This window comes from Veillonella parvula (genome assembly GCF_036456085.1).
GTDB lineage: Bacteria > Bacillota > Negativicutes > Veillonellales > Veillonellaceae > Veillonella > Veillonella parvula_E.
The window spans coordinates 749,731-807,401 of record NZ_CP138632.1 but is presented as its reverse complement, the minus strand read 5'-3'; the positions used below and the strand labels follow the sequence as shown (position 1 = coordinate 807,401).

At 38.0% G+C, this 57,671-nt stretch carries 52 protein-coding genes (2 of these 52 only partly in view); 47 read left to right on the top strand and 5 right to left on the bottom strand.

Annotation, left to right across the window (positions count from 1 at the left end):
- The 21 genes from PK1910_RS03895 to PK1910_RS03795 form a co-directional block, all read left to right on the top strand.
- Positions 1-484, top strand: partial view of a polysaccharide biosynthesis/export family protein gene (locus PK1910_RS03895; protein WP_004693377.1) — the 3' portion only. 260 nt of this gene lie to the left of the window's left edge; 484 of the gene's 744 nt are visible here — the last part of the coding sequence; its start codon lies off the left edge, out of view; its stop codon occupies positions 482-484.
- A gap of 37 nt (positions 485-521) precedes the next feature.
- Positions 522-2,348, top strand: a complete 1,827-nt coding sequence (locus PK1910_RS03890; protein WP_058948427.1) for a polysaccharide biosynthesis protein — start codon at positions 522-524, stop codon at positions 2,346-2,348.
- A gap of 152 nt (positions 2,349-2,500) precedes the next feature.
- The gene (locus tag PK1910_RS03885; RefSeq protein WP_058948428.1) at positions 2,501-3,946 is read left to right on the top strand and encodes a GumC family protein; all 1,446 of its coding nucleotides are present in this window, start codon (positions 2,501-2,503) and stop codon (positions 3,944-3,946) included.
- A 1-nt stretch (position 3,947) separates the two neighbouring features.
- Positions 3,948-4,559 (top strand): CpsD/CapB family tyrosine-protein kinase, encoded by a 612-nt coding sequence (locus PK1910_RS03880; protein ID WP_058948429.1) that lies wholly within the window; start codon positions 3,948-3,950, stop codon positions 4,557-4,559.
- A 77-nt stretch (positions 4,560-4,636) separates the two neighbouring features.
- Positions 4,637-5,836 carry a DegT/DnrJ/EryC1/StrS family aminotransferase gene (locus tag PK1910_RS03875; protein ID WP_058948430.1) on the top strand — a complete coding sequence of 400 codons (1,200 nt, stop codon included), beginning with the start codon at positions 4,637-4,639 and terminating at the stop codon, positions 5,834-5,836.
- The gene (locus PK1910_RS03870; protein ID WP_058948431.1) at positions 5,830-6,516 is read left to right on the top strand and encodes a sugar transferase; all 687 of its coding nucleotides are present in this window, start codon (positions 5,830-5,832) and stop codon (positions 6,514-6,516) included. Before PK1910_RS03875 ends, PK1910_RS03870 begins: the two co-directional genes overlap by 7 nt.
- An 11-nt stretch (positions 6,517-6,527) precedes the next feature.
- On the top strand, positions 6,528-7,394 hold the full coding sequence (locus tag PK1910_RS03865; protein ID WP_058948432.1) for a LicD family protein: 867 nt from the start codon (positions 6,528-6,530) through the stop codon (positions 7,392-7,394).
- A gap of 9 nt (positions 7,395-7,403) precedes the next feature.
- Positions 7,404-8,126 (top strand): IspD/TarI family cytidylyltransferase, encoded by a 723-nt coding sequence (locus tag PK1910_RS03860; RefSeq protein ID WP_058948433.1) that lies wholly within the window; start codon positions 7,404-7,406, stop codon positions 8,124-8,126.
- Positions 8,119-9,168: an NAD-dependent epimerase/dehydratase family protein gene (locus PK1910_RS03855; protein WP_058948434.1), complete on the top strand. Its 1,050-nt coding sequence runs from the start codon at positions 8,119-8,121 to the stop codon at positions 9,166-9,168. Before PK1910_RS03860 ends, PK1910_RS03855 begins: the two co-directional genes overlap by 8 nt.
- Positions 9,165-10,232 carry a glycosyltransferase gene (locus PK1910_RS03850; RefSeq protein WP_058948435.1) on the top strand — a complete coding sequence of 356 codons (1,068 nt, stop codon included), beginning with the start codon at positions 9,165-9,167 and terminating at the stop codon, positions 10,230-10,232. Before PK1910_RS03855 ends, PK1910_RS03850 begins: the two co-directional genes overlap by 4 nt.
- A 19-nt stretch (positions 10,233-10,251) precedes the next feature.
- Positions 10,252-11,493, top strand: a complete 1,242-nt coding sequence (locus PK1910_RS03845) for an O-antigen ligase family protein (protein WP_058948436.1) — start codon at positions 10,252-10,254, stop codon at positions 11,491-11,493.
- Positions 11,471-12,403 (top strand): ATP-grasp fold amidoligase family protein, encoded by a 933-nt coding sequence (locus tag PK1910_RS03840; RefSeq protein WP_058948437.1) that lies wholly within the window; start codon positions 11,471-11,473, stop codon positions 12,401-12,403. Before PK1910_RS03845 ends, PK1910_RS03840 begins: the two co-directional genes overlap by 23 nt.
- Complete coding sequence (locus PK1910_RS03835) at positions 12,387-13,520, top strand: CapA family protein (protein WP_287511622.1); 1,134 nt, start codon at positions 12,387-12,389, stop codon at positions 13,518-13,520. Before PK1910_RS03840 ends, PK1910_RS03835 begins: the two co-directional genes overlap by 17 nt.
- The gene (locus PK1910_RS03830) at positions 13,520-14,974 is read left to right on the top strand and encodes a lipopolysaccharide biosynthesis protein (protein WP_058948439.1); all 1,455 of its coding nucleotides are present in this window, start codon (positions 13,520-13,522) and stop codon (positions 14,972-14,974) included. The genes PK1910_RS03835 and PK1910_RS03830 overlap by 1 nt, the downstream gene beginning before the upstream one ends.
- A 22-nt stretch (positions 14,975-14,996) precedes the next feature.
- Complete coding sequence (locus PK1910_RS03825; RefSeq protein ID WP_058948440.1) at positions 14,997-16,094, top strand: NAD-dependent epimerase/dehydratase family protein; 1,098 nt, start codon at positions 14,997-14,999, stop codon at positions 16,092-16,094.
- Positions 16,095-17,261 carry a nucleotide sugar dehydrogenase gene (locus PK1910_RS03820; protein WP_058948441.1) on the top strand — a complete coding sequence of 389 codons (1,167 nt, stop codon included), beginning with the start codon at positions 16,095-16,097 and terminating at the stop codon, positions 17,259-17,261.
- Between the two features lie 36 nt (positions 17,262-17,297).
- Entirely contained in the window at positions 17,298-17,732 is a 435-nt protein-coding gene (locus PK1910_RS03815; protein WP_004693407.1) for a VanZ family protein, read from the top strand.
- A gap of 288 nt (positions 17,733-18,020) precedes the next feature.
- A complete protein-coding gene (locus tag PK1910_RS03810) occupies positions 18,021-18,824 on the top strand; it encodes a tyrosine-protein phosphatase (protein WP_004697179.1) in 804 nt (267 codons plus the stop codon).
- Between the two features lie 244 nt (positions 18,825-19,068).
- Positions 19,069-21,219, top strand: coding sequence for an anaerobic ribonucleoside-triphosphate reductase (gene nrdD, locus PK1910_RS03805; RefSeq protein ID WP_004693410.1), 2,151 nt, complete (start codon positions 19,069-19,071; stop codon positions 21,217-21,219).
- Positions 21,220-21,476: 257 nt separating this feature from the next.
- Positions 21,477-21,974 (top strand): anaerobic ribonucleoside-triphosphate reductase activating protein, encoded by a 498-nt coding sequence (nrdG, locus tag PK1910_RS03800; RefSeq protein ID WP_004697282.1) that lies wholly within the window; start codon positions 21,477-21,479, stop codon positions 21,972-21,974.
- Between the two features lie 2 nt (positions 21,975-21,976).
- Positions 21,977-23,215 carry a chloride channel protein gene (locus PK1910_RS03795; RefSeq protein WP_058948442.1) on the top strand — a complete coding sequence of 413 codons (1,239 nt, stop codon included), beginning with the start codon at positions 21,977-21,979 and terminating at the stop codon, positions 23,213-23,215.
- A gap of 92 nt (positions 23,216-23,307) precedes the next feature.
- Here PK1910_RS03795 and PK1910_RS03790 read toward each other — a convergent pair whose 3' ends face one another.
- A complete protein-coding gene (locus PK1910_RS03790; RefSeq protein ID WP_004693416.1) occupies positions 23,308-23,856 on the bottom strand; it encodes a gamma carbonic anhydrase family protein in 549 nt (182 codons plus the stop codon).
- Between the two features lie 21 nt (positions 23,857-23,877).
- Complete coding sequence (locus tag PK1910_RS03785) at positions 23,878-24,831, bottom strand: nitronate monooxygenase (protein ID WP_004697213.1); 954 nt, start codon at positions 24,829-24,831, stop codon at positions 23,878-23,880.
- Positions 24,832-25,379: 548 nt separating this feature from the next.
- On the opposite strand from PK1910_RS03785, the gene PK1910_RS03780 reads away from it, so the two are divergent.
- The 20 genes from PK1910_RS03780 (at position 25,380) to uvrC (ending at position 48,603) form a co-directional block, all read left to right on the top strand.
- The gene (locus PK1910_RS03780) at positions 25,380-25,514 is read left to right on the top strand and encodes a rubredoxin (RefSeq protein WP_004693422.1); all 135 of its coding nucleotides are present in this window, start codon (positions 25,380-25,382) and stop codon (positions 25,512-25,514) included.
- A 100-nt stretch (positions 25,515-25,614) separates the two neighbouring features.
- Entirely contained in the window at positions 25,615-26,127 is a 513-nt protein-coding gene (locus tag PK1910_RS03775) for a YceD family protein (protein ID WP_004693424.1), read from the top strand.
- Positions 26,128-26,152: 25 nt separating this feature from the next.
- Entirely contained in the window at positions 26,153-26,329 is a 177-nt protein-coding gene (gene rpmF, locus PK1910_RS03770; protein WP_004693428.1) for a 50S ribosomal protein L32, read from the top strand.
- 305 nt (positions 26,330-26,634) lie between these two features.
- On the top strand, positions 26,635-27,195 hold the full coding sequence (gene fapR / locus PK1910_RS03765) for a transcription factor FapR (RefSeq protein ID WP_004693429.1): 561 nt from the start codon (positions 26,635-26,637) through the stop codon (positions 27,193-27,195).
- A 3-nt stretch (positions 27,196-27,198) separates the two neighbouring features.
- On the top strand, positions 27,199-28,227 hold the full coding sequence (gene plsX / locus PK1910_RS03760; protein WP_004693432.1) for a phosphate acyltransferase PlsX: 1,029 nt from the start codon (positions 27,199-27,201) through the stop codon (positions 28,225-28,227).
- Positions 28,211-29,206, top strand: coding sequence for a beta-ketoacyl-ACP synthase III (locus PK1910_RS03755; RefSeq protein ID WP_012864189.1), 996 nt, complete (start codon positions 28,211-28,213; stop codon positions 29,204-29,206). Before plsX ends, PK1910_RS03755 begins: the two co-directional genes overlap by 17 nt.
- Before the next feature lie 15 nt (positions 29,207-29,221).
- On the top strand, positions 29,222-30,166 hold the full coding sequence (fabK, locus tag PK1910_RS03750) for an enoyl-[acyl-carrier-protein] reductase FabK (RefSeq protein ID WP_004693435.1): 945 nt from the start codon (positions 29,222-29,224) through the stop codon (positions 30,164-30,166).
- Between the two features lie 11 nt (positions 30,167-30,177).
- A complete protein-coding gene (gene fabD / locus PK1910_RS03745; protein ID WP_004693437.1) occupies positions 30,178-31,119 on the top strand; it encodes an ACP S-malonyltransferase in 942 nt (313 codons plus the stop codon).
- Position 31,120: 1 nt separating this feature from the next.
- Complete coding sequence (gene fabG / locus PK1910_RS03740) at positions 31,121-31,864, top strand: 3-oxoacyl-[acyl-carrier-protein] reductase (RefSeq protein ID WP_004693439.1); 744 nt, start codon at positions 31,121-31,123, stop codon at positions 31,862-31,864.
- Between the two features lie 51 nt (positions 31,865-31,915).
- Positions 31,916-32,146: an acyl carrier protein gene (locus PK1910_RS03735; RefSeq protein ID WP_004693441.1), complete on the top strand. Its 231-nt coding sequence runs from the start codon at positions 31,916-31,918 to the stop codon at positions 32,144-32,146.
- 77 nt (positions 32,147-32,223) lie between these two features.
- A complete protein-coding gene (locus PK1910_RS03730) occupies positions 32,224-33,180 on the top strand; it encodes an NAD(P)H-dependent flavin oxidoreductase (protein WP_004693443.1) in 957 nt (318 codons plus the stop codon).
- 35 nt (positions 33,181-33,215) lie between these two features.
- A complete protein-coding gene (fabF, locus tag PK1910_RS03725) occupies positions 33,216-34,460 on the top strand; it encodes a beta-ketoacyl-ACP synthase II (RefSeq protein ID WP_058948443.1) in 1,245 nt (414 codons plus the stop codon).
- Complete coding sequence (rnc, locus tag PK1910_RS03720) at positions 34,460-35,200, top strand: ribonuclease III (RefSeq protein ID WP_004693448.1); 741 nt, start codon at positions 34,460-34,462, stop codon at positions 35,198-35,200. The genes fabF and rnc overlap by 1 nt, the downstream gene beginning before the upstream one ends.
- 170 nt (positions 35,201-35,370) lie before the next feature.
- A complete protein-coding gene (locus tag PK1910_RS03715) occupies positions 35,371-36,570 on the top strand; it encodes an elongator complex protein 3 (protein WP_024061460.1) in 1,200 nt (399 codons plus the stop codon).
- Positions 36,571-36,615: 45 nt separating this feature from the next.
- Positions 36,616-40,170 carry a chromosome segregation protein SMC gene (gene smc / locus PK1910_RS03710; protein ID WP_058948444.1) on the top strand — a complete coding sequence of 1,185 codons (3,555 nt, stop codon included), beginning with the start codon at positions 36,616-36,618 and terminating at the stop codon, positions 40,168-40,170.
- Positions 40,170-41,105 (top strand): signal recognition particle-docking protein FtsY, encoded by a 936-nt coding sequence (ftsY, locus tag PK1910_RS03705; protein ID WP_004693455.1) that lies wholly within the window; start codon positions 40,170-40,172, stop codon positions 41,103-41,105. The genes smc and ftsY overlap by 1 nt, the downstream gene beginning before the upstream one ends.
- A gap of 76 nt (positions 41,106-41,181) precedes the next feature.
- On the top strand, positions 41,182-41,478 hold the full coding sequence (locus tag PK1910_RS03700; protein WP_227036835.1) for a hypothetical protein: 297 nt from the start codon (positions 41,182-41,184) through the stop codon (positions 41,476-41,478).
- Positions 41,478-43,655, top strand: a complete 2,178-nt coding sequence (gene uvrB / locus PK1910_RS03695; RefSeq protein WP_004697449.1) for an excinuclease ABC subunit UvrB — start codon at positions 41,478-41,480, stop codon at positions 43,653-43,655. Before PK1910_RS03700 ends, uvrB begins: the two co-directional genes overlap by 1 nt.
- A 134-nt stretch (positions 43,656-43,789) precedes the next feature.
- Positions 43,790-46,642 carry an excinuclease ABC subunit UvrA gene (gene uvrA / locus PK1910_RS03690; protein ID WP_058948445.1) on the top strand — a complete coding sequence of 951 codons (2,853 nt, stop codon included), beginning with the start codon at positions 43,790-43,792 and terminating at the stop codon, positions 46,640-46,642.
- Between the two features lie 134 nt (positions 46,643-46,776).
- Positions 46,777-48,603, top strand: coding sequence for an excinuclease ABC subunit UvrC (gene uvrC / locus PK1910_RS03685; protein ID WP_058948446.1), 1,827 nt, complete (start codon positions 46,777-46,779; stop codon positions 48,601-48,603).
- A 47-nt stretch (positions 48,604-48,650) separates the two neighbouring features.
- Here the strand turns inward: uvrC and PK1910_RS03680 are convergent, their stop codons facing one another.
- A complete protein-coding gene (locus PK1910_RS03680; protein ID WP_058948447.1) occupies positions 48,651-49,994 on the bottom strand; it encodes an MATE family efflux transporter in 1,344 nt (447 codons plus the stop codon).
- Between the two features lie 327 nt (positions 49,995-50,321).
- On the opposite strand from PK1910_RS03680, the gene PK1910_RS03675 reads away from it, so the two are divergent.
- The 4 genes from PK1910_RS03675 to PK1910_RS03660 all read left to right on the top strand — a co-directional run bounded on the left by PK1910_RS03675 (position 50,322) and on the right by PK1910_RS03660 (position 53,794).
- Entirely contained in the window at positions 50,322-50,981 is a 660-nt protein-coding gene (locus PK1910_RS03675) for a TerC family protein (RefSeq protein ID WP_058948448.1), read from the top strand.
- 200 nt (positions 50,982-51,181) lie between these two features.
- Positions 51,182-51,850 carry a TerC family protein gene (locus PK1910_RS03670; protein WP_058948449.1) on the top strand — a complete coding sequence of 223 codons (669 nt, stop codon included), beginning with the start codon at positions 51,182-51,184 and terminating at the stop codon, positions 51,848-51,850.
- Positions 51,850-53,340 carry a 23S rRNA (uracil(1939)-C(5))-methyltransferase RlmD gene (gene rlmD / locus PK1910_RS03665; RefSeq protein WP_058948450.1) on the top strand — a complete coding sequence of 497 codons (1,491 nt, stop codon included), beginning with the start codon at positions 51,850-51,852 and terminating at the stop codon, positions 53,338-53,340. The genes PK1910_RS03670 and rlmD overlap by 1 nt, the downstream gene beginning before the upstream one ends.
- Positions 53,341-53,533: 193 nt before the next feature.
- A complete protein-coding gene (locus PK1910_RS03660) occupies positions 53,534-53,794 on the top strand; it encodes a hypothetical protein (protein WP_024062202.1) in 261 nt (86 codons plus the stop codon).
- Here PK1910_RS03660 and PK1910_RS03655 read toward each other — a convergent pair whose 3' ends face one another.
- Both PK1910_RS03655 and PK1910_RS03650 read right to left on the bottom strand, forming a co-directional pair.
- Complete coding sequence (locus PK1910_RS03655) at positions 53,795-54,598, bottom strand: IS3 family transposase (RefSeq protein WP_058948451.1); 804 nt, start codon at positions 54,596-54,598, stop codon at positions 53,795-53,797.
- 31 nt (positions 54,599-54,629) lie between these two features.
- Entirely contained in the window at positions 54,630-55,172 is a 543-nt protein-coding gene (locus tag PK1910_RS03650; RefSeq protein WP_058948452.1) for a helix-turn-helix domain-containing protein, read from the bottom strand.
- A 159-nt stretch (positions 55,173-55,331) separates the two neighbouring features.
- On the opposite strand from PK1910_RS03650, the gene PK1910_RS03645 reads away from it, so the two are divergent.
- Positions 55,332-56,399, top strand: coding sequence for an ATP-binding protein (locus PK1910_RS03645; protein WP_058948453.1), 1,068 nt, complete (start codon positions 55,332-55,334; stop codon positions 56,397-56,399).
- Positions 56,392-57,671 carry the 5' portion of a S8 family peptidase gene (locus PK1910_RS03640; protein ID WP_058948454.1) on the top strand. It continues 955 nt past the right edge of the window, so 1,280 of the gene's 2,235 nt are visible here — the first part of the coding sequence; the start codon lies at positions 56,392-56,394; its stop codon lies beyond the right edge, outside the window. The genes PK1910_RS03645 and PK1910_RS03640 overlap by 8 nt, the downstream gene beginning before the upstream one ends.

Sequence of the window (57,671 nt, the reverse complement as noted above, 5' to 3'; positions counted from 1 at the left end):
TGTCAGACCAGATGGATATGTATCGTTTCCTATGGTTGGTGCTGTAAAAGCAGATGGCTTAACTGTAGATGAATTTACAGCTGAATTACAGCAAGGTTTGTCTCGTTATATCATTAATCCTGATATCACAGTAAATGTATCGAAATTGGGCGGTGTTCGCGTATATGTATTTGGTGAAATTAATAAGCCTGGCGCCTATACGTTGACTAAATCTAGTACAGTTATTGATGCGATTGGGGCTGCAGGTAGTTTTAACTGGGATACAGCAAAGAAGAAAATTTACTTGATTCATCAAGATAATCCAGAGAAACCGATTCCTATCAATTTAAATCGTATTTTACAAACTGGAGATATGTCTGAAAACTACATCATGCGTGAAGGTGATATTCTTTACTTAACTAAGAATAGTCGTATCAACTTTGCTCGTGATATTGCTCCAATCTTAACAGGGGCTTATATGGTATCACGAATAGGTAAGGATTAAAGATAAGGCGATATCTATCATATAAGGGGGCGTTTTTTTGCGTTCATATTTATTACCATCCATATTGTTTATTACCGATATTGTGACGATTGTAATCGTTGCTTTTATCAGTCTTTTTATTCGATTTGATGGACACATAGAACCTCAATATATTAATCAAATGGTGGATGCACTTCCGTTATTACTTATTTCGTATATGTTGATGTTCTTGATAATGCATTTATATACACGTATTTGGCGCTATGCAGGGATGCGAGAGGTATTAGCAGTATTTGTAGCGACTACAATTGGTACGGCTTTATTCTATTCCTCTATGTTTGTATTTGGTAAGTCATTACCACGTTCCGTCTATTTTATTACATGGTTCCTCACTACAGGTGCTGTTGGTATGGGACGTATGTTGCTTCATTATGTGGCACTTCACTATAGCAGTGGGGACGATGGTGAAAGTGGCCAAGTGAATACATTGATCATAGGAGCCGGTGATGCAGGTGCAACTATAGCTCGTGAAATTGAACGATATCATAAGCGTTCTCGTCGAGTGATTGGTTATGTTGATGATGACATGTTTAAACATAATCGTCTTATGAATGGTTTTAGAATTCTCGGTAATCGTGAAGATATTCCAGCATTAGTCGCTAAATATAAGGTAGAAGAAATTATTATTGCCATGCCTTCCGTGAAGCGAGATATTATTCAAGAAATCATGGAAATCTGTTCTCCTTTAAAATGTAAAATCAATATTTTACCGGGGATGTATCAATTACTTGATGATGAAGTTCTTGTATCTCATTTACATCCTGTTTCAATCGAGGACTTGTTGGAGCGTGATGAGATTCAGCTCGACACGTCCAAGGTTGAAACATATCTTAAGGATAAAGTGGTTTTAGTTACTGGTGCAGGGGGATCTATTGGTTCTGAAATTTGTCGTCAAGTTTTACGTGTAAAGCCTAAAAAGCTATTGCTTCTAGGTCATGGTGAAAATAGTATTTATCTTATTCATCAAGAATTGCGCAATATTGCGCCCCAAGATACCTTGGTTCCAATCATTGCAGATATTCGCGATAAGAATCAATTAGAACAAATTTTCAAAAACTATAATCCTGATGTAGTATTTCATGCGGCAGCTCACAAACATGTGCCTCTTATGGAAATCCAGCCAATTGCTGCGGTATTAAATAATATTTATGGTACTCGTAATGTTGCGGATGTAGCCGGAGCTCATGGGGTAGATCGATTTGTTATGATTTCCACGGATAAAGCGGTGAATCCAACTAGCGTTATGGGCGCTACAAAACGGGTTGCTGAAAAAGTTGTACTTGGTATGAATCACATATATGATACTAAGTTTATAACAGTTCGTTTTGGTAATGTACTTGGTAGCCGTGGTTCGGTTATTCCTTTATTCCGTAAACAAATTGAAGCAGGTGGTCCTGTAACCGTTACAGATCCAGAAATGACACGTTATTTCATGACTATTCCTGAAGCCAGTCAATTAGTACTTCAAGCTGGTGCCATGGGGAATGGAGGAGAAGTGTTCCTTTTGGACATGGGTGAACCGGTTAAAATTGTCGATTTGGCTAAGAATATGATTCGCCTTTCTGGCTTTGAGCCTAATAAAGATATTCGTATTGAATTTACTGGCTTACGTCCAGGTGAAAAGTTATATGAAGAACTATTAACTGCCGGAGAAGGTACGAATACTACTACGCATAAGAAAATTTTTGAAGCAGCTCTAGAAGATGTTGATCAAGAATGGCTGAGTCGTGAAATAGAGCGCTTTGATACATGTAAAACCGATATAGATGTGATTAATGTATTGCAGGATATCATTCCTACATACGATCCAAATCATAATGTATAGGTCGTGGATGATACATTTATTACCCAATATATGTATAAGACTATTTTAATTTTGATACATTGTGCCTTTATTGAGAGGGTTTGGTACAGTTAATATTCTATAAGTAGGAGAGACCCTGTTGTTTGTATACTTTTACAGAAAGGGGTATATGGGTGGAACAAATTATTGATTTAAAAGAGGTGGGCAGAGTCCTCATTAAAAAGCGCCGTAAAATTATTAATATTACGGTAGCATGTATGGTTTTAGGTGGTGCGTATGCCTTTCTTGCACCATCTACATATCAATCTACATCGATGTTGCGCATTAAACAAGCTCAAGGTTTGAGCAATTCTGTATTATCTAGTGCTAATGCCTATTCTGATTCTATGTCTCGTCAATTGATGAACACAGATGCAGAAATTTTAAAAAGTCGTAATGTAGTAGAGCCAGTAATTACTGCTATAGAAGATCCTGAAGGTACTGGTAATGCGCCAACATATGAAGATTTTGTTAAAACTCGCATTGAAACTAAACCGTATAAAGAAACCGAGTTATTACAAGTAAGCGTAACTGGTAAGAGTCCTGAGCAAGCACAAGAAGCTAATCAATTACTTATTGATACCTTCTTAAAACGTCTTGCCGAAATTTCTCATGTTGAACAACGAACTACTCGTGAATTCTTACAAAAACGCGTTGTTACTGCGAAATCTGAATTAGAGCAAGCAGAAAATAAATTGCAACAATTCCAAGTAGATAATAAGGTGTACTCTACAGCTGATCAGATGAAAGGCTTAACTGATAAGATTACTCTAATTGATCGTGAGAAGGCTCAAAATCAACTCGATTTAGAAACGGCACAAGCTGCACTTGGCAGTATCAATGAGCAATTAGGTTCTGCAGGTAAAAGCATCGCTGATAGTGCTACGGTTCAAGCCTACAAGGGTCAGTTAGCAGATTTAGAATCTCGTAAAGCTTCTTATATTGGTAAATATACTGATGAACATCCTGCGATGAAAGAAATTAATCAACAAATTGAAGAAGCTAAAAGTGGTCTAAATGCTGAAATCAACGCTATTGCCTCTCAACAAGCACCTTCAAGCAACTCTGCACAACAAGGATTGCTAGCGGATAAGTTCAAAAATGAAGCCGCTTTAGCTGTAGCTCAAGGTAAACAATCTACATTAGCTGAGTTAGATAAAGCAAACGAAGAAGCTATAAAGGGATTACCTGAAAAAGAACGCGGTTATATCCAAGCAAAACGTGATGTAGATGTGGCACAAGATATCTATCAAATGCTATCCACTCGCTTAGAAGAAGCGAAGGTAGCAGAGGTTATGGTACCAAATGAAGTTCAAATCGTAGATGCTCCAACATTACCAGAAAAAGCAATTGCGCCGCGTAAAGTACTTATTTTATTAGGCGCTGCCATTTTAGGGGTCCTCTTTGGTTGTCTCTATACATTGGTCCAATTCTTCGGTAATCGAAAAGTCCAATCTGTACAAGAGATTAATGACATCCTTGGCATTCAAAACTTGGGCGTGATTCCAAATCATAAAGAAGTAGAATACGAAGAGCCTAGTAATCGTTTCGTAGCATTGTTGCGCAAAGTGAGAGGTTAATATGATTAGACTAATTTCTAATGAACGTGGTGATACACCACTTGTGGAAGCATACCGTACATTGCGTAGCAATCTTCAATATGTATGTAACCAATATAAGTGTAAGCTTATTTGCATTACTGCAGCCACTAGTGGTGAAGGCACTTCTGAGGTGGCTGCTAATACTGCATTAGCCTTATCTAAAAATAATAATAAAGTTCTTCTAGTAGATGGTAATCTACGTAATCCAACACAACATATAGCCTTTAATGTACAAAATAAGGGCCTTACAAATGCGGTGATGATGGATGAAGATTTGACGATTCATCGTAATGTAGTGCCTCATTTGGATGTTCTTACGGCGGGTGAAGTTGTTGAATATCCATCTGATATTGTAGATTCTAGCAAATTACCTGCGATTTTTGAGTATGTACGTGATGAATATGATGTGGTTATCATCGATACACCACCCGTATTGTCTGTTACAGATGCAGTTGTATTGGCAGAGAAATCAGATGGTGTTGTGTTAGTTGTTAAAAATGAAGTAGCTAGTCCAAAAGATTTGATTGAAGCTAAGAAACGGCTTTCACAAGTAGGTATTTCTCTTTTAGGATCTATGGTAATTGACGCTTAATATAACTGCTTTAATCAATATTCTATGTGATAAATCAAGTGTATCAATATGGTACAGAAAGTATTGAGGTGATTTATATGAGAATTAATTTTTCTCCTCCAGATATTACAGAGTTAGAAATCAATGAAGTCGTTGAAGCCTTAAAAAGTGGGTGGATTACGACAGGTCCTCGTACTAAAGAATTAGAAAAAAAGATAGCTCACCAATTAGGTACACCTAAATCCGTTTGTTTAAACTCTGCTACTGCAGCGCTTGAAATGTCTCTTCGCGTATTGGGTATTGGACCTGGAGACGAAGTCATAACTAGTGCTTATTCTTATACAGCTAGTGCGAGTCCTGTAGTTCATGTAGGTGCTACCTTAGTACTCGTTGATACACAGAAAGATGCTTATGAAATGGATTACGATGCAGTCGCTCGCGCTATTACACCAAAAACAAAAGCAATTATCCCTGTTGATGTTGCAGGTGTACCTTGCGATTATGATCGACTACGCTCCATTGTGGATGAAAAAAAATCTCTCTTTATACCTGCTAATGATATTCAAAAAGCATTAGGTCATATCCCTATTGTGGCTGATTGTGCTCATTCCTTTGGTGCATCTTATAAAGGAGTATCAACAGGTAATGTTGCAGACTTTAGTAGTTTTTCCTTCCATGCAGTAAAAAATTTTACTACTGCTGAAGGCGGCTGTGCTACATGGCGTCATATAGATGGTATTGATGATGAAACTATTTACAAGCAATTCCAATTGCTATCTTTGCATGGTCAAGATAAGGATGCTCTTGCAAAAACAAAAGCAGGTGCTTGGGAATATGATATTAAAGGTACCTATTATAAATGTAATATGACGGATATCATGGCGGCTATTGGGCTAGCTCAATTTGAAAGATACCCAAAACTTTTGGCACGTCGTAAAGAACTTATCGAAGCTTATGATACAGCATTTAAGGATTTACCTGTTACATTGTTGAACCATTATACAGATGAGCATGAGAGTAGTGGTCACTTGTATTTAGTCCGTTTAGATGGCCGTGATGCGGAATATCGCAATAAGGTTATAGAAGCTATGGCTGAGGCTGGCATTGCAACGAATGTTCACTATAAGCCAATTCCAATGCATACGGCTTACAAAAACTTAGGCTTTACAATCGATGACTATCCAAATGCTTATGACCAATTTAAGAATGAAATTACATTGCCACTTCATACGCTCCTTACAGATGAAGAAGTGCAATATATCATTGAACAGTTTAAAAGGATTATTACCGAATGCTAGTAAAGAACTTTCATGACCTACCACAAGAGCTACAGTGTGAAGCGGTTCGTCCCTATTTTGAAATATTAAATCAAAGACGTACAAGCCTTCTTTGTAAAAGCATTTTTGACCGCGTAATGGCAGCGGGACTGCTTATTACATTAAGTCCTGTATTTTTGATACTAGCCATCATGATTAAACGAGATAGTGCGGGAGAGGTTTTTTTCCGTCAAACTCGAGTGACACAGTACGGTCGTACCTTTGGCATCTACAAGTTCCGTACTATGGTAAAAAATGCAGAATCTTTAGGAGCACAAGTGACGTCGCAAAATGATATGCGTGTCACTAAGGTCGGAAATATGCTTCGCAGCTGTCGCCTCGATGAATTGCCTCAGCTTATCAATATCCTTTTAGGGGATATGAGTTTTGTTGGTACAAGACCTGAGGTTCCACGTTACGTGTCTGCTTATACAGATGAAATGAAAGCTACCTTATTATTACCAGCTGGGGTTACCAGTATTGCCAGTATTACTTATAAGGATGAAGATCAACTTTTACAAAATGCTCAAAATGTTGATGAAGTCTATATAAATGAGGTTTTACCGGGCAAGATGGCTTGGAATTTAAAGAGTATTAAGGAGTTTTCTTTTTTACAAGATATAAAAACGATGATTGATACAGTATTAGCTGTATTACGTTGAAAGAGGTCCCTATGAGTACATCTATGACAAAGGAAATACAAGAAAAAGAGCTGAATATGTTGCTGTACTTTAAAGAGTTCTGCAATAAACATAATTTGCGCTTTTATCTTTGCGGCGGTGGTCTCATTGGGGCTATACGGCATAATGGATTTATCCCTTGGGATGATGATTTAGATCTATTTATGCCTCGTCCAGATTATGAAAAGTTAGCTAAATTATGGCCCAAATATGCTGACACTGAACGATTTACGTATTGTCGTACTGATCGAGATCACATCTATCATGATGCAGGTGCATCTATAAGAGATAATAATACGACCTTTATTAATCGTCATAGTATGCATGAAGATGTTTGTCATGGTTTAGCACTTGAAATTATGCCTATTGATGGCTGTGCACCCGGCAAAATTAGTCGTGTATTGCAATTGATGTGGGCCATGACGTTTGCACTCTTTAATGCGCAGCGTTTACCAGATAATAAAGGGCCTACATATCGCGCTTTAGCTGGTTATATTTATAAAATCTTTTCCAGTCAGTCTATACGCTATCATATTTGGCGATTTGCAGAAAAGAGAATGACTCAATACGACTTTGATACCAGTGATGAATGTACGGAGTTAATTGGCAGTTTAAAAGGTATGAAGCTACGTCATCCTAGAGAGGACTTTGCTTCTGTTGTATATAAAGACTTTGAAGGTCATCAAATACCTGTTATGAAAGGGTATGAGAGATATTTGCGTCTTATTTGGGGCGACTATATGCAATTACCACCTATAGAACAACGTGTGGCAAAACATGATGCAGTATTTGCTGATCTACATACACCTTACAAGGAGTATAAAGGCATATATTATGCCAAAAAAGAAGCTCAACCATAAGGAGGGCCTATGAAACGAATAGCAGTAATCTTTGCGGGTGGCGTAGGTGCTCGTATGAAAAATAGCAAGACGCCAAAACAATTTTTAGAATGGAACGGTAGACCAATTTTGATTCAAACCTTAGATGTGTTTGAACAAACGGAGACAATTGATGGGATTGTTCTTGCCTGCAAAGCAGAATGGATTGATCATACAAAACAGCTCATCAAAAAGGCGGGGCTACAAAAGGTATTATCCATTGTGCCTGGTGGTGAAAGCGCTCTAGAATCCCAATATAATGGACTCGTAGAGGCTAAGCGTTTATTTCCTGATGATGCGGTGACTGTATTGATTCATGATGGGGTTCGTCCACTTGTAGATAATTCTACTATAGAGAGAAACATAGAATCTGTTGAATCAAAGGGGTCTGCCATTACTGTTACTCCAGCTATAGAAACGGTTATGGTTACCCAAAATGGTTCTATTAACCGCATTTTAAATCGTAATGAATGTCTCATGGCTAAAGCGCCCCAGAGTTTTAGATTAGATGATATTATATCAGTTCATAATCGTGCAAAAGATGAGGGCATTCATGACTTTATTGATTCCGCATCGATGATGATGCACTATGGATATACTCTATATCCTGTATTAGGGGAAACTGAAAATATAAAGATTACAACTCCATCTGATTATTATATGTTCACAGGGATTATTAAAAATCGTGAGCTAGGAGGATTAAAAGATGAGTAATTCCGTTATTCAACGTGAGTTAACGGCTTTAGTACATGAAAAAAATTACTTTCATTTCCTCCGTCATCAACGCATTCTTATAACAGGTGCAACGGGGCTTATTGGATCGATGTTTATAAAATTACTTATACTTGCCAATGAGACTCATGACCTGGATTTAAAAGTGATTGGTCATGTGCGAAGCCATGAAAAGGCAAAAACCATTCTCGGTGAGTATTTAGACAATAAGTCGTTAACCCTAGTAGATGGCTCATTAGAATCTATTGATGTGCCATGTGATTATATTTTGCATGGAGCCGCACCAACACAATCTAAGTTTTTTGTAGAACATCCAGTAGAAACTATCCGTACCTCTATTTATGGCACGGAGGCCATGCTCGAGTTAGGCCGTCGAAAAAAGGTAAAGAAAGTAGTTTATTTATCTAGTATGGAACAATATGGTGTACCTTATGAGTCTGGTCAAGTTATGACTGAAGACCGATTAGGGTATCTTGATCACCTAAATGTTCGTAGTTCTTATTCTGAAAGTAAGAGACTATGTGAATGTTATTGCAAGTCCTATGCTGTGGAATATGGCGTGCCTGCTGTAATAGCTAGACTAGCTCAAACCTTTGGACCTGGTGTTCCGGTATCAGATAACCGTGTATTCATGCAGTTTACCAAGAGTGCTCTTAAACATGAAAATATTGTTCTTCACACAAAAGGCGATTCTATGTCGAACTATTGCTACATTACCGATGCATTAACTGGTATTTTAGCCCTTATGAAGGCGGGCAAAGCTGGCGAGGCCTATAATGTATGTCATGATGAAGAGACTCGTTCTATTGCAAGCATTGCTCAATTAGTGGCAACCCATGTGAGCAATAATAAGAGTAAAGTTGTTTTTGATATTCCAGAAGATGTACAAGGGTTCGGCTATGCACCGACAGTACACATGTTCTTAAGTTCTAAGAAGTTAAAGTCTTTAGGTTGGAAACCTAAGGTATCAATGGCACAAGCCTATGTAAGACTGGCAGAATATATCCAAGAGGAAGGCTTATGAAAAAGGAAATAATAATTGTCACCATCTCCCTTGGTAACGATGGGGCTGAACGAATCTTAACAGAGTTGGCTCGTCAGTGGGTACATGATGGTCATCATATTACAGTTATCCAAACAAGCCCTAATCGATATGGTAATGAATATGCGTTAGAGGAAGGTATTGAACAAATCGAAATTCATACTACAAGCTCTAATAAAGTCATTCGCTTTATGCAAGAAATAAAAGAACTAATCAAAATCTTAAAGACTAGGCCAAATGCGACATGCTTATCTTTTTTGTCTGCATCGAGTTTTATCTTAGCGATTAGCTCTTGGTTTATAAAAAATCGCATTGTTTTTTCTGAACGCAATAATCCACGCAAAGTTCCTATTGGTTGGCATCAACAAGCGTTACGCGACTTTGCCTTTAGATTTGCAGATGCACTAGTATTCCAAACGGAAGATGCTCGTTCTTATTTCCCAAAATCTGTGCAAAATCGCGGTGTTATTATCCCCAATCCTATTAATGGTAAATTGCCACCACCAATAGAGGGGGAACGAGAAAAGACAATTGTTACAGCTTGTCGTTTGCATCCGCAAAAGAATTTGCCTATGATGATTAATGCCTTCAGTATGTTGGCAGACGAGTTTCCAGCGTATAAACTCGTCATTTATGGACAAGGTGTATTAGAGGATGAACTACGAGCTCAAATTAAGTCTCTTAATTTAGAGAATCGCATTTTATTGCCTGGCTTTGCTAGTAATATTTTAGAAAAGGTAGCCCCTTGTTCTATGTTTGTATCATCCTCTGATTTTGAAGGTATTTCAAATTCCATGCTAGAAGCATTGGGTATGGGCTTACCTGTAGTAGTCACAGATTGTCCTGTAGGCGGTGCTCGCATGGTAATTAAAAGTGGAGAGAATGGCATTCTCGTACCTGTAGGTGATACGCAGGCTATGTATGAAGCCATGCGCAGTGTATTAAAGGACCCTGCACTAGCGGCTAAACTTTCACAGAATGCCATCAAAGTACGCGATGAATTTCCATTATGGAAAATCGCAAAACGTTGGTTAGAAGTTTTATGAGTTGTAAGGAGGAGAACCATTGAAGTTAAATATTACGGCTCTTGCTGATCGCATGATATGGTTCATAACTCTAATCTTTTTAGTGTTGTCGTTGACCATTTCCTTTGCCCTTGGCGAAGCGAACTATGGTGCGTATGTATTATTTGCATGCTTATTTGGTCTCATCATTTTTTATCTTATACGAGAACAGGGTGTTATAAAACTGCGGTTTAATTGGATGTATGCTTATATGTTGATTTTTATTGGTGCTTGTTATCTAAGTGCGATTAATGCCACAGATGTTTCCGTAGCTATGAGCCGAAGTTTTGATATGGTCAAGATATTCTTTATGCTCATCATTTTATACATGTGTTATCAAGATAAGAAATCGGTGGATACATTATTAAAGATTGGCATGTGGACAGGCTATATAGTTTGTTTCTATACTGTTTATTTCTACGGTTTAGATTATTTTATTACTGTTTTATCATCCTCAGCACGTATTGCTAATGATGCATTGAATGCGAATACGGTAGGGCTATTGGGTGCCAATGCTATTGTTATGACCTTGTATTATATGCTATACAATCGTCCTCGTTGGTGGCATATTATTGCATTACCAACACTTGGTATTTTAGCGGCTACAGGTAGTCGTAAGGCCTTAGTTTTTGTCGGTGTTGGTACAGTATTACTCTTTATTTTTAAAAGTTTTCGTAGTGCTAATGCGGTCAATTCTATTGTAAAAGTTATTGGTTCCTTATTAGGTCTTACCATTATAGGTATTGCGGTATTGCAATTGCCGATGTTCTCTGAAGTATTAGACCGAATGTCTAACATGGTAGAAGCCTTTACAGGCACAGGGGGGGACTCATCCACTATTATTCGGTTAGCTTTGGTAGATATTGGATGGGACTTATTTTATCAATCTCCCATAACTGGTGTAGGTATCAATAATCCATCTGTATATACTTTTTTCGTGTATGGCAAAGATAATTACTACTTGCATAACAATTATATTGAGTTATTAGCTGGCACGGGTGTCATTGGTTTACTAGCCTATTATTCAATGTATCTCTATGTGGCTTATAATTTAATTCGCTATCGTGATATCCATAGTAATGAATATATAATGGTACTCATTCTATTCCTTTCACAGATTGTTATGGATATGGGTATGGTTTCTTATGAAAGTAAGAGCACTTATTTTTATATGATGTTGTTTTATTTAGAAGTGCAACTGCTTCGGAAAGGACGAAAACATGAAGTTCAGAAAATTGTGTAATGTTGGCATGTCCTTTCTAACAAAACCTTACTATCGTACGAGGATATTAATTAAATCGGGTTATTATGACTCTTTGTCTGATGAAGACTTTTTGAAGAAGGTATTTCCTAAGTATATGGGATACCCTTTAGATCTAGAAAATCCAAAAACTTTCAGCGAAAAGTTACAATGGCTTAAGGTTAATTTTAGAGACCCAATACAAACAGTGATGGTTGATAAACATGAAGCTAAACATTTTATTGCTCAACGTGTAGGAAATCAGTATATAATACCTACGATTTCCGTATGGAACTCTGTAGATGATATTGATCTTGATAGATTGCCTAATCAATTCGTTTTGAAATGTACACATGATAGTGGAGGCATCGTTATTTGTAAAGATAAATCAACACTTGATTGGGAAGCAGCAAAAGCTAAATTAAGAACATTCTTAAAACGGGATTATTCACGTATTGCTAGAGAGTGGCCTTATAAGAATGTTCCTCGACGTATTATCGGAGAGGAATATTTGTCGGAGTTAGGTAGCAATGACATATTAGATTATAAGATGTATTGCTTTCATGGTGAACCAAAGTTAACAGTAGTATGTTCTAATCGTTTTTCTAAAACAGGAACGCGTATGAACTTCTATGATATCGATTGGAATCCTATGGGAATTCATTTTGGACATTATCCACCGTTACCTACAGAGTTTCCAAAGCCAGATACATATGGTGAAATGCAACAGGTTGCGATGGAGCTTAGCAAAGGGTGTCCATTTTTGCGTGTTGATTTTTATGAAATTAAAGGGCATCTATTTATTGGAGAATTAACATTTTTCCCTGGTGCTGGATTTGAAAGATTTCGTCCTATGTCAAAGGATTATGAATTAGGAGAGTGGTTACATCTTGAGAATGTACATCGGGGCTGATTTAGTTCCTACGGATATTAATAAAACATTATTTGAAAACGGTAATGGAGAAGCTTTTGTAGGAAAAGAGCTTTATGAAATTTTGAAGCAATCGGATTTAAATGTTTTCAATTTAGAGGTTCCTCTTACTGATATAGAGACACCCATCGTAAAATTTGGTAATAATTTAATTGCGCCTACAAAAACAATTAATGGATATAAGGCATTAGAGCCGTTATTTTTAACACTGGCTAATAACCACTCCTTAGATCAAGGGGGGGAAGGGTTGACGACAACATTAAATTTGTTGAAGCAGCATAAGATTGCTCATGCTGGAGCTGGAGCTAATTTGAAAGAGGCTAAGAAGCCATTTATCTTTGAAAAAGATAATGTACGTATTGGATTCTATCTTTGTACAGAGAACGAGTTTACTATAGCTACTTGTCATACAATGGGGGCTAATCCTTTTGATGTGCTAGAAAGCTTTGACGAAGTGAAAGTTTTAAAGGCACAATGCGACTACGTCATCGTTCTATATCACGGCGGCAAGGAATTCTATCGCTATCCATCTCCTATGCTACAGAAATATTGCCATAAATTTGTCGATAGTGGAGCGAATCTCGTTATCTGTCAACATAATCATTGTGTAGGGTCTCGCGAAGATTACCAGGGGGGCACTATCATTTATGGACAGGGAAACTTTATTTTTAACTCTGACTTTTATGTAAATCATCAGGAATTTGTGAAAGATGCAATACTAGTTACTATAGACGTAACTAAGGATGATTTTGTGGTGTCTGAATTGCCTATTCGTAGAACCGATAATGGTACACGACTAGCCACAGAAGTTGAAGCTACAGAAACATTAGAGGCTTATAGAAAACGTAGTGAAGAAATTAAAGACCCTCACTTTGTGACTCAAGCTTATAAGGCCTTTGCTGATACACATGTAAAACGTTATTTGCGTGAGTTTTTAGGTAGATCATTTATTGTACGCGCTATTAATGCTTTATTGGGCCGAAAATTGGTAGAACTTATTTTGGGCAAAACGAGTTATTTAGCAATACAAAATTATTTGGAATGTGAAGCTCATCATGAACTATTCTTGAGAGGCATTAAGAATATCAATAAGAAATAATGGATACTAAAATCGTAGCTGCTGCTAAATGGTCTGTTATTACAGAGGTTTTGGCAAAGCTTATCACACCACTGACAAATATAATATTGGCTCATATGTTAGCACCGACTGCATTCGGCATATTGGCGACGATTATGATGGTTATATCTTTTGCGGAAATGCTTGCTGATGCGGGTTTTCAAAAATTTCTTGTTCAGCATGAGTTTGAAAGTACCCAAGATAAGCAAGAGGCCACAGATGTGGCCTTTATTGCCAACCTAGTGTTTTCTCTAGTTTTATGGGGCGCTATCATAATCGGTCGTGATGAATTGGCCGTATTAGTAGGTAATGATGGCTTAGGTATACCTTTAGCCGTGATGGGCGCTATGATTCCTTTATCTGCTTTTAGTAGTGTCCAAATGGCATTGTATCGAAGAGATTTTAATTTCAAGTTTCTTTTAAATATTAGGCTCATAACAATTCTTACACCTATATTGATATCTATACCAATGGCGCTTATGGGGTACGATTATTGGTCTTTAATTGCTGGTATATTAGGGGCTCAGCTATTTACGGCGTTGGCCTTATTAAAGAGTCGAAGGAATCAAATTCATTTATTCTTTAGTGGTCGCGTCTTTATGAAAATGTTTAGTTATAGTGCATGGTCATTAGCAGAAGCATTTTCTATATGGCTTACAGCCTGGGTAGACACATTTATCATTAGCCGATGTCTTGATGCTTATTATTTGGGTATATATAAGATGCCAATGGCTATTGTTACTACCGTCATGGCTATGGCAACAGCATCATTGGCACCAGTATTATTCGCGGCCTTAAGCCGAGTACAGAATGATCAACAGGCCTTTTCGAATACATTCTTTACATTCCAACGCTATATGGCTTTATTTCTAGTGCCTATAGGGGTAGGATTATTTGTATTCCAAGACTTTGTAGTGCATATATTACTAGGTCCTCAATGGAAGTTAGCGGGTATTGTATTAGGTTCTTGGGCATTGAGTTCGGCTATTATGACTGTAACAGCTAACTTGATTTCCGAAATATTCCGTGCAAAAGGAATGCCAAATCTATCGTTTTGGGCTCAAATATTGCATTTGATTGTTTTAGCACCAGTCATTTATATTTTTGTTCAATATGATTTCAGTATATTTGTATATGCTCGATCGTTAGTAAGAATGGAAATGTTAGCAGCTGCTATGTTGCTATTGTCTTTATTTGTCAATATGAGTGCATTTCGCATAATATCTAATATCAGTGTATATCTCATTACAGCATCTATAGTTGGGTTAATTGCCTATAGTATTTTACATCTCTATGATGCAGTATGGTGGACCGTCGTCTGTATGCTTTTATGTGTTGTATTATATGTGGCTATTTTATACGTCATTCCATCTGAGCGCATAATTATTGCTTCTGGCTATAAAAAAGTCTTAAGTAAAGTAAAACGACATAATTAACAGAACTATGAAAGGAGTACATATGCTTTCAAAAAATGTAGATTTAAACAACACGGTAATCCTTGTAACGGGTGCTGCTGGATTTGTAGGGGCTAACTTAGTTATGTCTCTCTTATCTGAAGCAGAAGGAACTCAAATAATCGGCATAGATTCTGTTAATGATTACTACGATGTAGCATTGAAAGAGTATCGTTTGCAACAAATTGACGAGATTAGCAAAGACAATAAAAATACATGGATTTTTAAAAAAGGGAATATTGCAGATAAGGCTTTTATTGATGAAATCTTTGATGTATATAAACCACGAGTTGTAGTAAATCTAGCAGCTCAAGCAGGGGTTCGTTATTCCATTACTAACCCTGATGCTTATATAGAGGCTAATATTATTGGGTTCTATAATATTTTAGAGGCTTGTCGTCACTCTTATGACGATGGTGAAAGAGGTGTAGAACATTTAGTGTATGCATCATCTTCTTCTGTATATGGTGCAAATAAACAAATCCCATACTCTACAGATGATAAAGTAGATAATCCTGTATCTCTTTATGCAGCTACAAAAAAATCAAATGAGTTATTGGCTTATTCGTATGCTAAATTATATAACATCCCTAGCACAGGGCTTCGTTTCTTCACTGTATACGGTCCTGCAGGGCGTCCAGATATGGCATACTTTGGTTTTACAAATACATTACGTAATGGTGGGACAATTAAAATTTTTAACTATGGCAATTGTAAGCGTGATTTCACCTATATCGATGATATTGTAGAAGGCGTTTCTAAGGTTATGTCTACTGCACCAGAGCGTCGCAATGGTGCGGATGGCTTGCCGGTTCCACCGTACGCTATTTATAATATCGGCAATAGCAACCCAGAAAATTTACTTGATTTTGTGCGCATTCTTTCAGAGGAATTGGTTTCTGCTGGCGTATTGTCAGAAGATTATAATTTTGAGGAGCATAAAGAATTAGTACCTATGCAACCAGGGGATGTGCCTGTTACATATGCTGATACAAGTGCGTTAGAAGCAGATTTTGGCTTTAAACCTAATACAACCTTACGAGAAGGGTTAAAGCGTTTTGCCATATGGTATAAAGATTTCTATATGATGGAGGGCAAATAAATGAAAATTGCAATTGCTGGTACAGGCTATGTAGGCCTTTCCAATGGTGTGTTGTTAGCTCAGCATAATGAAGTAGTAGCCCTCGATATCATCCCAGAAAAAGTAGATATGTTAAATCGCAAAGAGACACCTATTGTAGATGCTGAATTGCAAGAGTATTTAGCTACTAAGGAGTTAAACTTCAAAGCTACACTTGACCCAGTAGAAGCTTTTAAAGGTGCAGATTATGTTATCATTTCGACACCTACAAATTATGATCCTCAAAAAAACTTTTTCGATACATCTTCTGTTGAACAAGTTATTAAAACTGTGCTAGAGATTAATCCTGATGCAGTAATGATTATTAAATCAACTGTACCGGTAGGCTATACGGTACAAATGCGCAAAGAATTTAATACGGAGAATTTAATTTTCTCGCCAGAATTCTTGCGTGAAGGTAAAGCCTTATACGATAATTTACATCCATCCCGTATTGTTGTGGGCGAGGATTCTGACAGAGCACGTCGTTTTGGCCAATTACTAGCGGAAGGTGCTATTAAAGAAAATATTCCACAATTATATACTGATTCTACGGAAGCGGAAGCAATTAAATTGTTTGCTAATACGTATTTAGCATTACGTGTAGCGTATTTCAATGAGTTAGACTCCTATGCTGAAGTACGTGGCCTTAGCACAAGTCAAATCATCAAGGGGGTTTGTTTAGATCCTCGTATTGGAGATTTTTATAATAATCCTTCCTTTGGTTATGGTGGTTATTGCTTGCCAAAAGATACAAAGCAATTATTAGCTAACTATAATGATGTACCACAAAACTTAATTTCTGCCATTGTCGATGCGAATAGAACACGTAAAGATCATGTGGCAGATACTATTATTGCTAAAAATCCGAAAATTGTTGGTATCTATCGCTTGACCATGAAGATGAACTCTGATAATTTTAGAGCATCAGCCATTCAAGGTGTTATGAAGCGTATTAAGGCGAAAGGGATTGCTGTGGTAGTATATGAACCTACACTAGATGCAGAAGATTTCTTTAATTCGCCAGTTATACGTAATTTTGAAGATTTTAAGCGTGTTAGTGATGTCATTGTAGCTAATCGCTGGGATAGTAGCTTAGAAGGTGTAAAAGATAAAGTTTATACAAGAGATATTTTTGATAGAGATTAATACAGCTATATGTATTGTGGCGTTTAGGAGAGTAGTATGAAACGTTGGATACTATATATTGTGTTATGTCTAATTGTGTTTTTTATATGGGATAATTCCTTGCAAAATGGAGGAACCTCTGATGGGTTTAGTCTTATTTTTGCAAAGTGGATTGCCCCTATAGCTAATAAATTAGGCTTTTACGGAAATATATGGGCCTTAAATAGGATTATTCGAAAATTAGCCCACCTTACAGAGTTCACAATCCTTGGTGGTGTTTTATATGTAGTTCTACGCCGCTATATTGAATATGGCACAGTAGTAAAAACAATAGGAGTGGGTATAGTAATAGCTAGTCTAGATGAATTTATACAATTATTTTCTCTAGGACGCAGCTCTCAACTGTCTGATGTACTGATTGATACAGTTGGTATAATCATCGGTATATCGGTAGTGAAATTAACTTATTATATTAGTCATGATAAAAGATAAAAGTACATTTAAAAATTAAATAATTATTAATATAATAATGTGTAAAATATGACTCATAATTGTAGAGATTATGGGTCATATTTTATGAAGAATAAATGAATATATAAAAAATGTATTAAATGAACATATAATAATTTATTTATTTTTATAGAAAAACCACTATACAAGCGACTGGTCCCTTGTTATAATCGTGAATATAAAATGAATTATAAACTTAAATGAGAAGAACATGAACTTTATAAAAGAGGTCGGTTTTGAAAAGAAAATCGAAAGTAGAAGGGAAAGATTATGAGTCGCGTGGTTGATTTACATGGTTGCATTTTGCCAGCTGTGTTAGGTCCACAAGGGCCTCAAACAATGGCAGAATCAGTAAAAATGATTAAGTCCTTGTCTGAACAAGGTATTACAGATATTTTTAGTACGCCTGATGTAACAGTATCTATGGATCTGAACACATGGAATGCTATGAACTCTTTAGTTAATGAAGTAAAAGTTATGGTTAAGGAGCAACAAGTAGATATAACTATTCACAGTGGAGCTCGCGTAATGCTTTGTGATGAAATGGTTGCATATATAGCTTCTCATCGCAATCAATATACGTTGGGAGATAGCCATTTTATATTAGTTGCTCTTCCACAAAATAGCAAAGTGCATCATATTAATGCGTGGTTATTAAGTCTACTAGATATGGGGCTTGTACCTATTATTAGTGAAGTAGAAACTTATGGACAATTATTTACTAAACCTGAACAATTACTAGCATGGGTTGATAGAGGTATTTTGATTCAATGTAATATGGCATCTTTTGATCATGGTAACGCTAACTATGATAGGGCCATTGAATTATATCGAAATGGTTTAATTCATTTCTTTGGTACTGGTTACAGCGATGGCTGTGATGTTGAGGCGTACCAAGGTTATGTGGAAGCAATTTCTGAATTAGACAATACGTATAAAAAAGATTTGTTGCCAAATATCCATCTTAATGAACGCGACCTCTTAGCTAATCGCACATTTTATCCTTCTGTCCCATCTAGTTGGGTGGGGAAAAAGGGTAATTTCTTAACTCGTCTATTTGGCTTTGCATTATAATTTATATAGGTTCTTTTATCCATGTCATATTGGCATAGATAGAGGAACCTATTTTTACTTTATATTGTATTTAGGGTTGAAAACAACCACCATATATAGTATACTGAGAGGGCAGTAAAAATAGAGGGGTTTTCTAATAATTCTTTACATTTTTACATATAAATTTATAAAAAGTGTGATTAGACATACTTTTTATACTTCTTAACATATATTTTGGCAGTAATAAGATGGGGAGGTTGCCAATATGTTGCAGGTCATTAAGCGTGATGGCACGAAGGTACCATTCGACAAAAACAAGATTGCTTTGGCTATTGAAAAAGCTGAACATAGTAGTACTGGGTTGTACGAAGAGGGCTTGGCACAGCGTATTGCAAATGAAATTGAGGAATATGCTACTAAGCTTCAAAAAGACATGACAATTTATGCTATTGAAGATCAAGTGTATTATAAGTTGATTGAGTATCATAATCCTGCAACGGCACGTGCCTATGAAGGTTACAAAGCTGTTCAAGCTTTTAAACGCCGTCAAAATACAACTGATGATGATGTAATTGGTTTATTAGATCGTAGTAATATCAGTGTTCTTGATGAAAATTCTAATAAGGATGCTGCTATTGTATCTACCCAACGGGATTTAATTGCTGGTGAAGTATCTAAGGATATTGCTCGTCGTAAATTGATTCCTACCGATATTTTGGAAGCCCATGATAGTGGAGCTATCCACTTCCATGATATGGATTATATTATTCAACCTATGTTTAACTGTTGCTTGATTAATTTGGAAGACATGCTTACAAATGGCACAGTAATCAATGGTAAGAAAATCGATACACCTAAGTCTTTCCAAGTTGCTTGTACTGTAACAACACAAATCATTGCACAAGTAGCATCTGGTCAATATGGTGGTCAAAGTATTAATGGTATTGACCGTATTTTGGCACCATTTGTACGTAAATCTTATGAAAAAATCCTCAATAATGTTATTGAAGAGCAAGTTGAGATTTACGGCATGGAGCCTAATATGGAAAAGGCTCGTGAAATAGCGTGGAAACGTACGCGTAAAGAGGTTAAAGATGGTATCCAAACTATTCAATACCAAATCAATACATTGATGACCACAAATGGTCAATCTCCATTTGTTACATTATTTATGTATTTCCAACCAGACTATGAATACGCGAAGGAAGCGGCTCTTATTACAGAAGAAATTTTGCGCCAACGTATTAAAGGTGTAAAAAACGAAGCCGATGTATATATTACACCAGCCTTTCCTAAGTTGATTTATGTTCTTGATGAGCATAATGTAACACCAGATAGTCCATACTATTACTTAACTGAATTGGCAGCACAATGTACGGCTAAGCGCATGTACCCTGACTATATTTCTGCAAAAAAAATGAAGGAAAACTACTCAGGTAATGTCTTTAGTCCTATGGGCTGTCGATCCTTCTTATCTCCTTGGAAGGATGAAAATGGTGAATACAAGTTTGATGGACGTTTTAACATTGGTGTAGTAAGTTTAAACTTACCTCAAATTGGCATTCTAGCCCGCGGTAGTGAAGAACGATATTTTGAAATTTTAGATAAACGACTTGAGTTGGCAGAAAAAGCACTAATGCTTCGTTATGAATTACTTAAGGACGTAGTGAGTGATGTGTCACCAATCCATTGGCAACACGGTGCTATTGCAAGACTTAAAAAAGGCGAGAAAATTGCCAAATTCTTGACTGGCGGTTATGCGACTATTTCCTTGGGATATATTGGTATTTATGAAGCAACTCGTTTAATTACCGGTGAATCGAATACAGGCGAGAAAGGTCGCGTTTTTGCGATGAAGATTATGGATCGCTTAAATGCAGCTGTTGATGAATGGCGAGTTAAACATAACATGGGCTTTGCATTATATGGTACACCTGCTGAAAGTTTAACCCATCGATTCTCTTCTTTGGATCGCGCTCGTTTTGGTATTATTGAGGACATTACGGATAAGGGTTATTATACTAATAGTTATCATGTAAGCGTACGAGAAGAGATTAATGTATTTGACAAGTTCTCCTTTGAATCTGAGTTCCAAAAGAAATCTACAGGTGGCTGTATTTCCTATGCAGAAATTCCTAATATGACTAATAATATTCCAGCTGTTTTGACTATGATTCAATATATTTATGATCATATTTCTTATGCTGAATTTAATACCAAGTCTGACTATTGTCACGAATGTGGCTTTGATGGAGAAATTAAGGTAAATGAACATAACGAGTGGGAATGCCCTCGTTGCCACAATACAAATCGCGATAAATTAACTGTTATCCGTCGTACTTGTGGATACCTTGGTGAAAACTTCTGGAATGAAGGGCGCACAAAGGAAATTAAAGATCGTGTAATGCACATTTAAGATTATTAGAGATATAGTTTTAATAATTATCCTGTATATTAAGCATATTAAGATAAACTGTTATATAGATTAATATAATTATCATAGACATCTAATGATGTGGGTATGTTAATAGATACGATTTTAGAGTTCTAAATACGATAATTTTAAGTGGTAAAAGCTGTGCCTAAGGCACAGCTTTTACTGTATATATGAGAAATTGAAATATATCTATATAGTGTTGATCAAAGTTGATAGGCACTACTATGGAGGTTATGATGAGATATGGGCAAATAAGACAATACGATATTGCCAATGGAGAAGGGATTCGTACATCTATATTTGTAACAGGTTGTACACATTGTTGTTATAATTGTTTTAACGAAGAATACCAAGATTTTAATGCTGGTAAGGTATGGACGCAAGCTGAGACAGATTTAGTGGTTTCCTATGTGAAGAATCCTACATGTTCAGGTTTAACATTATTAGGTGGGGAGCCATTTCAAAATGTACAAGGCTTATTACCGGTGGTGAGAGCTGTTCGAGCAGCGGCGCCAGAAAAGAAGATTTGGGCTTATTCCGGCTATGAAATAGATGATATCTTAGAAGATGAGTTGCGAAGTGCTTTATTACAAGAAATCGACATTCTCGTAGATGGCCGCTTTGTAGATGAACTTAAGGACCCTGCTTTGCGCTTCAGAGGTTCCTCAAATCAGCGTATCATTGATGTTAAAAAGACATTAGCGGCTGGGGAAATTGTATTAGCGATGGAGTAAATATGATATATGATAAACGATTTATAGGACTCATTATTATAGTTGGCTTTATAGCGGGGCTAGTAGGGGCTTCCTATACGCATTTATTACATGGAATCCAACATTTCGTATATAATTACTCTTCTGCTGATCATCTGAGTTTTGGTGCAGCTGTGGCCCGAGTATCACCGATAGAACGATTAATACCCTTAATCGTCTGTGGCGTGATAGGTGGCGTAGGTTGGGTTTTGATTCACAGATATGGTAAAGGCGTTGTAGATATAAAAACAGCAGTTTCTGGTAAAATGGATATGAATCCAATTACTACTGTTTTACATGCAACACTGCAAATAATTACGGTAGGTATTGGTTCTCCATTAGGTCGAGAAGTTGCACCACGTGAGGCTAGCGCAGGTATTACTACCTTTTTAGTTAAACATTTTGATATAAAACAAGAAGATCGTCAATTATTAATTGCATGTGCTGCAGGCGCTGGTTTAGCTGCAGTTTATAATTCACCATTATCTGCGGCAATTTTTACATTAGAAACTTTGCTTCTTACTTGGAATATACGGGCTATGAGTGCAGCCCTCTTATGTTGTGGTTTGGCTACATTTGTGACGCGACAAGCTGGTGTAGGAGATGTTATACAATATACAATGGCACAACCCAGTTTGGGGAGTCATTATGTAGAGTTTTCTATCGTTTTAGGCGCTATTATTGCAATTGGTGTTGTTTTATTTAATATTACACAAAGTAAGCTACCCGCCATTCATCGTAGTAGTCCTGTAATGATTCCCATTTCTATCGTAGCATTTACACTAATTGGTGTTTTAGCTATGTATTTTCCTGAAATTCTTGGAAATGGTAAAGCAGGCAATGAGTTGACTTTTACGAACGATATCACATGGACATATGCATTGGGTTTATTTGGATCCAAATGGGTAGCTGTTTTACTTGCTTTGGCCGCTGGTGCATATGGTGGTCGTATTACACCATCTATGATGTTAGGTAGTACTTTGGGGATCGTATTTGGTACCGTATGGGCTATTGCTATAGCGCCAGTATCTTTGGGAATGTCTGCTTTTGTAGGGGCCGTAGTATTCTTAGGCCTTGCACAAAAAATGCCTATGACATCTTGTGTATTTATGCTTGAATTATCTCGTTTCTCTGTAGAGATGTTGTTTCCTATAGCTTTAACAATGGGGACAGCTCTTATGGTAGAGCAAATCATTCAATCAAAATTAAATAGCGCTAAGTAGCAATAAATAATAGTTAATAAAAGTAAATATAATATATAGAAAAGAAGCGGATAGTTGAATTAATCAACTATCCGCTTTTAATGTATATGTAATTATACGATTTTTGCGTTCTTATCGTATTCCTCGCCACCCGCATCAGGAAGCATGCCATATTCTACAGTCCACAAGTGTTTATATTTTAGTGCTTGATTGTGAATACGTTCGATTTGCGTTTCATCTGTACGAGCTATGCGAGCTGGGATTCCAACAACTAAAGAATTAGGTGGGATTACAGTGTTCTCCTTTATGACTGCACCAGCAGCAATAATAGAGCCAGAGCCAATATGACAACCGCTTAATACAATAGCGCCCATTCCAACTAATACATTATCTTCGATAGTACTAGCGTGTACTATTGCACCATGGCCAATTGTTACATAATCTCCAAGAATGCAAGCCCTGTCGTCATCAACGTGTAATACAGAGTTATCCTGTACATTAGAATAGCGACCTACTACAATTTTATTTACATCACCGCGAAGTGCACAGTTTTGCCAAATGGAAGCATATTCTTTTAGTTCAACATCACCTGCAAGTTCTGCACCAGGCATAACACAACTTTTGGGATCTAATTTGGGGTATTTTCCGTGAAATGGTAACATAAGGAACTCCTAATTTATTAACTATACGATTTCAATAAGACGTTGTGCTTTACGAATAGACATGATAGCTTCATTCATTACTGTTTGTACTATAGTGTGAGCAGGTTCAATAGTAGTAAGTCGGTTTAAACCTTGTCCAACTTGTACAGCACCATTTACAACATCACCATCGATAGCAGCACGTTTGTTAGTGCCTTGGGACATTTTGGTGCGTTCTTCAGGGGTAGTAACACCATCTGTTTCGGCAGCTAAGTAACGTGTAGTGAATTCGTTTTTCAAGCTACGTACTCCACCGTGACCAGAGAGGAGACCCGTTACAACAGAGTCTGTATCTGTGGCTTTGATAATTGCTTCTTTCATATTTATGTGGGCTTGGCATTCTTCAGCTAACAAAAAACGGGAACCCATTTGTACACCCTCAGCACCCATCAACAATGCTGCTGCAATACCACGACCATCTACGATAGCGCCTGCTACAACAACAGGAATGGAAATCTCAGGTAAAATATTTTCCATCAAGGACATGGTTGTTTGGCTACCAATATGTCCACCAGCTTCCATACCCTCAATAATAATTGCATCAGCACCAGCTTCTTCAATGCGTTTAGCAAGTTTTAGAGATGGGACAACAGGGATAACTTTAATGCCTGCATCTTGCAATGGTTTAATATATGGTACAGGATTGCCTGCTCCAAGTGTTACAAATGCAGGCTTTTCTTCAATGATAATATCCACTAATTCGTCTTTATTGGGAGCCATTAACATGAGATTGACTCCGAAAGGCTTATCCGTTAAGTCTTTACAGGCACGAATCTCGTTGCGCGTCCATTCTGCATCACGACCACCAAGAGCAATTACACCTGTAGCACCTGCATTAGCTACGGCAGCAACTAGTTTGTGTTCAGATACCCAAGCCATAGCACCTTGGATGATAGGGTATTCGATTTGTAAAAGTTGTGTTAACGCTGTTCTCATAAAGCCTCCTATGATAACAATTAAATTTACTGAAACTTTATTATACCTTTATGCGAGAATTTTATATAAGAATGATTTTATTTTCTTATAGAAAATTAGAGTATTAATAAAGTCAAGAATATTCATCAGTATATACTTATATACTAAAGAGATTAAGCGTAATATTATTTGGAGATTATATGTAGTCACATAATCTCTTCTCTATATAATAGTATAATATAGTAATTATGTACACCTTAGATAAGGTTATTATAGTTATTTATTTAAACAATATGCTTTCAAAATTAATTTCCAATTATTAGATTAAAATAAAATATTCAGTAGTAGTCTAAAGATAAAAAAACTAAATGATAATATATTTCAAATGAGTTAAGTAGTAGAAAACCGCATAGTATCTATGATTATTAAATATTATAAAAAATGAGAAAATAAGAAAATGAGTATTGAAAAGTTTCGATGTCTTTGATATACTACATTACAGATAGAGTATCTGAATTAATTAAAGATAAACATTAAACAATAATTTTCAAGTGAAGGAGGAAATACACATGGAAAAATATGTATGCGTAGTATGTGGTTGGGTTTATGACGAAGCTGTTGAAGGCGTAAAATTCGAAGATCAACCAGCTGATTATGTTTGCCCAATTTGCGGTGTTGGTAAAGACCAATTCGAAAAAATGTAATTGACTTACCAAAAGGCTATCTTGAGTCCACTTGAGATAGTCTTTTTTATTTGACAAAGCACCATGTCATGTTTATAATATTATGAGTCGAGGTAAGATTATGAAACTGCAAGTAGAGCAAGCAAAAGAACATATAGGAAAGAAATTTCCTTATAGCTATACGATATCAGCCTCTGAGCTTGGTGACGTAACTGCTTTTCCTTGGAGCCGTCATGATATAACCATTAGTGGTGAGTTTTGGTTTGATGGTCAAAATTACATCGTTCAAGGTTCGATTCAGTCTAAAGGCGATTATGATTGTTCCCGTTGTTTAAATACAACAGAACATTATCGAAAAGATTTCTTTGAGGAAATCTTTAGTGATTGTCGAGATGCTGCAGATGATGTGAATTCTTTTGATGGAGAAGAAATTGACTTAACTGAACTAATTAGGGATACATTAATCATCAATGAGCCCTCTCAAGTGTTATGTCAGGATGATTGCAAAGGATTGTGCGTTCATTGCGGAGCAAATTTAAATGTTTCACCTTGTTCTTGTGAATCCTTTGTGGTGGATCCTCGATTTGCAGAGTTACGTGCTTTGCTTGATGAGAAAGATGATAGATTATCCTAATGATTGTACTAAGGAGGTGCAGATAATGGCAGTACCTAAACGTAGATTGTCTAAATGCCGTCGCGATCGTCGTCGTGCTAATTGGAAATTAGAAGCTCCTGGTTATGTAGCATGTCCACAATGCCACGAGCCTAAGATGCCTCATCGTGTTTGCCCTACATGTGGTCACTATAAAGGTGAACAAGTAGTAGCTAATGCTTAATATGTGAGCAGAGAGAGACGCCTACTTTGTAGGCGTCTTTTTTATATGCTTTCAAAATATACACTCATATTTTTATATGTTTTGTTATGAATAGCAAGTGTCATTATTTTATAGTAAGATTATTCTATAAGATAGTGACACATTTTTATTTTTTATAAACAAAAATACTAAAATATAAAAAAACAACTATATTTTGTATATGCTATGAAAATTTCTTACTATATGTATGAAAAGTCTTGCCAATAAGGGAATTATTGTATATACTTAGGATGTAATATTAATACTAGGTCATAAAAGGTGGTCCCATGAGTCGGTTAAAGAAGCAAGAGCGCCAGAAGCAGTTACAAGAAAAACTGAATATTACGCCATTTCTTACTGATGAAGAATTGGCAACACACTTTGGTGTAAGTGTGCCAACAATTCGTCTCGATCGACTAGAATTGGGTATTCCTGAATTGCGTGAACGCATTCGTGTTATGGCTACAGGTCAATCACATGAAATGGCAGAACATGTATCATATGAAGTGGTTGGCGAATTGATTGATGTCACCGAGGGGCACCAAGCATTATCTATGTTGCGTACTACGGCTGATATGGAAGATCAATTCGGATATGTAGAACCGCAGTATTTATATGCTCAAGCAAATTCCCTTGCAAAAGTGGTTATGGGGACGACTGTTTGCTCTGCGGAAGTTGGAAATATAAAATATAAGAACCCGGTAGGATCTGGTACTAATTTGGTAGCGAAAGCAGAAATTGTTCGTCGCCGAGGTAATAAGTTCTTTATTTGGGTTATAATAAGAGATAAAATAAAAGAAGTGTTTCGCGCAAAATTTATTATGGAATCCGTAGAGAATAGGGTGTAAATTATGAAAATTGCAATAGACGCCATGGGTGGCGACTTTGCTCCAATGGAGACTGTACTTGGATCCATTGAAGCCGTACGAGCAAATCAACACATTGAAGTGGTGCTCGTCGGCGATGAGCAGCAAATTTTTGATATATTAGAAGCTAATAATGAAGCTAAGAATCCACGTATTTCTGTACATCATGCTAGCCAGGTAATCGGCATGGATGAACATCCAGGTCAAGCATTGCGCAAGAAAAAAGATGCATCTGTTGTGGTCGCTACTTCGTTGGTTCGTGATAATCGTTGTGATGCTGTAATTGCTCCAGGTAGTACGGGAGCTGCTGTTGCAGCGGCTTTGTTTGGGCTCGGTCGCATTAAAGGCATTGATCGCCCTGTCATTGCAACTCCAATGCCAACGGTAAGTGGTATAACAGTTATGTTAGACTCTGGTGCAAATTCTAATAGTAAACCTAAACATCTTGTACAAGGTGCTTTAATGGGGTCTGAATACGCTAAGCTTTTATTAGGAAAAGAAAATCCTACTGTGGGATTGTTAAATATTGGTGAAGAGGCCACAAAGGGGAACGATGTCGTATTGGCGACGTATCCGATTTTGGAGGGTATGAAGACTATCAATTTTAAAGGAAATATTGAAGGTCGCGATATTCCTAAAGGTGCCGTTGATGTTGTCGTATGTGATGGCTTCGTAGGCAATGTGGTACTTAAATTTGCGGAAGGGTTAGTAACAGGTCTTACGCAATTAGTAAAGGATAGCATTATGGCAGGAAGTATTTTTGCCAAGATAGGAGCTATGCTTGTAAAGCCAGCCTTGAAAAAGATGGCAAAACGTTTGGATCACACAGAAAATGGTGGTGCTCCACTTTTAGGAGTTAATGGGGTATTCATGATTGCTCATGGTAGTTCTAAAGCAAAAGAAATAAAAACTGCTATTGAAATTGCTAGTGATTTAGTAGAGCGTAAAATTATTCAACACATAAGAGAAACGATGGATATTGAAGGAGCCTTAAAGTATGACTATGATGAATAAACCTGTAGGAATCATTGGTACTGGGAGCTTCCTTCCTGACAATGTAGTAACAAACTTTGATCTTGAAAAAATGGTTGATACCAATGATCAATGGATTAGAGAGCGTACGGGTATAGAAGAACGACGCATTGCACCGGAAGGTATGAATACATCCTATATGGCGACAGAGGCAGCAAAAAAAGCTATGCAAATGGCTAATGTCACTGCAGAGGAAATCGACATGATTATCTTTGCTACCTTAACACCAGATATGATTATTCCTTCGGCAGCTTGTGTATTGCAAGCGAACTTAGGCGCCAAAAACGCTGCAGCCTATGATTTACAAGCGGCATGCTCTGGGTTTGTATATGGATTGATTACTGCCGCTAGTTATATTAGTTCTGGTATTTATAAAAAAGTACTCGTCGTGGGGGCGGAAATTCTTTCCCGTCGAGTAAACTGGAATGATCGTGGTACATGTATCCTCTTTGGTGATGGTGCTGGGGCTGCAGTAGTATCTGAAGTACCTGAAGGCTATGGAATTAAAGGTATTGACATGGGCGCCGATGGCACTGGCGGACCAGCGCTTTGCATTCCTGCAGGTGGCACTGCTGTGGTGGCAAATGATCAACGCGTAGAAGAGGGCTTAACATTTATTCATATGGATGGCCCTGAAGTATATAAATTTGCCGTTAAAACGATGGGGCGTACGGTTTTAAAATCCTTAGAACGCGCTGGTATGGAGTTAAACGAATTAGATTACTTCATTCCTCATCAAGCGAATATTCGTATTATTGATTCGGCAGCCAAACGTTTACATCTGCCAATGGAAAAAGTTTTTGTTAATTTACATAAGTATGGTAATACATCTGCCGCGTCTGTAGCGATTGCACTTGATGAAGCTAATCGCGAGGGACGTTTCAAACGCGGTGATAATGTTGCGTTTGCAGGATTTGGTGCAGGCCTAACATGGGCAAGCCTGGTCTTGAAATGGTATTAAGGAGGACACATCAAGATGATTAAGACTGACATTTGTGATTTATTGCAGATTGAGTATCCAATCTTTCAAGGTGGTATGGCTTGGCTCGGTACTGCAGAATTAGCGGCAGCCGTTTCTGAAGCTGGTGGCCTTGGGATTATTGGTGCTGGTCATATGCCTCCTGATATTTTCCGTAATGAAATCCATAAATTAAAAGAGCGCACTAGCAAGCCTTTTGGCTGTAATATTATGCTCATGTCTCCATTTGTAAAAGAGGTTATGGAAGTAGTTGTGGAAGAACGTGTTCCTGTTATTACTACAGGTGCAGGTAATCCTGGTGTTTATGTTCCCGCTTTGAAAGAAATTGGTACAAAAGTTATTCCTGTAGTTGCATCAGTATTACTTGCAAAGCGCTTATTACGTGGCGGTATTGATGCAATTATTGCTGAAGGTACAGAGTCTGGTGGTCACGTAGGTGATATTACAACTATGGCATTAATTCCTCAAGTAGTTGATGCTGTAGATGTACCAGTTATTGCTGCTGGTGGTATTGCAGATGGTCGTGGTATGGCTGCGGCATTTGCATTAGGTGCTAAAGCGGTACAAATGGGGACACGATTCGTATTATCCGAAGAATGTATTGCCCATGAAAATTATAAAAATGCTGTATTGAAAGCAAAAGATCGTGCTACAGTTATGACTGGCTTAACAACAGGTCATCCTGTACGTATTATAGATAATGCGTTAGCTCATAAATATAAATCCCTTGAATTTAGTGGTGGTTCTAAAGAGGAATTGGAAGCATTAGGCGCTGGCACACTTCGTTTAGCTGCTATTGATGGTAATATAAAAGAAGGTTCTGTAATGATCGGTCAAATTTCTGGTATGTTAACAGATGTTAAACCATGTGAAACTATCATTAAAGATATCATGACTGAAGCTGAAACAGTGATTAAGAATCTTCAAGGTCTTAGTAAATAAGGAGGCCCCTAATGAAAACGGCATTTGTTTTTCCTGGTCAAGGTTCTCAAAAAGTAGGCATGTTACAAGATTTGTATAATGCGTATCCTATTGTAAAACAACGTTTTGAAGAGGCTGACGAAGCACTTGGTTATTCCATCAGTAAATTATGCTTCGAAGGTCCTGATACAGAGCTCGTTAAAACAGCAAATACACAACCAGCTATTTTGACTGCATCCGTAGCTTGTTATGAAATTCTAAAAGAACAAGGCTTTACGCCTGATATCGTAGGCGGGCATAGTCTTGGTGAGTATAGTGCTCTAGTAGCAGCCGGTGTATTGAACTTTAAAGACGCAGTATATGTAGTTCATAAACGCGGTGAATATATGCAAGAAGCTGTGCCATTGGGTAAAGGCGCTATGGCGGCAATTTTGGCATTACCTCGTGAGCAAGTTGTAGAAATTTGTGAAGAAGTAAATGCTTCTGTAGGTTCTGTACAAGCAGTTAACTTCAATTGCCCTGGACAAATCGTTATTGCCGGTGAAACTGCAGCGGTGGAAACAGCAGCTGAAAAAATGAAAGAAGCAGGAGCGAAACGTGCAGTAATGCTTCCGGTGAGTGCTCCATTCCACAGCCGTTTGATGGAACCAGCAGCTCTTCGGTTAAAGGAAGAATTGGATAAGATCCAAGTGAGTGATGCACAAATTCCTGTAGTTGCAAATGTTACTGGTAAGATTTTGACTAATGCCAATGACATTAAAGAGTCCTTAGTTACTCAAGCCGCTAACCCTGTTTTATGGGAAGATTGTGTAGCTGAAATGGTAAACTTTGGTGTTACTCGCTTTGTTGAAGTGGGGCCTGGGAAAGTACTTACAGGTTTTACTAAAAAGATTAACAAAGATATGGAATTAGCCAATGTTGAAGACATTGCATCCTTAGAGAAAACGCTTGAATTTTTGAAGGGGGTTCGATAAAATGCATTTAGAGGGTAAAGTAGCCATTGTAACTGGCGCATCCCGTGGCATTGGTCGCGCTGTAGCTATCAATCTAGCACAATCTGGTGCTGATGTTGTTGTAAACTATAGCGGTAGCGAAGGTGCAGCGCAAGAAACTGTTGAAGCTGTACAAGCGTTAGGCCGCAAAGCCATTAAAATTAAAGCTAATGTAGCCAATGCTGATGAAGTTGCTTCCATGGTGGAAGAAGCTCATAAAGAATTTGGTCACATTGATATTCTCGTGAATAATGCGGGGATTACGCGTGACGGTTTGTTAATGCGAATGAAAGACGAAGATTTTGATGCTGTTATCGATATCAACTTAAAAGGTGTTTACTTGGTAACTAAAGCAGTATCTAAAATCATGATGAAACAACGTTCTGGTCATATTATTAACATGACATCTGTTGTTGGTGTTATAGGTAATGCTGGTCAAACTAACTATGCTGCTTCTAAAGCGGGCGTAATTGGTTTTACTAAATCCTGTGCTAAAGAATTGGCTAGCCGTGGTATTACAGTTAATGCTATTGCACCAGGCTTTATCAATACAGATATGACTGATGTATTACCAGAAAAAGTTAAAGAAGCTATGGTTACTCAAATTCCGTTGGGCCGTATGGCTGATGCCGAAGAAGTAGCAACAGTAGCAACATTCCTTGCTAGCGATTTTGCTAATTATATTACGGGTCAAGTCATCAATGTTGATGGTGGCATGGTAATGTAGTTGTAAAATTAGACTATATATAAATACACTTTGAAAGGAGGTGAACCACTAATGAACACTTTCGATAAAGTTAAAGCAATCGTTGTGGAACAATTAGGCGTTGATGAAGCTGAAGTTACCATTGATTCTACATTCATCGACGACTTAGGCGCTGACTCCTTAGATATCGTTGAATTGATCATGGCATTTGAAGAAGAATTCAATGTTGAAATCCCTGACGACGTTGCAGAAAAAATTAAAACCGTTAAGGATACAGTAGAATATATTGATTCTGCTAAATAAGCTGTAAAGCTAACAATTCAACCGAACGGGAGGCCGAGTGGCCTCCCAACCGGTTTTATTTACAGGAGGATTTGATAGTGAAGCTCCCTGAACTTCGCATTGGGAATCTAGTGGCCAAAGTACCTATTATTCAAGGTGGTATGGCGATTAGATTGTCTACAGCTCGCTTGGCAGCAGCCGTTGCAAATGAAGGTGGTATCGGCCTTATTGCGGCATCGGGCTTGCCTTTCGATGAATTACGATACGAAATACAATTAGCTAGAAAATTATCACCTACGGGTATTATTGGTATAAATGCGATGGTAGCAGCAACTCAATTTGCTGGCTTAGTAAAGACTGCCATCGAAGAAGGCATTGATCTTGTAGTAGCAGGTGCTGGTTTTTCAAGAGATATGTTCGCAATGGGCAAAGAGTCTGGTACTCCTATTGTACCAATTGTTTCGTCCGCAAAATTAGCTCGCATTTCTGAAGGTTTAGGTGCTGCAGCTGTAATCGTAGAAGGCTGTGAAGCTGGTGGACACTTGGGGACGGATCGTTCCGCTCGAGAAATCGTTCCCGAAGTTGTAGCAGCGGTAAAAAACATTCCAGTAATTGCTGCTGGTGGTGTTCTAGATGGCCATGATATCGTTGAAATGTTAAAAATCGGCGCTAGTGGTGTTCAAATGGGTAGCCGTTTTGCTGCTTCTGATGAATGTAATGCATCTGATGAATTGAAAAAAATGTATGTACGAGCTACAAACCCTGAGGATATAGTATTGATTCAAAGTCCTGTTGGTTTGCCTGGTCAAGCAATAAAAAACAAATTTGCTGAATCTGTTTTAGATGGTACTGTAGCGCCTCCAACGGTGTGTGATAACTGTTTAAAACATTGTTCCCATAAATTCTGCATTATCCGTGCTCTTTCTCGCGCACAACAAGGTGATGTGGAAACGGGGTTGGTGTTCTCTGGCAATAATATGAGAAAAGTCGATAGGATTATGCCAGTTAAAGATATCTTTGCTCAATTAAAACAGCAAGTAGCAGAGATTGATTAATTTAAAGGGCTGTATAGCTATAAGAGGTGGAATAATTGGAAAAACGTGTAGTAATTACTGGCTTAGGGGCAGTGACTCCTGTAGGTATCGGTAAAGAGAACTTCTACAATGCGTTATTGGCAGGTCAATCTGGTATTGGGCCGATTACACGCTTTGACGCATCTGACTATGCAACACGCATTGCGGGTGAAGTAAAAGACTTTGATATTACAAACTATGGGGTAGACAAGAAAGAAGCTCGTCGTATGGACCGTTCTGTAGAATTTGCTATCGGTGCAGCTGTTCTTGCTTGTGAAGATGCTGATCTTGATTTAGATAAAGCAGATTTAGATCACTGTGGTACTGTAGTTGGTACAGGTATAGGCGGCATTGACTCTATCCATGAGGTGTATGAAACATTATTCGAAAAAGGTCCTGGCCGTGTAAGTCCATTTGCAGTACCTATGATGATTGCAAATATGACATCTGCACGCGTATCTATTCGCCTTGGTCTTAAAGGTCCAGTTATTACAGACGTAACTGCTTGTACTTCTGGTACAAATGCGATTGGCGATGCATTCCGTATCATCCAACGTGGAGATGCTGATGTGATGTTTGCTGGTGGTACTGAGGCTGCGGTATCTCCGGCTGCTGTAGCTGGTTTTGCGGCTATGAAAGCTATGTCTACACGCAATGATGAGCCAACAAAGGCGTCCCGTCCATTTGACCGTGACCGTGATGGTTTCGTAATGGGTGAAGGTGCTGGTATCGTAGTTCTTGAAGAATTAGAACACGCAAAAGCACGCGGTGCGCATATCTATGCTGAAGTTGTGGGCTATGGTAGCAATGGTGATGCTTACCATATCACTGCACCAGCTCCAGGTGGTGTTCAAGCTCGTAAATGTATGGAATTAGCAATTAAAGATGCAGGTATTGATCCTAAAGACGTTAACTACATCAATGCTCATGGTACATCTACTGGCCTTAATGACCAAAATGAAACATTGGCTATTAAAGAATTGTTCGGCGATCACGCTAAAAATATCGCTGTTAACTCTACTAAATCCATGACAGGTCACTTATTGGGGGCTGCTGGTGCTATTGAAACTATCGTAATGGCAATGGCGATTGAAACTGGTAAAGTTCACCCTACAATTAACTGTGACAATCCTGATGAAGGTTTGGATCTGGACTATGTTCGTGAAGGCGCACGTGAACTTCAAGTAAAATGTGCACTTTCTAACTCTTTCGGTTTTGGTGGTCATAACGGTACACTTTGCATTCGCCGTTATGAAGCTTAATGGTTACTATCGAAACGCATAAGAGTAAGATAACACAAGCTCGTGAAGAATCTCTTCATGAGCTTGTTGCTCGTTTAGACATACCTGTGTCAGATATATCCATTATAGATTGTGCTTTTACACATACTTCTTATGCGAATGAACATAAATCAAAGCATATTCATCACAATCAGCGATTAGAGTTTTTAGGCGATGCTGTTTTGGATCTTATTATTGGGGAATACCTATTTAAGACATATCCAGATATGGCTGAAGGTAATTTAACGAAAATTAAGGCCGCTACAGTGTGTGAGGATTCTTTAGCATCTGTGAGTCGTTCTTTGCAACTAGGACAATATTTATTGCTCGGTCATGGAGAACGCGCTTCCGGTGGTAACGATAGAAACTCTATATTAGCGGATACCTTTGAGTCTCTCATCGGTGCCATTTATATTTCTACAGATTATCAAACGGCTATGGCCTTTGTTTTAAAGCATTTAACTACCTATATCATGCAAGCCTTAGAAGGTAAGCGGGGCAAAGATTATAAGACATTATTACAAGAATATGTGCAACGTGATGGGGATAAACATATTGTCTATCATTTGCTCAGTGAAAGTGGTCCCGATCATGCTAAAACCTTCCATATGGAGGTTGAAATTAATGGTGTTACTTACGAGGCCGGCTCTGGTAAAAGTAAAAAAATTGCAGAACAACATGCGGCTCAATTGACTTTAGAAAAGTTGATGGCTGATAAATAGAAAAGCGCCGAATGGCGCTTTTTTTGTATAATAGTATGTGAGTAATATATAGTATGTGAGTAATAATCTATATAATGGTAGATGAATAATGATCTATATAATGATAGATGAACAATAATCTATATAATAATAGATGAATAATAATTTTTACATAAGAAGAGGAGGTGTCTATGAAACCATTTGGTATGATTCCCTTTTTTATACCTCACGTAGGTTGTCCCTATGTGTGTACATTTTGTAATCAATCTCGTATTACAGGCCAATCTGGTATTAGTCACCTAACTCCAGAATATATACAACAAACAATCAAAGACTATGTAGGAACAAAGCGGAATGAAAAGTTTTGGGAGGTTGCCTTTTATGGTGGATCATTTACGGCTATTATTAAAGATTTACAACATAAATTATTAATGCCTGCCTATGAAATGCTTCAACAGGGCCTCATTGATGGCATACGCTGTTCTACAAGGCCCGATGCTGTAGGAGATGAAGCGATTACATTATTACAGTCTTATGGAGTAAAAACTGTGGAACTTGGTGTGCAGTCTATGAATGATGGTATTTTAGTCGATGCTAAGAGGGGGCACACGGCACAAGAGGTAGTAGAGGCTGTTACACGATTAAAACATCGTGATATGACCGTTGGGGTTCAACTTTTACCGGGACTAAAAGGAGAGACTTGGCAAACCATAATAGAAACGGCCATTGCAGTAGCCGCATTACGACCTGATTTTGTACGTATCTATCCCGTACTAGTTATAGAAAATACAGAGCTAGCCGAACAGTATAGAGCTGGAGAATATAAACCACTAAGTACTGAGCTAGCTATACAGTATTGTTCATTTTTAAAAGATTGGTTTGAACAGCATGGCATTGAAGTCATTCGCACGGGTTTACAAAGTACAGAAGAATTAGATTCTAGGAATAGCTTAGTAGCGGGGCCATATGAGCCCGCTATGGGGGAGCTGGTTGTGAACGAACAGTATAAGCAGCGAATTGAACGTTGTATTGATGAGCATGCATCTCAGTATACGTACGCACTAAGTAACGATTGTTTTAATCTAACTGACTACGCTACTTATGAAAATCTAGGATTTAGTGGAGTTAGTGCTTATAATGCTGATAATAGTGGATATATAGATAACACTAATAATGATAGAACAAATTATATTAGGAATAATGGTATTGCAGTACAGCATAATATTGTTATTTCTTATCCGAGATGCTTAACATCTAAGGTGCGAGGCCTTAATAATCGAAACGTTAAATACTTTCAGATTCAGTATCCGCAGTATGCATTTGAATGGTGTGAAGAACGCACGAGAAATACCGTTCGTTGCTGTATTGATGGCCTGCAATATGTGTTATAATAAAAGATATGATTATTTAGGGTTGTTGGTAGAAAGGAGGCAGTCATGCAATTACTTCGGTTGGAATTAAAGGGCTTTAAATCGTTTGCGGATAAAACGATTGTAAAATTCTCACCAGGAATGACTGCCGTTATTGGTCCTAACGGAAGTGGTAAAAGTAATATTACGGATGCTATGAAATGGGTATTGGGAGAATCCAATGTCCGTAATTTGCGCGGTCAAAAAGCAGAGGATATTATTTTCTCTGGTACGGAAAAGCGCAAACCTATGAGCGCTGCTGAGGTTACACTTGTGTTTGACAATAGTGACCAACAATTAGATATAGATATGGCTGAGGTAGCCATTACACGCCGTATATACCGCACTGGTGAAAGTGAGTTCCTCATTAATAAGCGATCTTGTCGTTTAAAGGACATACATCTTTTACTAGCAGATACCGGTCTTGGTAGAGACTCCATGGCTATCATTGGGCAGAACCGAATTGATGCTATTTTAAATTCTAAACCTGAAGAACGGCGCCTTATCTTTGAAGATGTAGCAGGTATTTCTCGCTTTAAGATCAATAAAGAAGATGCATTGCGTCGTATTGCCAGTACAGATCGTAATATGGAGCGTGTACGAGACGTAATGGCTACCATTGAAGAGCAATTAGGACCTTTGTCTGAAAAAGCGGAAAAGACTAAAAAATATATGACCTTAAGCCGCGCAAAGCGCGATTATGATGGGGCATTAGGCTTCCACAATTATAAAACCTCTGATCGTCTTTTAACGCGTTTTGAAAATGATAATATTGCCTTTAAAGATGAAGAAATTGAGCTTCAAACTGAATTGTCTAAATTAGAGGCTCGTCGTCACGAATTGCAATCGTCTTCGTCAAAAGAGCAGGAACAGCTTAAGTTGTGGGAGGCTCAGTATACTGAAAAGCAACGTGATGAAGAACGCTTATCTGGTCACTTACGTCTCTTAGAAGAGCAACTAAAAACAGCGCGCCGTGAATTAGATGAAACGTCTATGCGCATTAGCGAGCTAGAGGCTACGCAAAAAGGCGAGGAGCAACAATTGCGCATCTTAAATCAATTGATTCAAGATGAAAGTGCTCAATTAGTAGAGAAAGAGTCTAATTTAGAAGAATTAGAAGCGACCTACAAAAAGGCTGTTGAAGATGTAAGGTCAGAACAAGCTAAGTTTCAATCCTTGCAATCCAATCGAGAGGCTTTTGAGCAACGTCAATTAGAAGTTGTGAGTGCTATTGAAACGGCTAAGGCTAGTATTCGAAGCTTAGAAGCTCGCAAGGTAGAAAGCAAAAATCAATGTGCTATTCTAGAATCTGAGATAGCACAGGTAGATAGTGAACTTCAAGTCGCTCGTTCTGAATTTGAAGCGCTAGGCCAAAAGTTTAATGCTATTTCTGCACAACGACAAGCCCTCGTTGATGGTGGTAAAGAAGCAGCTATACAAGCTCGTGAGGAACGTAAAGAATTACAAAAATTACGTACCCAAGAGCAACGTGTTAAAGGTCGTATCGAACTATTAGCCCAATGGGAAGAACAACATGAAGGTTATTTAGAAGGTACAAAGAATATCTTAAATGGTAAAGGTTCTTGGCGCGAACAAATCACAGGCGCTGTTGGTGATCTCTTTACGGTAGAGGACAAATATACTACGGCTATTGAAACGGCATTAGGCGGCAGTGTTAACCACGTTGTAACTACTACGGCTCGTGCAGCGGCTGAGGGTGTAAATTACTTGAAATCTATCCAAGGTGGTCGCGTAACCTTCTTGCCTATGGATTCTGTAAAAGGAAAACCTTATGATACACCGGCTCTAAATGAAAGCTGTGTATTAGGCACTGCTGTTGATTGTATCTCCTTTGATAATAAGTACGCTCATATTTTCCAGTATTTATTGGGCCGTACCTTAGTAGTATCCTCCATGGATGATGCTATTGGATTACAGAAAAAATACAATCAGCAATTGCGCATCGTAACTCTTACAGGGGAACAATTTCAACCTGGTGGTTCTCTAACCGGTGGTGCCACAAAACGTAAGCGTGCTTCTGTATTGAGCCGCAAGGAAGAGGCTGCTAGTCTTGAACAAGAACTGGTACAAATTGAAGAACAAATTCGCTCCTTAATAGCTAACTTAGAAAGCCTTGAAAAACGGGTTGAAGAGACTGAAAAGGATCAAGCGACTCTTGATGAAAGCTATCAACATACGAACTTACTCTATGTGGCTAGTGAAACAAAGGTACAAAATATACAAAATCAGCTGGATCGTAAGAAACGTGTTCTCCATGAAGAAGAGCAACGTTTAGTACAAATTGATATTGATTTGGCTACTACAACAGCTAACTTGAAAGATCAAGAAACAGCATTAGCTTCCTTGCAAGAGGATCATGGTATGGATGGTAATCAAGGGGCGTTGATGGGTCGATTAACCGTGTTGCAAAAGGTGCAACAAGAGGCGTATGAAGCTTTTACAGAAGCTCGCCTTACTTGTGATACCTTGCGACATACCATTCAGGAACGGGAATCACAACGTGAACAGCGTAATCAGTCTATTTCTAGTATTATTGAGCGCTTAACACCACTTCGTAATTTGTTAGTTAGTACTACACAACGCTATGAAGAGGATATCCCTCTGGCTCAGGAAGTTGCAGAACAAGAGTTGACCTCTGCTACGGCTGAGGTTGAACGATTACGTGCCCTTCGCGATGAAGCTTATGATAAAACATCTACGGGGCGCGAGGAAATGGAATCTATCCTCAGTGAGCAAGACCGATTGAATCAACGCTACAAAGTGGTGCAAGGTCGCCTTGTTGATATGGAAGGTAAAATTACACGTCATCGCATGGACTGTGAGCGCTTTGTAGAAGAATTACAAGAGCTAGGCTTTACTTTGGAAGATGCTCAAGTCCTTCGCATTGAAGGCTCCGTTAGCGATTGGAAGGATGAGCAAGCTCGTTTGATAGCCGAAATTGCCGAATTGGGTCCAGTCAATCCAAATGCCGTTGAGGAATACGAAGAGACTAAAGAACGCTATGATTTCTTAACCACACAATTAGCTGATTTAGATACGGCAAAGGCGCAATTACAGGCGGTTATTGCCGAAATGGATAAGGCGATGAGTACACAGCTATATGATGTATTGGATGTGGTAGGCCGTAGATTCCAAGAAGTATTCAGCCAATTGTTTGGCGGTGGTACTGCGCAAATTGTACTTACTGATCCAGATAATATCTTGACGGGTGGTATCGACTTCTACATTCAACCACCAGGGAAAAAGCGTCAACAATTGACACTTTTATCGGGTGGTGAGCGTGCTCTTACGGTTATCGCTTTATTGTTCTCATTCCTTGACTATCGTCCAGCTCCGTTCTGTGTGCTTGACGAAGTTGACGCGGCGCTTGACGAAGCTAATGTTGAACGATTTAGCTCTTACTTAAATCGAATAAATAAAGAAACACAATTTATCGTTGTATCTCACCGTAAAAAGACGATGGAAGCTGCCGAAGTACTTCAAGGGGTAACCATGGTGGAACGCGGTGTATCGCGATTATTAACAGTAGCATTTGAAGATGTGAAGGAGGATCTAGCATAATGGCATTTGGATTCTTTGATAGAATTAAAGACGGTTTAGAGAAAACTCGTAAGTCTTTTGTAAAAAATGTAGAAAGCATCGTTATTGGTTATGCGCAAATCGATGATGATTTTTTAGATGATTTAGAAGCAGTTATGCTTACTAGTGATCTAGGCCCTAAGACGACAGAATACTTGATGAAAGAAATTCGTCGTGGTGTAACAGAAGGTATCATCAATCATACAGGCGATGTAATGCCGTTTATGGAAGACCGCATCACGGAAATGCTCATCGATCAAGAAGATGAAATTACTTTGCACCATCCTGAGGTTATCCTCGTAGTTGGTGTAAATGGTGTTGGTAAAACAACGACAATCGCTAAATTGGCTAACTATTATACTAAAGAAGGTAAAAAGGTTATCATTGCTGCAGGTGATACATTCCGTGCCGCTGCAGCTGACCAATTATCCATTTGGGCTGATCGCGTTGGTGTGCCGATTGTTAAACATAAAGAAGGCGCAGACCCTGCTGCCGTTGTATATGATGCAATGGAAGCTGCGAAAGCTCGTAATGCAGACCTTGTTATCGTAGATACGGCTGGTCGTCTACATACTAAGGTTAACCTTATGGAAGAGCTTAAAAAGATGGGGCGCGTAGCGAATAACCACGTAGAAGGTGCGCCGCATCAAACATTGCTCGTTTTAGATGGTACTACGGGTCAAAATGCAGTAAGCCAAGCTAAATTATTTGGTCAAGCTGTACCAGTAAATGGTATTGTAGTAACTAAACTAGATGGTACAGCAAAAGGCGGCGTAGTTATCTCTATTAAAGAGGAACTGGGCGTACCCGTACGCTGGATTGGCGTTGGCGAAGGTATGGATGACTTGCGTCCATTTAATGCAAAAGAATTTGCTAATGCACTATTTAATAAAGGAATGATTCAAGGTGACAAATAAATATAACCGGGAATTCTTACTTGAATATGTAGAATCTGAAAATAAAAAAAATGAATGTAATGTTAGCCTAGAAAATATGAATAAGATAGTTAGCTTAATCGAGTACTTCGGTATTGAACTATATCGCCCCATTACGAGATTGCTACTTTCAAACTGGGAAGAAATTACAGAACGTATTAATAACTATACTGAATCAGATTGGATGATGGCTGATGAAATCCAGAAGACCACACCTACACTAGATCGCTTTTCTATTGCTATGCTCATCGAAGTCTTAGAAGGTGAGGATACGTTGAATCAAGCGGAAAATGTAGGTCGTCGTTTGACGGATGAAGAAATGAAAGCCATCCGTAAACATCAGGATGAACAGTAATGAAGCATAGTACATATAATTACGAGGGGGGCCAACCATTTAAAGTGGAGGCGCCCTTTACGCCTACAGGTGACCAACCTACCGCGATTCAATCTTTAACAGAAGGTATTGAACGTGGTGAATGGGCGCAAGTTTTGCTCGGTGCCACTGGTACTGGTAAGACTTTTACAATGGCTAAGGTTATTGAAGCAGTTCAAAAGCCGACCTTGATCATTGCTCATAATAAAACCTTGGCGGCTCAATTATGTAGTGAATTTAAAAGTTTCTTTCCAAATAATGCGGTAGAATACTTTGTATCTTACTACGATTTTTATCAACCGGAGGCCTATATTCCTTCTAGTGATACATATATCGAGAAGGATGCGTCTATTAATGATGAAATCGATAAACTGCGACATAGTGCTACGATGAGCCTTTTTGAGCGCCGCGATGTCATTATCGTTGCCTCTGTTAGCTGTATTTATGGCTTAGGTGACCCTGAGGACTATTCTGATCTTGTATTGTCCTTGCGCTTAGGTCAAACTAAATCGCGCGATGAAATCTTATCTAAACTCGTAGATATTCAATATACGAGAAATGATATGAACTTTATCCGCGGTACCTTCCGTGTACAAGGGGATACAATTGATATTTTCCCTGCCGCTTATAGTGAAAGAGCCATTCGTGTGGAGCTCTTTGGTGATGAAATCGACCGCCTCGTAGAGGTAGATTCCTTGACGGGTGAAGTTATTGCGGAAAGAAAACACGTTGCTGTCTATCCAGCATCTCACTATGTAACGACGAAAGAGAAGATGAATATTGCTGTAGAGCGTATTGAAGCCGAATTAGATGAGCAGTTGGCGAAGTTAAAAGCTGCTGACCGTCTATTGGAGGCTCAGCGCTTAGAACAGCGTACCCGTTACGATATAGAAATGATGCAAGAAATGGGCTATTGCTCGGGCATCGAAAACTATTCCCGTCATATGTCTGAACGTAAGGCTGGGGAAGCACCGTTTACATTGATTGATTATTTCCCAGATGATTTCCTCATCATGGTGGACGAATCGCATGTGACGATGCCTCAAATTCGTGCTATGTATAATGGTGACCGTGCCCGTAAAGAATCTCTTATCGAATACGGTTTCCGTCTTCCTTCTGCATTAGATAATAGACCTCTTCAATTCGATGAATTTGTAGAGCGTATCAATCAAATTGTATACGTATCGGCTACACCTGGCCCATACGAAATGGAAGTAGAAACGAATATTGCAGAGCAAATCATTCGTCCTACGGGCCTATTAGATCCATCTATAGAAATTCGTCCTATTAAGGGGCAAATGGATGACTTGCTTGGAGAAATTCACAAACGAGCTGCCAAGAATGAACGGGTTCTTGTTACGACATTGACGAAGAAGATGGCTGAGGACTTAACGGAATTTTTGAAGGAAATGGGCGTACGAGTTCGTTACCTTCATTCCGATATTGTTACTATTGAGCGGGCTGAAATCATTCGTGATTTGCGGGCTGGCGTATTCGATGTATTAGTTGGTATTAACTTGCTTCGTGAAGGTCTCGATATGCCAGAGGTTTCCTTGGTTGCTATCTTAGATGCGGATAAGGAAGGTTTCTTGCGTTCCGATACGGCCATGATTCAAACTATAGGTCGTGCGGCTCGTAATGTGAATGGTCATGTTATCATGTACGCAGATCGTGTAACAGGTTCCATGCAACGAGCTATCGATGAAACCGATCGTCGTCGTGCCGTGCAAGAGGCTTATAATATTGAACATAATATCACGCCTAAATCTGTATCTAAAGATGTAAAAGAGCTTATCGAATTAACGAAAATCGAAGAAGATATGGTTACCGAGGGAAAGGGACTTTCACCGAAAAAAGGAAAACAAAAAAAATCCTCAGAGGGCATGGACCATGGACACGAATCATATGTTCAAGATACATCAGCACCTAAGGTGGCAGATATAACACCGGAAGAATTGTACAATAAGATTGAAGAGCTAGATCGTCAAATGAAGGCCGCCGCCAAGCAGCTTGAATTTGAATCCGCTGCTAAATTACGTGATCAATTGGGCGTATTACGTCAACAATGGTCCGATATGCATAGTGCAGGAGATAGCAAGTTGAAGAAGCCTGCTTCTACCAAATCTAGAAAGCGGACGAGTCCAAAAAGTAAATCTTAGGAGCAATTTTAAAAGATTGTAAGAAAACACATAGATTATATAGACTATATGTGCGATAATATACATATATTATTTCATGTTAGTAATCGGAGAGATGATGCCGTTTGGTATCATCTCTTTAAATAGGAAAGATAATGAAAGATCAATTGATTGTAAAAGGTGCGCGTCAGCATAACCTAAAAAATATTGATATATCCTTGCCACGTGATCAGTTTATCGTCTTAACTGGCCTCAGTGGTTCTGGTAAATCATCCCTAGCATTTGATACGATTTACGCAGAAGGGCAACGACGTTATGTTGAGTCCCTGTCTGCGTATGCACGTCAATTTTTGGGACAAATGGATAAACCCGATGTCGATTATATTGAAGGTTTGTCTCCAGCCATTTCTATCGACCAAAAGACGACGAGTCGCAACCCTCGTTCTACGGTTGGTACCGTAACGGAGATTTACGACTATTTACGTCTCTTATTTGCACGCGTAGGTCATGCACACTGTCCAGAGTGTGGTAAGCCTATTACCCAGCAAACAATACAACAAATGACCGACGATGTAATGAGCTTTGCCGAAGGTACAAAGGTTTTAGTGCTGGCCCCTATGATTCAAGGTAAAAAAGGGGAACATAAATCGGTGTTTGAACAACTTCGCAAAGAAGGCTTTGTTCGTGCTCGAGTAGACGGTGTAGTGCGTACCTTGGACGAAGAAATTGTATTAGAGAAAAATAAGAAGCATTCCATCGATATCGTTGTGGACCGTCTCGTTGTAAAAGAAGGCATTGAATCTCGGTTGGCTGACTCTATGGAGACCGCTTCAAAATGGGCAGAAGGCATCGTTGTGATTCAAGAGGTAGACGGACCTGAACACATGTATAGCCAACATTTTGCGTGCCCAGATTGTCATATTTCATTACCTAAAATTGAACCGCGTATGTTCTCTTTTAATAGTCCGTTTGGTGCGTGCCCATCTTGTTTAGGGATTGGTTCTACTATGGAGGTTGATGAGGAGCGCGTTATTCCAGATGGATCTATTAGCTTTGCCGATGGTTGCGTGCAAGCCTTGAGCTCCAATCCTAATGCTTGGTTTATGCGTCAAGTAGAAGGTCTATTAAAAGCTAATGGATATTCCTTAGACTCCACCTATGATGAATTGCCGAAAGCATTACAGAAAAAGGTGATGTACGGTACGACGGATAAGGTAAATTTCACCTATGAAAATATGAGAGGTGAGATAAAGGAATTCTTTACTGAGTACGAAGGTATTTTACCGATGGTTAAGCGCCGTCATAGTGAAGCCTCTACAGACTCTATGCGTGAAGAATTTGAAAAGTTTATGTCTATTAAGCCGTGTACTACATGTCATGGGGCTCGTCTTAAACCTGAAGTATTAGCTATTACTGTAGGGGATAAGAATATCAACGAAGTAACGCAGTTAACTATTAAAGAAGCACTCGATTTCTTTGGTAATCTACAGTTAACTGAACGTGAACAAGTGATTGGTGCTCAAATTTTAAAGGAAATCAATGCTCGTCTAGGTTTCCTTAATAATGTAGGTCTCGATTACCTAACAATGAACCGTAGTGCAGGCACATTATCTGGTGGTGAAGCACAGCGTATTCGTCTAGCTACGCAAATCGGCTCTGGTTTGGTAGGTGTATTGTACATCCTAGACGAACCGTCCATAGGTCTACATCAACGAGATAATGATCGACTCATCGATACCTTAAAAGGATTGCGGGACTTAGGTAATACCTTGCTCGTTGTAGAACACGACGAAGATACGATGCGTGCGGCTGACTATCTCGTGGACATTGGTCCAGGTGCAGGTGAGCATGGCGGTCAAATTATTGCCGCTGGTTCTGTTGACGAAGTTATGAAGGTAAAAGACTCTATTACGGGTCAGTATTTGAGTGGTCGTAAATTTATCGCTCTTCCGGAAGAACGCCGTAAACCAGGTAAGAACTGCATTGAAATTCGCGGTGCTAAGGAAAACAATTTACAAAATGTAAATGTAAAATTCCCTATTGGCTTGTTTAATGTTGTTACTGGTGTCAGCGGTTCTGGTAAGTCTACCTTGATTAATGAAATTCTCTACAAAGGTTTAGCTAATCAATTATATCGCTCTAACCACAAAGTAGGGGCTCATAAAGAAATCCGTGGTCTTGAACATATCGATAAAATCATCAATATTGATCAAAGCCCTATCGGACGTACACCTCGTTCCAATCCAGCTACATATACAGGTGTATTTGATGCCATACGCGAACTATATAGTCAAACACCGGAAGCAAAGATGCGCGGTTACAAACAAGGGCGCTTTAGCTTTAACGTAAAAGGTGGCCGTTGTGAAGCTTGTCGTGGTGACGGTATCATTAAAATTGAAATGCACTTCTTACCAGATGTGTATGTACCTTGTGAGGTTTGTAAGGGAGCCCGTTATAACCGAGAAACCTTAGAGGTTAAATACAAAGGTAAATCTATTGCAGATGTACTAGATATGACGGTAGATGATGCGGTTGAGTTCTTCAGCGCTATTCCGAAGATCAATCGTAAAATGGTTACCTTGCAAGAGGTAGGTCTTGGCTATATTCGTTTAGGTCAGGCGGCTACAACATTATCTGGTGGTGAAGCACAACGCGTTAAATTAGCTACTGAATTAGCTCGTCGCAGCACAGGTAAAACGCTATACATCCTAGATGAACCTACTACAGGTCTTCACGCCGAGGATATTCGCAAGTTATTACACGTATTGCAACAACTCGTAGAGGGTGGCGATACAGTTGTGGTTATCGAACATAACTTAGATGTTATTAAAATGGCGGACTACATCATCGATCTTGGTCCTGAAGGTGGTAATCGTGGTGGCACTATTGTGGCTACTGGCACGCCTGAGGAAATTGCTAAGGTGAAAGAAAGCTATACCGGTAAATTCTTAGGTCCTGTATTAGAACAGACTAAGAAATTTATGAAAGCAGCGAAGCATAAGAAATAAAATAGTACATATATTTAAGTTTCTATAAAAGAAAAATCATAAAGAGAATAGACTACATCCTTTAACTCATAAAGAGCATTATTTAAAGAAGTGTGTAAGCTATTCTCTTGTAATCTACAAGGAAAGGAGGAAACATGCCGTCTGAAGAATTATTGGAAAAGGTCAGTCATCTGCCAACGACGCCAGGTGTCTATTTATGGCGCAATCAATATAACCGCATCATCTATGTAGGTAAGGCTATTAATCTGCGCAACCGTGTGCGTTCCTATGTGCGTAACGATGCAAACCGTGCGCCAAAGGTTACGGCCATGATGAAACGAGCCGTCGATGTGGAAGTCATTCAAACAAAGACGGAGATGGAAGCGCTCATCTTGGAGAATACTCTTATCAAGGAGCATGAACCTAAATATAATATTAGGCTCCGCGATGATAAGACGTACCCCTATGTCAAAATCTCAGTGCAAGAAGACTATCCTCGTGTATATATGACGCGCCGTCTTGAACGAGATGGGGCTAAGTATTTTGGCCCTTTTACAGACGTTACATCCGTCCATGTGGTACTGAAATTAATACGCCAGTACTATCCATTGCGTACCTGTAAGTCTATGAAGGTAGAACGCCCGTGCTTGCAGTATCATATGCATTACTGCGAGGCACCGTGTTTTAACAAAATATCTGTACCGGATTATCGGAAGTATATTGACGAAATTATAGAACTTTTTGAAGGTAAACCTATACCATTGCTAAAGGAAATTAAATCAAAGATGGAAGCTGCTGCAGAAGATTTGCGCTTTGAAGATGCTGCACGTTATCGTGATCAATTGTCTAGCATTGAAAAGATACAAGAAAAGCAACGCATGGTTACTCAACGTGGCGACTTAGACGTCTTAGGATTGGCTGTAGATACATCGATGGCCTGTGTACAGTTGCTATTCATCCGCGGTGGTCGTCTGTTAGGCCGTGAGAATTACTTTGTGCAACATGATGGAGATAGTTCAGAAACCATTATGACAGACTTTATCAAGCAATACTATGGAGATACAAACTTTATCCCTAAAGAGTTACTACTACCTATGGAGAGTACAGATAGAGACTTATTAAGTGAATGGTTTACACAGCTAAAAGGTCAACACGTAGATGTATCTGTGCCACAGCGTGGCTATAAGATGGACATGATTAAGATGGCTCATGAAAATGCGGAAACTTTCCTTGAAGAACGTCGTCGTCAGTGGCAGCACCAAATCGATAAGACTGGCGGAGCGGTTAAGAAGCTAGCCGAGATTCTTGACTTACCACGTTTACCTGAACGTATGGAGTGTTTTGATATATCTCATACTCAAGGGGCTGAAACGGTGGCTTCCATGGTTGTTTTTGAAGGTGGCAAGCCTGCGAAGAAGGAATATCGTCGCTTTAAATTGAAAACCACACAGGGTAAGCCAGATGATTTTAAATCGATGGCAGAAATTATGGAACGACGCTACGGTAATGAAACAGACTGGCCTATGCCAGATCTTATTATCATCGATGGTGGTAAAGGTCAGCTCAATGCGGCCTTGCCATTAATCCGTGCCGTTGGTGTTACAGATGTGCCTGTTATTTCCTTGGCTAAACGTATTGAAGAGGTCTTTGTAGAGGGGCAATCTGAAAGTATCATCTTGAGTCATCACACGCCGGAACTTCAATTACTCCAACAAATTCGTGATGAAGCCCATCGTTTTGCCATTACTTATCACCGTAAGTTGCGGGGCAAGCGAAATCTTGAATCTATTCTAGATCATATTGAAGGCATCGGTCCTAAACGCCGTAAGGCCTTATGGGCTCACTTTAATAGTTTAGAGGCCATGAAAGAGGCATCTATTGATGAACTAGCAAATGTAGAATCTATGAATTATAAGACGGCAGAAACACTATATAATTTCTTCCGTATGTCCAAAGTAGAAAAACAAGATATACTGAAATAAAAAAGAGCATCTTACATAAGATGCTCTTTTACTGTATTAACTGTTATTTAGTTTTGTTTACGTTGAATGTACCATGTACGCCATGTGAATAATATACCTGCTACTAGTACGCTAGAGAGTAAGCCAATCCATACGCCAAATGGTCCATAATTAGGATTTTTAGCAAGGGTATAAGCTGTTGGAAAACATACACCCCAATAGGAAATGAGTGAGATGTAAAGAACTACTTTAACATCCTTGTAGGCTCTTAGAATACCTTGTAATGGTGTACCTATGGCATCGATGGCTGCAAAGAATACGCCATATCCGAGGAAGTGATAAATAAGCTCATATACTTCATCATCATTTGTAAATAAATCAGCTATATTATCCATATGGGTGAATGTAAAGGCGCATATGAGAATGGCTATAATGATAGCTAATGCACGAGAAATATAAGAGTATTGAATGGCTTCCTTTTTTCGCCCTGCACCGAGTTCATAAGCAACGGCAATGGTAGAAGACATGGCAATGCTTAATGGCAAGCAGTAGAAAACATTAGTAAAGGAAATAACCGATTGGTGAGCTGCTACTACAGCAGATCCAAAATGAACCATTAAAAGCCCAGCAATGCTAAAGATACTAGCTTCAAAGAAGATGGAAAAACCAATGGGTATACCAACTTGTAATTGTTCACGGATATAGTGGAAATTAGGGCTATGGAAATCTTTATAGATGTGATAGCCTTTTAACTTAGGATGCAATAGAATGACTAAGCTAAATAGAATAAAGTTGGTCCAACAGGCACCGGCAATACCATAGCCAGCACCAACACCACCAATTTCAGGAAGACCATAATGACCAAAGATGAGTGCATAATTTAAGAATACGTTAATCACAAAGCTTGTAAAGACAATGGCCATGGAATAATGTGTTAATCCGTGAGAATCTACCGTGTTACGCAAGGTATTTACCCAGAGTAATGGGAATAAACCAAGTGCAAAGGCTTTCAGATAACTAATACATACCTCGGTGGCAGCGGGTTCAAGATTTAAATATGTCAATAAAGGGCGTAAGCCGAATATACCAATTAATAAAATTAAAAATGCTAGTCCTGTACCGATGAAAAGGCCTTGATGAAAGATTATTGGAATATCATCTGTTTTCTTAGCTCCTAATAGTTGAGAAATGATTGGCGTGATACCCATTAATGTACCTTGTGCAAAGATATAGAAGAGGAGCCACAAATTATATCCCGTAGCGACACCAGCTAAATCAGTCGTACTATATTGCCCCGTTAAAAAGATGGCGATGAAGGTAGCCCCAATCAGGGAAAATTGAGTGATGCACATTGGAGTAAATAGTTTTATGAACAACCATAATTTTTGCAGTATAGAATATGTTTGATACATACTAACCTCCCTTAGTAATGATATATAATACGATACCATAAAGTAGTCTAATATAATAGATAAACTCCCTAAAATTTAGGAATTAAATATGGAGTAAAATATAGAGTGAAATAAAGAACCATATATGTTAATTATTACTCTATAAATAAAGAGTTTATGTGTCGTAGAGATTTTATTTGTAGTCTTATATTTCTCTCATTAATATGAATAAAGTAATAGGAATAGAGTATGCTAAATATGAATATATATTTTACAAATTGAATTTTACACCACTTAACTATATTGATTATAATATATATACTATAGTTATATTATAAGGAGGATACATTGGACATCTTAACTGTACAAGGCTTATTAGCAATGTTACAAATCATTGTTATCGATATCTTACTCGCTGGTGATAATGCCATTGTTATTGGTATGGCGGCTCGCAACTTACCCGCACATTTACAGAAGAAGGCGATTTTTTGGGGCACAGCTGGCGCCATTATTTTACGTCTTGTTATGGCATTCCTATTTGTAGAGGCACTGAACAATATTCCTGCTCTTCGTTTAGTAGGTGGTATCCTTCTTTTATGGATCGGTTACAAACTTGTTGCTGATGATGAAAGCGAGCATAATATTGAAGCGAAGGATAGTTTGCGTGCTGCTATTACTACTATTGTAATTGCAGATGGTATTATGGGCATCGATAATGTTATTGGTGTAGTTGGTGCCGCTGGTGGTGATATGACATTAGTTGCTATTGGTATGCTTATTACAGTACCTATTATCATTTATGGTAGTACTTTATTTGTAAAAGTTATCGAACGCTTTCCAATCATCCTTTACGTTGGTGGCGGTATCCTTGCCTGGGTGGGTGCAGCAATGAGTGTGGAAGATAAATTAATTTCACATACCGTAGAACCGTATGCATTACTCATCAAAGTCGGAGCTGTTATCCTCGTAGTAGGGGCATCTTTGTTAGTAAAGAAACTTAAAAAATAATGTAATAAATCTCTTCTTCTAGTCATAGGAGGAGAGATATTTTTTCGTAAAAGTATTGTCATTATAAAGAACCTTATAGGCTAATCTTAAGAATAATAGTGGTAGTCTAAGAGCTTTCTTTTAGATGAGAAAATAGAGAATTTGTGGTATAGTTAAGGGATAGTTATTGAATTAGCAGAGTGAATTGAGGTAAGTACAGAATGGAATTTTTGGAAGCCGCTACGTGGATAACCATTAGTAAGATTATTTTAATAGATATTTTGTTAGCAGGAGATAACGCTGTTGTTATCGGTATGGCGGCTGGTAAATTAGCTCCAGAATTACAAAAGAAGGCTGTTATCTGGGGTACGGTAGGGGCTATTCTAATGCGCCTTATCTTTGCCACACTTCTTGTAGAAGCTTTAACGTTGGTACCTCTTATCCATTTAGGTGGTGGACTTGTGCTTGTATGGATTGCCATTCAATTACTCAAGGGTGGAGATGAAGATGCACATATCGAAGCTAAGAATTCTTTAATGGGTGCCATTTGGACAATTATTGTAGCCGATGCGATGATGAGTATTGATAATGTCATCGGTGTAGTAGGTGCCGCTAAAGGTCATTTAGAGCTTGTTATCGCTGGTATGTTAATTACTGTTCCAATTATCGTATTTTGCTCTACGTTATTTGCTCGTATTATCAATAAATTCCCTGCCATTCTTTGGGCTGGTGGTGCACTACTTGGCTGGGTTGCAGGCGAAATGATTGTGGAAGATCCACTTCTTATGCCATATATTCAAGGTGAAGAATTACTCGTGAAATTTGGCACTGTATTTTTTGTACTTATCGTAACTGGCATGATTAAAATTTGGAAGAAAAGAGATTCGTAATGAACGGTACAAGTCGTACATCTCGTAAGAAAAAATCTAAACAACAACGTAGAAACGGTAATCGTGCGAATACAGGTCAATCAGTTACTAGCACATTATCTAAGAAGCAACAGGCCATACTCAATGCTCCAGTTAAGTTAGGGGATGAAGTATTAGTTACTATTCATGGTATCGGTAGTAGTGGTGAAGGGGTAGGTCGTGTAGAGGATTTTACAGTCTTTGTTCCCTTTGCCTTGCCTGGAGAAACCGTGAAAGTATCCATCAATATGGTTAAAAAGACTTATGCTACAGGTAAACTCCTAGACATTGTTACTATGGCACCTAATCGTATCGATCCTAATTGTGACCTTTATGGATTCTGTGGAGGCTGCCAACTACAACACATTACCTATGAAGGACAGCTTTCACTAAAAACACAAAAGGTGAAGGACGTTATCGAACGCATTGGTCATCAAAATCCAGAACTTGTAAAACCAGCATTGGGACCTAAAGAACCATGGGCGTATCGGAATAAAATGCAAATGCCTGTAGGCGGGACTAAAGGTGCTATTCAAATGGGCTTTTATGCGATGGGATCTCACGATATCGTGCAAGGTACGAATTGTCCAATACAAGCAGAAGGTAATAATAGTATTGCTCAAGCTTGCTACCAAATCGCCAAAGAGTTTGATATTGAACCTTATGATGAACATACTGGTAAGGGTGTACTACGTCATGTCATCGGTCGTATCGGACAATCTGGATGGATGATTATCCTTGTAACTGCTACTGACCATTTACCACATCAAGAAAAGTGGGTAGAGAAATTAACAGAACGCATCCCTCAAGTAGAAACAATCGTTCATAACGTAAATAGTAAGCGTACCAATGTTATATTAGGACCTAAGAATCATATCCTCTACGGTGATGGAACAATTACAGATTATATAAAGGACTTACAATTTACCTTATCCCCACATTCCTTCTTCCAAGTTAATCCAGAACAAACTACAGTACTGTATGACCAAGCGCTAGCTTATGCGGATCTAAAAGGAAATGAAACAGTTATTGATGCGTACTGTGGTACAGGCACTATTTCACTATTCTTGGCACATAAGGCAAAACATGTTATCGGTATTGAAATCGTAGAACCTGCTATTATCAATGCTCGTGAAAACGCCCAACGCAATGGCTATGATAATACAGAGTTTATCGTTGCCGATGCGGCCGTAGAAATGCCAAAACTTTACAAAGCAGGCGTACGACCTGACGTTATCGTATTCGATCCAATCCGGGCGGGCTGTAAAGAAGAAGTACTAACCTCTGCGGCGGGTATGGAACCAAAACGTATTGTCTACGTATCCTGTAATCCTGCAACCATGGCACGAGACATTGAAATACTAACACACTACGGCTATGAACTACAAGAAGTACAACCTGTAGACATGTTCCCTATGACAGCGCATGTCGAAGCTGTTGCTTTGCTTACTAGGAGCGAAGCGACGCAGTGAGCATTAGCACTGCCCATACGATAGGCGTCCAAGAACACGAGGGAAAGACGAAGTGTGATTGGAAACGCCGAACCGCTGAGGCAGTGGCTTTGCTTACCAAGAGTGAAAGGACGCCCATATAATCAAATTTAAAATAGAAAAACCTAGAATTCATTTAAATTACAATTTTAGATTTAATCTTGTGAGGGATAATATGGATTTTATACATGATAGACATAGTAATATCCTTTTCAGTCTTTATGGTAGTAAAGTAAATAGAATTAAAATTCATAATAAAACATTAACGTTAACAGTTGACGAAATGTATCAATTGGTAGATGGTGAAGAAAAAGCATTCTCAGGAGAAATATGTTTTAACAACTGTGATTTAGATTTGGGGAATGTACTGATATTTAACAAAACCTTGGGTGAAGGTCGCTTTTTGATCTGCACCCATTTTCTTGGACAGATATAATTAAGCTATTCTTTGGGAATGAGTTCGGTATTCTACCGGGCTCATTCCTTTTAATTTGAGCTTAATACGTTTTGTATTGTAATAATCAATATAATCTTTTAATTTGTTGATAAAATCTTCATAGGAAGTAGATTCCTCTAAATATAACAACTCTGATTTTAGTAAGCCAAAGAAGTTTTCCATCACGCTATTATCCAAACAGTTTCCTTTTCGAGACATACTTTGGATGATAGCGTGATTTATTAATGTTTCTTGATAACTGCTATGCTGGTACTGCCATCCTTGATCTGAATGTAAGATGCAACCTTTGCTATGTGGCCTGTTCTTAAAGGCTTTATCCAGCATAGATAACACCTGTGTTAATACAGGTCGTTCTGATATTTCATAGGATACAATTTCTCCATTATACATATCTAAGATTGGTGATAAATAAACCTTACGCCCAAACAAGTGGAATTCGGTAATATCTGTGGTCCATTTTTGATCTGGCTTTGTTGCAGTAAAGTTTCGCTTAATAATATTAGGAGCAATTTTTCCTTCTGTACCTCTATATAAACGATACTTCTTTAGACGAACTTTGCATGTTAAGTTTTCTTCCTTCATAATACGCATCACAACTTTATGATTTATATTGAAGCCTAATTTATGTAATGCTATTGTGATTCGTCGATATCCGTAACGACCCTTGTTCATCGATACAAGGGTACGAATAGCGTCTCGTTCCTCTATATATTTGTCCCCTTTATTTATGCTGGCTAGGCGCGCATAATACGTACTTCGACTAATACCAAAGTATTTGAGCATAAACTGAAGCGGATATATTTTTCTTAATCTTTCAATGGCAATTGCTTGTGCTTTTTTTTACGGCTCGATTAGGTTTAGCAATTTCACGCATTTCTTTCATAAAGTCGTCATAAAAAGATATTTCATACTTTAATCGAGCATTTTCAGCTTCCAGTTCTTTAATACGTTCCTTATCTGATTTTTGGCTTGAATCTACTTGTATCTTAATTTCTTTCTTAGTCTTCATAGGTGGTCTACCTTTAGGCTTGGGTTGCAACCCCAAAATCCCTTCTTCTAAATACCGCTTTTGCCATGTAGCAATTAGACTAGGGTTATCTAAATTAAATAATTCTGCTGTTTCTTTAAAGGATAACTTATTCTTCCACCTAGCTTCAAGAACTTTACGTTTAAAATCTGCTGAAAATACTTGTGTACCAATTTTATGGGTCAAATTATGATTAAGGTTAAACTTGTGTAGCCAATTTTTTATAGTACTTTCTGGCACCTCAAGCTCTTTAGCAATTCTAAATCGACCCCATCCTTTTTCAGAAAGATAAATTGCCTTTTCTTTTACTTCTTTTGAGTATTTTGACATAAAAAACTGCACCTCCCAAAATTGTGTCCAATTTTTGGGGTGCAGTTCACTAATATAACCTTTGACATAAAAAGCAAAAGTTTGAATATTTGTCCCATAAGTATAGAATTATGTCCCAATATATGATATAATAAAAAAGAAAATAGGAGGTATAGCAATATGAAAAAACAAAATGTTTTGAATTTAATAAAATACCATGTGGAAAGGAACGAAAATTCCTTTAGAAATGAAGCGATAGCAATAGCAAGATATTTTGATAGCATAGGAGATTATCAGTTATCCGAATATATTATGGGGTTAATATCTGAATCAAATTTATATTCACCACAAAGTAGTGATTTTGAAAGTGAGTTTTTAAAGCAAGTTGAAATAAGAAATTTAGAGGCTTTAAATTTACCGCTTGAAATAACAGAGGATATAAAAGGCATTATTAATGCTGTAAATCATAATGTTGGTATTAATAAATTTTTATTTGAAGGATTACCGGGAAGTGGAAAAACAGAAGCAGCAAAAAATGTTGCAAGATTGCTGGATCGCTCTCTTTTTAGAGTGGACTTTGAAAATCTGATAGATAGCAAGTTGGGGCAGACTAATAAAAACATTGTAAAAGTCTTTAGAGAAATAAATATGCTTCCAAATGCAAATAAGGTTGTGGTTTTATTTGATGAAATTGATGTTATTGCTTTGGATAGAATTAATTCTAATGATATTAGAGAGATGGGAAGAGTAACATCTACGATTTTAAGAGAATTAGACAGATTAACAGATCTTAATAAAGAAATAGTGCTTATTGCAACTACTAACCTATATTCCAATTTTGATAAGGCATTAGTCAGAAGGTTTGATGCAGTTATTAATTTCAACAGATATAGTGATGATGATTTAATAGAAGTAGCGGAATATTATTTTTCTTCGTTTATCAAGAATTTTAAAGGAATATCCAAAGATACAAGATTATTTAAAAAAATATTGAAGACAGCAAAAAAAATACCTTATCCTGGAGAATTAAAAAACATTATAAAAACATCACTTGCATTTAGCGATGTTAGTTCTGAGTATGATTATTTGAAAAGATTATACAATAGCTTGATAGGAAGTTTAGATCAAAAGGATATAAACCAGCTTCATGAGGAAGGATTCACTGTAAGAGAAATAGAAAAATTAAAAGGGGAGTCTAAAAGTGCTGTCTCAAGAAAGTTAAAGAAGGAGGAAGTAGATAGTGAATAATGTCTTGGAATTAAAAGGGAAACGCTTTTTGCAAACCAGTAAAAATGGTATGCGTGGTGGTATAGCCATGAACGGGAAAGTGGAAGTCAGTACAGAGCATTTGTTAAGATTAAAATCTCAGCTAATTCAGATTAAAGAATTTTGGGATAAAGAAACAAAACCATTTGAAGGGATTTTAGTTAGCGTTTATTACAATAAAATTGTTGCAAAAAGTAATCGAATCGCCGGACTTTTTAAAGGTGCGGATTCTAATGAAGCAATTGTTGGAGCAAAATTTAATAGAGATAAGAGCAAACACATCATAACATATTTTCTTGATGAGTATGATTTGATAAAAAGTATAGAATTGATTTCAAATACTTTAAATATATTGTCCCAAAAATTTGCAGGCAAGATCAGCAAGAATATATTTGAAGATAAAAATATTGTCAATCCACGAGTTTTTAAAGATCTTTCTGTGAGTATGTCAATATTTAAACAGGTGATTGCAGATGTATCATACATTGATTCTTTTGAAGTAGAGTTACCTACGATAGATGTAAAGCAGAGCATTATAACTTTGTATGACGTAAGAAAAGATACCAAACTATTATTTGAAAGATTAGGGATAGATATTTTAAGTAGCAGAATTTTAGATAATCAAACTGTTTACTTAGACGAAAAGCAGGTAGGACTACTTTTCGAAAAAGCACCTTATCTTGTTTCAATGGCAACCGTTGATTTATCAAATTTATCACCTGATGATTTTATCAATGAGTATCAAACAAAAATGGTAACTATACCATCCCCATCTATTGAACCAACAATTGGGGTGATAGATACCTTATTTGATGAAAGTGTTTATTTTAGTGATTGGGTTGAATATCATGATATGGTCTCAGAAGATATACCAAAAAATCCAAAAGATTATAATCATGGGACAGCAGTGTCTTCCATTATTGTTGATGGAGCAAGATTAAATCCTTGGCTGGATGATGGTTGTGGAAGGTTTAAGGTTAGGCATTTTGGAGTAGCGGTAGGTGCTGAATTTTCTTCATTTTCAATAATAAAGAAAATAAAGAGTATTGTAGTAAATAATTCAGATATAAAAGTCTGGAATATTTCACTTGGTAGTAATCAGGAAATTAATGACAACTTTATTTCTGCTGAAGCTGCAACATTAGATAAAATTCAGTTTGAAAACAATGTAATATTTGTTGTTGCAGGAACAAATAAACCAAGTGCAGATATAGTAAAAATAGGATCTCCGGCAGATTCTGTTAATAGTATAGT

Bases quoted from the DNA above. Each gene is read 5' to 3' on its own strand.
- PK1910_RS03880 (WP_058948429.1), top strand. From the start codon at position 3,948: ATGATTAGACTAATTTCTAATGAACGTGGTGATACACCACTTGTGGAA.
- PK1910_RS03875 (WP_058948430.1), top strand. From the start codon at position 4,637: ATGAGAATTAATTTTTCTCCTCCAGATATTACAGAGTTAGAAATCAAT.
- PK1910_RS03870 (WP_058948431.1), top strand. From the start codon at position 5,830: ATGCTAGTAAAGAACTTTCATGACCTACCACAAGAGCTACAGTGTGAA.
- PK1910_RS03865 (WP_058948432.1), top strand. From the start codon at position 6,528: ATGAGTACATCTATGACAAAGGAAATACAAGAAAAAGAGCTGAATATG.
- PK1910_RS03860 (WP_058948433.1), top strand. From the start codon at position 7,404: ATGAAACGAATAGCAGTAATCTTTGCGGGTGGCGTAGGTGCTCGTATG.
- PK1910_RS03855 (WP_058948434.1), top strand. From the start codon at position 8,119: ATGAGTAATTCCGTTATTCAACGTGAGTTAACGGCTTTAGTACATGAA.
- PK1910_RS03850 (WP_058948435.1), top strand. From the start codon at position 9,165: ATGAAAAAGGAAATAATAATTGTCACCATCTCCCTTGGTAACGATGGG.
- PK1910_RS03840 (WP_058948437.1), top strand. From the start codon at position 11,471: ATGAAGTTCAGAAAATTGTGTAATGTTGGCATGTCCTTTCTAACAAAA.
- PK1910_RS03835 (WP_287511622.1), top strand. From the start codon at position 12,387: ATGTACATCGGGGCTGATTTAGTTCCTACGGATATTAATAAAACATTA.
- PK1910_RS03830 (WP_058948439.1), top strand. From the start codon at position 13,520: ATGGATACTAAAATCGTAGCTGCTGCTAAATGGTCTGTTATTACAGAG.
- PK1910_RS03825 (WP_058948440.1), top strand. From the start codon at position 14,997: ATGCTTTCAAAAAATGTAGATTTAAACAACACGGTAATCCTTGTAACG.
- PK1910_RS03820 (WP_058948441.1), top strand. From the start codon at position 16,095: ATGAAAATTGCAATTGCTGGTACAGGCTATGTAGGCCTTTCCAATGGT.
- PK1910_RS03815 (WP_004693407.1), top strand. From the start codon at position 17,298: ATGAAACGTTGGATACTATATATTGTGTTATGTCTAATTGTGTTTTTT.
- PK1910_RS03810 (WP_004697179.1), top strand. From the start codon at position 18,021: ATGAGTCGCGTGGTTGATTTACATGGTTGCATTTTGCCAGCTGTGTTA.
- nrdD (WP_004693410.1), top strand. From the start codon at position 19,069: ATGTTGCAGGTCATTAAGCGTGATGGCACGAAGGTACCATTCGACAAA.
- nrdG (WP_004697282.1), top strand. From the start codon at position 21,477: ATGAGATATGGGCAAATAAGACAATACGATATTGCCAATGGAGAAGGG.
- PK1910_RS03795 (WP_058948442.1), top strand. From the start codon at position 21,977: ATGATATATGATAAACGATTTATAGGACTCATTATTATAGTTGGCTTT.
- PK1910_RS03790 (WP_004693416.1), bottom strand. From the start codon at position 23,856: ATGTTACCATTTCACGGAAAATACCCCAAATTAGATCCCAAAAGTTGT.
- PK1910_RS03785 (WP_004697213.1), bottom strand. From the start codon at position 24,831: ATGAGAACAGCGTTAACACAACTTTTACAAATCGAATACCCTATCATC.
- PK1910_RS03780 (WP_004693422.1), top strand. From the start codon at position 25,380: ATGGAAAAATATGTATGCGTAGTATGTGGTTGGGTTTATGACGAAGCT.
- PK1910_RS03775 (WP_004693424.1), top strand. From the start codon at position 25,615: ATGAAACTGCAAGTAGAGCAAGCAAAAGAACATATAGGAAAGAAATTT.
- rpmF (WP_004693428.1), top strand. From the start codon at position 26,153: ATGGCAGTACCTAAACGTAGATTGTCTAAATGCCGTCGCGATCGTCGT.
- fapR (WP_004693429.1), top strand. From the start codon at position 26,635: ATGAGTCGGTTAAAGAAGCAAGAGCGCCAGAAGCAGTTACAAGAAAAA.
- plsX (WP_004693432.1), top strand. From the start codon at position 27,199: ATGAAAATTGCAATAGACGCCATGGGTGGCGACTTTGCTCCAATGGAG.
- PK1910_RS03755 (WP_012864189.1), top strand. From the start codon at position 28,211: ATGACTATGATGAATAAACCTGTAGGAATCATTGGTACTGGGAGCTTC.
- fabK (WP_004693435.1), top strand. From the start codon at position 29,222: ATGATTAAGACTGACATTTGTGATTTATTGCAGATTGAGTATCCAATC.
- fabD (WP_004693437.1), top strand. From the start codon at position 30,178: ATGAAAACGGCATTTGTTTTTCCTGGTCAAGGTTCTCAAAAAGTAGGC.
- fabG (WP_004693439.1), top strand. From the start codon at position 31,121: ATGCATTTAGAGGGTAAAGTAGCCATTGTAACTGGCGCATCCCGTGGC.
- PK1910_RS03735 (WP_004693441.1), top strand. From the start codon at position 31,916: ATGAACACTTTCGATAAAGTTAAAGCAATCGTTGTGGAACAATTAGGC.
- rnc (WP_004693448.1), top strand. From the start codon at position 34,460: ATGGTTACTATCGAAACGCATAAGAGTAAGATAACACAAGCTCGTGAA.
- PK1910_RS03715 (WP_024061460.1), top strand. From the start codon at position 35,371: ATGAAACCATTTGGTATGATTCCCTTTTTTATACCTCACGTAGGTTGT.
- smc (WP_058948444.1), top strand. From the start codon at position 36,616: ATGCAATTACTTCGGTTGGAATTAAAGGGCTTTAAATCGTTTGCGGAT.
- ftsY (WP_004693455.1), top strand. From the start codon at position 40,170: ATGGCATTTGGATTCTTTGATAGAATTAAAGACGGTTTAGAGAAAACT.
- PK1910_RS03700 (WP_227036835.1), top strand. From the start codon at position 41,182: ATGAATAAGATAGTTAGCTTAATCGAGTACTTCGGTATTGAACTATAT.
- uvrB (WP_004697449.1), top strand. From the start codon at position 41,478: ATGAAGCATAGTACATATAATTACGAGGGGGGCCAACCATTTAAAGTG.
- uvrA (WP_058948445.1), top strand. From the start codon at position 43,790: ATGAAAGATCAATTGATTGTAAAAGGTGCGCGTCAGCATAACCTAAAA.
- uvrC (WP_058948446.1), top strand. From the start codon at position 46,777: ATGCCGTCTGAAGAATTATTGGAAAAGGTCAGTCATCTGCCAACGACG.
- PK1910_RS03680 (WP_058948447.1), bottom strand. From the start codon at position 49,994: ATGTATCAAACATATTCTATACTGCAAAAATTATGGTTGTTCATAAAA.
- PK1910_RS03670 (WP_058948449.1), top strand. From the start codon at position 51,182: ATGGAATTTTTGGAAGCCGCTACGTGGATAACCATTAGTAAGATTATT.
- rlmD (WP_058948450.1), top strand. From the start codon at position 51,850: ATGAACGGTACAAGTCGTACATCTCGTAAGAAAAAATCTAAACAACAA.
- PK1910_RS03660 (WP_024062202.1), top strand. From the start codon at position 53,534: ATGGATTTTATACATGATAGACATAGTAATATCCTTTTCAGTCTTTAT.
- PK1910_RS03655 (WP_058948451.1), bottom strand. From the start codon at position 54,598: ATGCTCAAATACTTTGGTATTAGTCGAAGTACGTATTATGCGCGCCTA.
- PK1910_RS03650 (WP_058948452.1), bottom strand. From the start codon at position 55,172: ATGTCAAAATACTCAAAAGAAGTAAAAGAAAAGGCAATTTATCTTTCT.
- PK1910_RS03645 (WP_058948453.1), top strand. From the start codon at position 55,332: ATGAAAAAACAAAATGTTTTGAATTTAATAAAATACCATGTGGAAAGG.